The sequence below is a fragment of the Thalassotalea mangrovi genome, assembly GCF_005116735.1.
Classification (GTDB): Bacteria; Pseudomonadota; Gammaproteobacteria; order Enterobacterales; family Alteromonadaceae; genus Thalassotalea_A; species Thalassotalea_A mangrovi.
On sequence record NZ_SWDB01000035.1, the window covers coordinates 1 to 57,671 of the forward strand.

A 57,671-nucleotide genomic window follows, 5' to 3' on the forward strand; every position below is an offset into this window, starting at 1 on the left:
CTTTTTTCGCTTTAATACGCGCTAAGGCAGCAGCTTTGGCGTCGACCTTGTTATTGGTTTCCGCCTTTGAGTCAATGTTACTTTTAGCACCTTGACTACTGGCATCAGCGTCAGAGTTTTCATTGTCAGCCGTTTGTTGCTGATCATTAGGTCGTTGGAAGCGACTATTATCGGCTTGTTGTTCCGATTTTTTCTGAGCGGCCAGTCGTTTAGCCTTGGCTCTTGCGATCGCCGCTGCCGCCGTGCTTTTCACCGAAGATGAAGTCGAATCGTCCTGACCTGGATCGCTCGCATCTTGTTGCGCTTTTTTCGCTTTCACCCGGGCCAGTGCCGCAGCAACTGCATCCGATGCTCCCGGACTTGCGGCTTTGCTGCGTCGCGCTTCGGCAGCCAGGCGTTGTTTTTCTTCGCGGGCAATTTTTTCTTTTTCGAGACGTTTTTTGCGGGCCTCAAAACGAAGTTTGGCTTTTTCTGCTTTGGCTTCCTGTACCTTTTTGGCGCGAATTTCAGCTTTCGCGACTCGGTAATACTGGACCAGTGGAATATGACTCGGGCAGACATAGGCACAGGCACCACAATCGATACAATCAGACAGATTGAGTGCTTCAAGTTGGTCATAATCCCGTGCTTTGGCGCTCCATTGCAGCTCCTGCGGTAACAGGTTACTGGGACACACCTCGGCGCATTGACCGCAGCGAATGCATTCGATTTCTTTGTTTCCCGGGGCAATTTCGCTATCGGTCGGAGCCAGGATACAGTTGGTGATCTTCACCACTGGTACCTGCAACGATGGCAGGCTAAAGCCCATCATCGGCCCGCCCATGATAATGCGCGGTTGCCCGGGATTCTGATAGCCGCATTGTTCGACCAGATGGCGAATCTCGGTACCCAATAAGGCCCAGACGTTCTGTGGTTTCTTTAACGCCGTACCAGTGACCGTAACCACCCGCCGTATTAATGGAATATCATGGATTATCGCTTCGGCGATGGCGAATACAGTGGCGACGTTTTGCATGACGACGCCAAGGTCAAAGGGCAGGGAACCGCTTGGCACTTCCTGACCAATCAGCGCCTTGATTAATTGTTTTTCACCACCGGTTGGGTATTTCGTTGGCAGCACACATACTCGGACTTTTTCCAGGTGTGCGGTGACCGTTTTCAGGGCTTTAATGGCTTCTGGCTTGTTATCTTCAATACCAATGAGGATATATTCGGGCTCAAGCATGTAATCGAGAATCCCGATACCGTCGGCAATTGTTGCGGCATGCTCACGCATTAGCAGGTCATCGGCAGTGATATAAGGTTCACATTCCGCCGCATTGATGATCAGATACTTGATGCCAGCCTGGTTATTGACTTTCACATTGGTCGGGAAACCTGCGCCACCCATCCCGGCAATACCCGCTTCAGCAATCTTAGAGACCAGTTCGGTTTTCGATAACTGATGATAATCCGGATTAATTTTACGAGGCTGCCACTTATCTTCGCCATCGGGTTCAATAATCAGGCACAACTCGGCCATAGCAGATGGATGGGCAATGGTCGCTTTGCGAATATCGACGATGGTACCAGACGTTGGCGCATGAACCGGTACTGTCATCGGTGTTGCAATCGCCGTTAAAGGTTGTCCTTTAAGGACCTTATCGCCCGGTTTGACAAGGATATCTGCGACATGGCCAATATGCTGTTGTACCGGCAAAATCAATCGTTTTGGCAACGGCAATGGACGAATCGGCTTATCGTTACTCAGGAATTTTTGCTGAGGCGGATGGATGCCTCCGGTAAACGACCAGAATTTATTGTTATCAATACGTTCGATGACAGATTCCATGACTACCTCTTAATCTATCTGAACGACTTCAATGGTATTCAAATCCCATTGCCAGTTCTGTAGTGTCTGCTTCACCGGGACCATTTCGATACAGTCTACCGGACACGGGTCAACGCATAGGTCACAACCTGTGCACTCATCGGTCAATACTGTATGCATTTGTTTCGCTGCACCGGTAATCGCATCTACCGGACAGGCCTGAATACACTTGGTACAGCCGATACAATCTTCTTCGATAATAAATGCCACTTTTGGCGTGTTGTCCTGTTCGTGACTATCGTCCATCGGGATGGCATCAACTCCCATCAAATCGGCAATGCGTTTGATCGTATCATCACCACCCGGCGCGCATTTATTGATGGCATCACCATTGGCAACCGCTTCGGCGTAGGGTTTACACCCAGGATAACCACACTGGCCACACTGGGTCTGAGGTAGCAGGGCGTCGATTTGTTCAACCAGGGGATCCCCTTCAACTTTAAACCTGACCGAGGCATAGCCAAGCAGGGCACCAAAAATCAGGGCGATAAGACCAAATATTAACAGGGCGATGACAATACTCATGGTTATTTCACCAACCCGGTAAAGCCCATAAAGGCCAGTGACATAAGGCCTGCGGTGATCATCGCAATCGCTGCGCCCTGAAACGGTTTAGGGACATCGGCATTCGCCAGTCGTTCCCGCATCGCCGAAAACAGAATCAGCACCAATGAAAAACCAACCGCAGCGCCGAATCCATAAACGATGGATTGAAAGAAGTTATGCTGCTCGTAAAGATTGAGGAGGGCAACACCCAGCACCGCACAATTGGTAGTAATCAGGGGTAGGAAAATACCTAGTAGTCGATACAAACTGGCACTGGTTTTATGGACCACCATTTCGGTAAATTGCACAACCACGGCAATTACCAGGATAAAACCCATGGTGGTCAGGTATTCGAGACCAAAGGGTTTGAGCAGGTACGTAGAGAATAAATAACTGAGAAGTGATGCCAGCGTTAATACAAATGTAGTCGCTAATGACATGCCGATGGCGGTCTCGGTTTTAGAAGATACCCCCATAAAAGGGCACAAGCCGAGGAACTTTACCAGCACGAAGTTGTTAACTAATACAGTGCCAACCAAAAGTAATAGATAATCAGTCATTTATCATAAATACATCGAAAAATTACCTTTATTATCCTTGTTTATCTGTGATTTAACAACTCGTAGTTTGTGGGGTTATTTTAGTTGCTGAAATAATGAGCAGGGAATGGTGAAGATTTGTATTATTGGTGAGATGAACAGCAAGCCAATTTAAAAATCAAGGGGTCAGAGTCACAGACTCTGCCCCCTTGATTTATCGGCTGAGATATCCTGTCGTGGCAGGATATGACGAAACTTATTGAAGCGGATATCTTACAGCTTATATCTTTCAGCTTAGATCCCTTCCGGCTTCCCGATATAGTAACCCTGACAGCCATCAACCAGTATTTCATCGAAAGCATGCTTCTCTTCCTGGGTCTCAACCCCTTCAGCCAGCACTTTAATACTCATTCGGTGCGCCAGGTCGATCATCAGGCGTAGGAAGTATTGGTTGTTCTTGTCGTTTTCAATATCACGGGTATAGCTACCGTCCATTTTGACATAATCTGGTGACAATTCACGGAAAAATTTAAACGATGTGATACCCACCCCGAAGTGTTCAACACAGACTTTAGCTCCGGCGCGATGTACCATATTGATAAAGTAAATACTGTCTTTGACATTTTGCTGCAGTCCGAATTCACTAACCTCGAACACCAGCCGTGAACAAATATCTTTATCCCTTAACAGGCGTCTTTCCAGCCAGATCATAAAGTGTTCATCATGGATAGAGCGCGAACTCAGGTTAATACCAAACGATTGCTCGGTGAGGTTTTTATTACGAATCTCCGACAACACTTTTTCAATCACCAGGCGATCGATTAAGATAATTTTGTCGAGCTTCTCTGCCATCGCAATAAATGACGCTGTCGGCATTTGTTCGCCCGATGTATTGGTAAAGCGAGCCAGAACCTCATGGTAAATCTTGTTGTTACGCGCATTAGGCTGAATCAATTGGGTTAGCAGGGAAACGTTCTGATGTTCGATAACATAGTCAATCTCTTTGCCCCAGCTCTGGCTGCCGTAGCCAACCGCGGCGGATTGTTCCATTTCCTCGTAGGACTGAATATACCAGGAGTTTTTATGTTTGGTTTCAGCAATACTGATAGCCGTATCCGCCAAAGCCAATAGCTCGCCAAGCGGCCTTTGCACTTCAAAGTTTACAATACCCGTGTAGGCAACCGAGTCGATATCTGCGAGAACCTGATACTCATTGAATAAACCGGTTAACTCATCCGCATAACTTTGTGACGCTTTCAGGGTAACGTTAGGGATAAAGGTGGCGAAGTCTGAACCGTTGAGGCGGAATAATGACGCACCTTCAACGTTTTGAATCTGTTTGCGCAGAATGTTCGCTACCTGGCACAGATAGCGGTCACCTTCCTGATAACCGTGAACTTTGTTGATGACTCTTAGCTCAGTACAACGGGTAATAAACAGAACACCAAAGCCACTGCCGCGGGTGTGCTTGGCATAAGCGTTAAAAAATTCAGCAAAACTGTTGCGGTTTGATAAACCGGTAAGCGGGTCGACATAAGCGGTTTGCTTTAACGCTTCGGTGCTGGTTAGTTTGGTGGCGATAAACTCTTTTAACTGTTGGATAACCCGGTTAACTTCGCTGAATGCACTGGGTAACTGGAATTGTTCGATATCCTGCTGATTATCAATTGCCAGTTTAATTTCATCGGCAATCGCCTGGGCGATTTTTTCCGATGCCTTGTTATTGGCAATGGTGGTCATTTTGCTGGTAAGTAAGGTTCCGGCAATGACCATGAAAATGGTGACCGCAAGAATAAACAGGCTCAGGGCATTAAACCAGGAAAACAGATGATCCTGATTGAGGGTATAAAGAACCCTTGCTTGTAGAGGCTTGGCATTGACCTGTATTGGTTTTTCAGCATGTATCAGGGTGGCCAGGTAGGCATAGTTAACCGGTTTTCTATCGTATGAATCGACCACCTTTCCTGAGGCGTCTTTAACCTCAAGTGAGTCGTATTCATATGATTTCATTAACAGCTGGCTAAATTCATTGGCCTGTTCGCCGGTAAAGTTTTCGGCGTGTGACAGAATTTGTTGGCGGTGTGTGTCATGTTGGTGGTCAACATAAGTCTTCAGGCCAGTCACCCCCAGGATAAAAAAACCGGACAGGAAGACGATGGCAAAAACGATGTTTTTGACCAGGATTTTAGAAACCGTTGTCATTCGAAAGCGTTCCCCAATATTATTTTTTGCATTCCCTTGATGAACAATCAATATGCGCAGACTGGTATATTATTTATACGATAAGTTTATTGTTGCCACAATGCAATATACAAAGCGCAATTAAGCGGATATCGCCTTGATTTCAGGTGGGTAAAAACTAATAGCGAATAACCTGATGGGTTTGCTGAGGGGAAAAATCAGGGAATCATCCTATTTACTGTCAGGTATTTAACTAAGCTTTTATTTTATCTACAATAAACGTTTCCACTTATCTTCAGGTATTCGAATAATGACAATACCCAGCGAGCCCGTCGCTAAACCCAATGGTCAGGGATTAATGCGAATTTATCGGGCGTTTGTTTGCTCGATGCAAGGTTTTAGAGATGTCTTTAAATACGAAGCGGCATTTCGTCAGGAACTGCTACTGGTGGTGATCTTATTACCCATTAGTTTTTTTATTGCCTCATCGATCGAATCCTGGCTGGCGTTGGTGTTTAGCCTGGTCTTCGTGCTTTTTGCCGAACTGATAAACTCGGCGCTGGAGGCGTTGGCAGATAAGGTCTGTATCGAACACGATCCGTTAATCGGTCGTTGTAAAGACATCGGCTCGGCTTTGGTGTTTGTCGCCTTTGCCTGGTTGATCTTACTTTGGGGCGTGAACCTGTATCAGTTTATACTGTCTTAACACACTAAATTTAAGGAGATATCCATTGACCATTGACGAATTAACGGCAGGGTGTAAATGACGCTATTAATTGTCTATTTGTGTATCGCGATTGGTGTGTCGTTCCTGTGCTCAATTCTTGAAGCGGTTTTATTATCCATAACCCCGAGTTATGTTGCTGAAGTGCAGCAAAATAAATCCCGCGGGCATCAGCAGCTTACCCAGGTAAAGCAGCAGCTTGACCAGTCAATTTCCAGCATCCTGATATTAAATACGTTTGCGCACACGATGGGAGCGGCGGGTGTAGGTTCACAGGCAATCCAGGTGTTCGGGGAGAAATGGGAAACCCTGATTGCCTTCCTGTTAACCCTGGCCATTTTATATTTCTCGGAAATCATTCCTAAAACCATTGGTGCACATTACTGGCGTGCATTGGCCATTCCTGCTTCGGTGATTATCAACTTTTTAGTAAAGCTGGTTTATCCCCTGGTATGGCTATCCGGATTTTTGACTCGCATGTTTAGTGGCACGAAACAACCAGAAATCTCCCGCGAAGAAGTCCTGGCGATAACCTCTCTTGGCCAAAAGGGCGGTACCATAGCTAGCCAGGAAAGCCAGCTGGTTCAAAATATTCTGATGTTAAGGGAAGCGAAAGCTGCAGATATCTTAACCCCGCGCAGCGTGGTTCATGCGCTAAGCGAAGACTGTACGGTCGCCGAGGCACTGGCCGCTCCGCAAACTGAATTTTTTACCCGGATCCCAGTGTTCGAAGAGAGCATCGATAATATTACCGGCATTATCATTAAGAACCAGCTCTATGAATCTGAACGCCAGGGCAAGGCGGATACTAAGTTAAAAGAGCTGGCATCGCCCGTGCATCGAATCTCCCAGAGTTTCCCGGTGTTGAATTTACTTGATGTGTTCATTAAACGTCAGGAGCACTTGTTCCTGGTGGAAGACCATTTTGGTCAGACTGCAGGCATTGTAACGCTGGAAGACGCGATTGAGACAATACTGGGCCGTGAAATTGTTGATGAAACCGACTCGGTGGAAGATTTACAAAAACTGGCTAAATCCCGTTATCGCAGTCGTTTAAAGTCGAAATTTAATAAGGTGAATGATCCTGAATCGGATGAGTAGTAGCAATTCCATTAAGTTTTTGCACAACTCAGGCTCAGGCTAATTTGCAACATAGAATTCATTAATATAGTCATGCTATATGAATGAAATTGGTATAAAGCTTGGCTTGCTGGTGGTGATTGATTTAAAGTGATTCAGTCTACTTTTTCTCAAAACTCAGGCAGTAAGGTTTCAGGTTGAAGCAAAACACAGCGAAAAAAAAACTCCAGCATTTTTATATTGCCGAAGAGCAATCGATTTATTTGCTCAGCCACAAGGATGCGGAAAAGCTCAAACAGTGGATTGAACTGTGTAAGAGCCAGTTGCGGGAAATGGGTTTTAACAACATAGAGCTTCTTGGTAAAGGTGCGTATGGGTTTGTGTTTTGCGGTGAAAATGCCGGCGGCGAGCACCAGGTTTTTAAATTTTCACGTATCACCTTACCTCAACATGTTCAGGACCGACTCGCCGATGAAGCCCTGATGCAGGGCACGATTGACCACCCAAACATTCCGCAGCTCATCGAATATCGAAAAATCAAACGCCAGTCGATTTTACAAATGCGTCGGGCGCCGGGTGTCGATATGGAAGTTTACTCGCATCAGCATGGGCCATTGCCTCCGGAATTGGTGGTAACGCTTGCCATTCAACTGATGAAAATTCTCCAATATCTGAAAGACCCCCAAAACCATCAACAACAAAAACTTATTGTCCATGGCGATATCAAACCGTCAAACCTGGTGTTTGATCCTATTACCGAAAAAATCCAGCTAATCGACTGGGGATCGTCAGTTTGGGCTCAGGTTGATAATTATGGCCAGTCTACCGCGTCGAATGTGATGGACCTGATGAGTGACGACTTACAACACACCAATGCGCGGATGGGCGATGTGTATTTTATCGGAGAAGAACAACTTAATGGCGGGTTGTCCTCGCCCCGGTTTGACGAGCAGGGGATGGCTGCCACTTTGTATGCGCTGGCGTCAGGACAGTCATGCCGCTACGGTTATAAGGTGATTACCGCCAGCTCCCTGGGATTGCCGAAGGTATTGGGAAAATCTTTAGATGCGATGCTTGGTGATGATGCAGATTTAAGGCGCAAGGCTGGTGACTACCTGTTCTCCCAATTGCCTTTATTGGAAAGGTTAGTCCTGAATCCAAACCCTAAGGTTAACCTAATCAAATCGGTGATCCCGGTTTGGGTTAAACCGAAAGTGGCGGAAATGGACACCGTGGTTTATGGCTCGCGAAAATCGTTTTTACGGGAGTCTTCCGAGCGCGATAAACTGGTCGATATCGACGACATTCAACTGGAAAAATATTATAAGAACTTTCTGGTTGGGATGGGCGCTACCGAAAAAGCATTCATTGCTGCAGTAAGTCGCCTGGCACGTTATCCGGTGGTTGGCGGCCTGGCGATTCGTTGGGAGAAAGAGGGCGTTTATGTTGACTCCAACCTGACCTTATTTGATCAATCACTGGAAACCGCATTTAAATCCGCGGTCAATAATATGGTTACCCTGGCACAGGGGATCTTTCGCATCGGGATATTTAAGTCCTGTCTGTTTGATGCTCGTAATACCTTGCACATCGAACGAAAAAGCGTGTCTCAGCCTTTCAAAGCCGCGCCTGAGCAGTTTATTCCGTTTGAAGTCAGTAACCTCGACGAGGTTGATAAACCGTCGCGACTGCATTCCTATTTTGAAGATGGTAAAGATCCGGATGAATACCTGCGGTTACCAGATAAAATCATGGCGGTGCTGACGCGATTAAACAAAATTCATCATACTGGTTGTATTATTTTCGAGGTCCTGGATACCCACTTAAAAATCCATAGTTATCTGATGTTGCTTAATCATGCTAAACGCGATGAATTTGCCCAGTGTCTGCAGGAAATAATCGAACTATTGCCGACCATAAAAGGTTTAGGTATCTCCGGGTTTATGAAGCTACCCTATAAAGACACGCGTTTTTTTGAACATATTAATCAACTTCCGGATAAGTTTTATCCGAAAAATCCAAAGCAGCATGACATCGAAATCTACTAATTGACACGATTAAGAGGGCAATGATGAATAACAATATTACCGAAATGGCCTGGTTAGATTTAACCGTTCAGAATGCAGAGGAAGTTCGCGATTTTTATCAGCAGGTTATCGGTTGGGAAGTGGAAGCCTGTTCCATGGGCGAGTACGATGATTATGCGATGAATAATCCCGTTAACGATTCGCCTCAGGCCGGTATTTGCCATGCTCGTGGCGTCAATGCCGATTTGCCACCCGTATGGATGCCTTATTTTCTGGTCGCCGATATGGATGCATCCATTGCATCAGTTACCGCCAAAGGCGGCAAGCTGCTGACCGAGGTTAAATCCATGGGCGGTGACGACAAGTATGTGGTTATTAAAGACCCGGCTGGTGCCGTGTGTGCGCTCTACTACAAGAAATAGCCGCTCGGGCTATTTCTTGAGCTGCAAGCGGTAAGCTTTAAGCGTTAAGAAAGGTTGTCGCTGTCTATCTTAAAATCAAGGGGTCAGAGTCTGTGACTCTGACCCCTTGATTTTTATTACCAGGCGAGGGGTTTGACTCGCTCAATATCTTGTTTGTGCAGAAAGTCGTCCAGGCTTTGTGCTAACTGCTCGGTTGCGCTGAGCACCGTTTGCCAGTTTTTAATCCGTTCGGGTGCCGGAAAGTCAGTGAAATCTTTGCGATCCGGAATTTTCTGATGTGGCAAACTGGCAATGAATTCTGCCGATGGCACCAGCATTATCACGTTGTCGTAATGCTTTTTGTCGACAAACCGGTTTAAGGATTTATCGAACCAGCCGGCTTTCGGTACCGGACTAAAATGCGGATAAAGAATCAAACCCTGCTGATTTTCCAGTTCGAGATCAAAATGATAATCAACAATGCCACCATCCCGGTACATGCCTTTCGGCGAGTCAGCGATATTTCTAATGCCCTGCATAACGACCGGAATTGAACCACTGGCTAACAGTGCATCGAGAGTATTGTTTTCGGTTAATGGCAGATAGCTGGTCTCAAACTGATACGGATCCTTTATCGTCAGGTTACTTTCTGGGTGATGGTAAATGACTCGCTGGAACTGATGTTTGAGTAGCCTTCGATCGATGCGGTTAAGTCCATAACTGGTTACCAGGCCAAGCATTTGCAGCGCTTTATTCTCGAACTGGGTTAAGCCATGGCAACGACAGGTAACAAAGTGAGCTTTATAAACCGGGTTAGTGATAATTTGCTCAATACCATTCTCACCAAAGACGGCTGACATCAAGTCGTACGCTTTTGAAGTGATCTCCTTAGCATCGGCTTTTTCTGAGTACACGGTTTGTGAATAGTTTTCTGCAAGCCTTGTGATGCCGGCGACCGGATCGGATTGCGAAAGGGCAGCAAAGCGAAATGCGCCCGCTGACGAGCCGATTAAATTTAATTCAGATGTCCGGTCCTTAAAAAGTTCACCGAAGATGTATTTGTCCAGACCAAACAGGGAAAACCACTTAGGACCACCACTGGCACCAATCATGGTCGAAATTAATTGTTGCGAGAATCCTTGTTGTTGGAGAGTGGCAAGCGCGTTTTTGCCGGCGTAGATATCTAACACGGAATTTCAGCTTCCTGGCGAAAATAAGGCTTTATTGTAAAGCCTGTTTTGCGGTGTGCAAGGGCTAGCAAATCCCTTTCGATGTTAAATTAAGCAGTTAGCTTAACAAGGACTCGGTTCTCGGCTTAATTGCTGGAGTACCTGCAATGCTTGTTCAGCGTTTTCTTTGGGTACAAACACATGATCATGAAAGTAGGCGGCAACCACATTGGCACTGATGTTATGTTGCGCCAGGGCGTTGGAGATTGCTGCCGTCAGGCCTACCGCTTCTAAACTGGAATGCACCGTCATGGTTATTTGGCTGAATACTCCTTCATAGCCAATCCCGGCATGATCGGCTTTGGTTTGTTCGAGGATTAGGGTTAGCCCTTCGGCTTCCTGAAAGCACGCCAGGGGATTTAATGTCAGATAATCCGCAATATCACCTGTTACCGTGACGAATACGTAATCGGCTGGTTGACGTTCAGGCTTCATGCTGGCAATCAATTGGGCTAAATCGGTTATCGCATTCAAGGTGAATTCCTTTTTTGAAATTGTGAATGGTAAAGTCAATGCTCGAACATAGAGGATCTAACGCAAGTTTACTTCCACCCCCCACCTTCGACTTCCACCTTACGCTTGCAGCCTACACACAATGCTTCTCATTGACACCACTGGCATTAGCGATGAACAAATTATTATAAACCCGGGTGGCAAATTCATCGGTCATGCCACTTAGGTAGTCGGCAATTACCCGGTTCGGGTTCTGACCATCGTCGGCGACTTTTTGCCAGCGGCGACGAGTTGATTCTGGTAATAATCGCTCAGGATCGCTGGCAAAGGCTTCAAACAGTTCCATCACAATCTGTTGGCCTTTATATTCCAGGCGCTGGATATCGGTTTGTTTAATCACAAATCGATAGACAAAATCTTTTAACAAACCGAGAACGGTCGCAGGTGCGGCGGATAATTTTGCGTTGTAGCGCAATAAATCTTCGCTAAAATCGGTGCCTTGGGTGGTGTTCAAATCTACCAGGGCGATGGAAGTGATCAGATAGTTGACCAGAGAACCTATGGCATCTTTTTGCAGATGATGCTGCTGGCTGAATAGTTTTTCGGTCAACGCCTGATAATGATCCTGAACCCAGGCATCATCGATTTCAGCCAGGGGTTTGGTGACATACTCTTCAAATAAATGCCTGGATACCACACCGGTGACAATCGCATCTTCTAAATCATGAACACCATAGGCGATATCATCCGCCAGTTCCATCATGGAACAATCTAACGACTTAAACTGTGTCTTGCGATGATCATTGTCCCGGGCAATGCTGCTTTGGAACCGTTCTCTGTCAGAATAGGACAGGGGCTCCAGTACCCAGTACAGCATATCCAGGTCGTCCTCATATATGCCTTTTGGCGGATGCCAGTCACTAGCTTTTAATTGTCGGTAGTTATTGGGGAGCGTTAAAGGATACGAGGATTGTAAATGTTGCAGAGTCTGTGGGTATTTTAAAAAGCCCAGTAATGTCCGGCGGGTTAAATCCATGCCGTAGGATTCCGTATAGGGTTCCAGCTTGCTGACAATTCGAAATGTCTGGCCATTACCCTCAAAGCCACCGTCTTTGTGCATCATAAAGTTCAGCGCAACCTCACCGCCATGACCAAAAGGTGGGTGGCCGATATCGTGAGCCAGGCAAATGGCTTCAATCAGGGCATCATCGTTGGGAAATAATTTTTCTGCCAGTTCACTGTATTTGTTTCTTAACTGGGCGCTGATGCCTGAGCCAATTTGCGCCGCTTCTAGGGAATGAGTTAACCGGGTACGATAAAAATCACTGACACCGACACCCATTACCTGGGTTTTGGCCTGCAGGCGACGAAATGCGGCAGAGTGAAGAATGCGAGCTCTGTCCCGTTGAAACGGTGAGCGATGATCCTGAATACGAGTAGAGTTTGGTGAAAATTTACGTTGTAACCAGTTTTCGTTCATAAAAGCGCGCAATTCCTGTTCATTTGTGTCTATGATTACTCTATTTTCAATGATGAACAAGTAAAAATATTTAACAGTCGTTATACCAATCACATTAAGTTTGTGCACAACTCAGAGTTAGGGCAGAGTTTCATTTACAACATAGATTTCATTGATATAGTCATTTTATATTAATGAAAGGTATTAGGTCTCAGGCACGCCATGTTTATTAACCTCACCATCATTTTTGCCTGGTTGCCGGCTCTGGCCCTGCTGGCCGCGGCGGTAATATCCCTGGTTAACTTCCTGATCGGGGGGCTATCCGGTGAACCAGTAAAAATGGCTTCGCAATCGCCATTGCAGGCAGGGATATTTATCTTCTGGCTATTCTCTGTGGTATGTAGTTTCTGGGCAATGTGTTCGGTTTGCTTTGGCCTGAAGATGAGTTTTTTATGGCGGCTGATAGCCTTGATAATCGGAACTTTGGCTTACCTTATACCATTCGCATTTTTCCTGCCATTAATTGCCAGCTTTTCTTTGCAAGGATTGATGACAGTGCTACTCAGCCTGTTAGCACTGTCCGCATTGATTCATCTTATTCATGTGGTTTTGCATATTCGCTTAATTATCGGAGCTGATAATTAAGCGACATTAAGGCTTCAGGTTTCAGGTCTCAGGCTTCGGAGGGCCAACGGCCTTGCTTAATCTCCCGTCATTTCCAGCCGCGACTGGAAATCTCAGGCAATAGCATTTGTTAAGAGATCTCCTTTTACAAGGAGATGACGGAATTTGAAGTTAGAGAATAGCGGCAACTTATTACTTCCACCTTCCTCTTCCGTCTCCTTTTACGCTTCAGCGATAAAAATCGCTCGCAGTGGTGCCGGATAACCCTCAATGGTTTTATTACTGTCCTTTGGATCAAGGAAATCCTGCAAGGATTCGGTATCCATCCAATCGGTTTTACGTTGTTCTTCAAAGGCGGTCTGGTCGGTATTGACCATGCGGACATTTTTAAAGCCCAGGCGTCGCATCCAGAACATCAGCGCGTCAGCGCTTGGAATAAACCAGACATTGCGCATTTTTGCATAGCGTTCACCTGGCACCAGTACCGTTTGTTCATCGCCTTCAACCACTAAGGTTTCCAGAACCAACTCGCCACCGGGTCGAAGTTGCGCTTTTAACTGCTGTAAAAAATCGATTGGTGATTTACGATGATACAGTACTCCCATTGAGAACACGGTATCAAAGGTTTTCAGGGCCGGAAGATCGTCGACACCGAGCGGCAATAAATTTACCTTGGGATCTTTAATGAAGTGTTGAATAGCCTGAAACTGCATTAAAAATAACTGGGTAGGGTCAATGCCGACAACAAACTCCGCACCTTCGCCACGCATCCGCCATAAATGATAACCACTACCACAGCCAATATCTAAAACCGTGCGCCCCTGTAGCGGGCTGATATGAGGCAGCAAGCGATCCCATTTAAAATCCGAGCGCCATTCCGTATCTATGTGCAGGCCATGAATATGAAACGGACCTTTTCGCCAGGGTTTAAAGTTTTTAAGCAAGGCTTCTATACGTTTGCGTTGGCCTTCAGGAATATCGTCGGCAGCACCGACCGTGACACTGTCTTTTAAATCCAGGGTTGAATACTCGGTAGCAGGCAAGGCTTCTAAGGTTTTTAACCATTTTCCGTATTCGCCATGCAAATGGTTTTTCTGCCATTGTTCAAGCTGAGCGGGCAGGGTGGTTAGCCAGTGACTTAACTGGTTTGTAGCAATTTGTTGATAAAAGGTATTAAACATATTGATTTTATGAGGTTATTTAATGGCGACTAAAGAGAAAAAATTAAAGCACTGAAACCAGGGGGTAGCGTGGGAAAAACCCGCTTGTTGCAATCGTTGAAGATGATTACTCAGGTGATCCGGCTTCATCACATTTTCGATAGCAGAGCGCTTTTGTGCAATTTCCAGTTCGCTGTAACCGTTGGCCCGTTTAAAGTCGTGGTGTAATTCATTCAGTAACTCTTTACACACAGGGTCTTGATCATAAATCTTTTCAGAAAGTATGAATAAACCACCAGGGACCAGGGCCTTAGAAATATTCTCGATTAACTGCGCACGCTTTTCCGGGGCGATAAATTGTAAGGTAAAATTCAATACAATGACTGAGGCATTTTCCATCGGTTCGGTGAGAATATCACCAAGTTTCACCTCGCAAGGAGTATCCCCTTTAAACGCATTGATATGAATTTTGCAGCGATCCACCATATCTTCGGAGTTATCGATGGCAATGATTTTACAATCTTTGGCTTGGATACTGCGACGCATGGCTAGGCTAGCTGCGCCCAAAGAGCAGCCTAAATCATAAATATTGGTATTGTCTTTGGCATAACGACCGGCGAGGTTACCGATGGTATCGATAATGGTGTTATAGCCTGGTACCGAACGTTTGATCATGTCGGGAAATACTTCAACGACCTGAGCATCGAATTGAAAATCTGCGACTTTTACCTGTGGCTTTGAATATATGAGGTCTGTATCTTGTTGAGGATCTTTTATGGACATCGGCTACGCCCTGTTGCAGGTGATGGCCTTATTTTATCTTAAATACCTGAGATATTAAAAGTTAACGACGAAAAAGCGGCAAAATTAACGGCAATAACCCGAATCGGTATTTTTTATCTACCCTGATTGCCAATTCGGGTGACATCCAGCGGGTTTTCCTTATAATGTCGGCTTTACTATTTTTCAGGCATTGATGATCGCGTCGGTGCCACTATGATCCCGCTATAATAAACGCGGGTTCAAGCTTTTTACTATCGGGAACAGTCAATAATGCGTAGCGTATATTGTGGTGAGGTAAATGAATCTCACATTGGTCAGGAAGTCACACTTTGTGGTTGGGTAAACCGTCGCCGTGATCTCGGCGCAGTAATCTTTTTAGATTTGCGGGATCGTGAAGGTATCGTGCAGGTCGTTTACGATCCGGATTTCCCTGAAGTACTGGAAAAAGCCAACACGCTACGTAATGAATTCTGTGTTCAGGTGAAAGGTAAGGTTCGCGCTCGCCCGGAAGGCCAGGTAAATAAAGACATGGCAACCGGTGCGATTGAAGTATTAGGTCTTGAGCTGAATATTTTAAATAAAGCGGCGCCATTACCACTGACCTTAGATGATCATCAGAAGAACTCTGAAGAACAGCGCTTAAAGTATCGTTACCTGGACTTACGTCGTCCGGAAATGACTGAGCGCCTGCGTTTTCGTGCAAAAGTTACCTCGGCGGTTCGTGAATCGTTAGAAGCTCAGGGCTTCATGGATATCGAAACACCAATTCTTACCGCAGCAACCCCAGAGGGCGCGCGCGATTATTTGGTACCGAGTCGTACTCACAAAGGTAACTTTTTCGCATTACCACAGTCGCCACAGTTGTTTAAGCAATTGCTGATGATGTCTGGTATGGAGCGCTACTACCAAATCGTTAAATGTTTCCGTGATGAAGATTTGCGTGCTGATCGTCAGCCAGAGTTTACCCAAATCGATATCGAAACCTCATTCATGACCGCTGATCAGGTGATGGAAGTTACCGAAACCATGATCCGTGATTTGTTCACCAAGTTACTGAATGTTGATTTGGGCGACTTCCCACGCATGTCTTATGCTGAAGCGATGACTCGTTACGGTTCGGACAAGCCAGATTTACGTAACCCACTAGAACTGGTTGATGTTGCCGATATACTAAAAGATGTTGAGTTTAAAGTATTCTCTGGTCCTGCCAATGATGAAAAGGGCCGGGTAGCAGTTATTTGTGTACCAGGTGGAGCTGAGAAGTTCTCTCGCAAGAACATTGATGAATACGGTAAGTTCGTTGGTATCTACGGTGCTAAAGGTTTAGCCTGGATGAAGGTTAATGACCGCGCTGCTGGCATGGAAGGTATTCAATCGCCAATCCTGAAGTTCTTACCGGAAGATGTGGTAAATGGTTTGCTTGAGCGCACCAACGCACAAAGCGGTGATATCATTTTCTTCGGTGCCGATAACTACACGGTAGTTACGGAAGCGATGGGCGCACTGCGTCTGAAGCTTGGCGAAGACTTGGATATTGTTAGCGATGAATGGAAACCACTGTGGGTGGTTGACTTCCCAATGTTTGAAGAAGTAGATGGTCACATGCACGCGTTGCACCATCCGTTCACTGCACCTTCGGAATTAACAGCAGAAGAGCTGGAAGCTAATCCGATCGGCGCGCTTTCAAACGCTTATGATATGGTTTTGAATGGTTGTGAATTAGGTGGTGGTTCGGTTCGTATCCACGACCAGGCAATGCAGGCGGCAGTTTTCCGTATCCTGGGTATCAGTGATGAAGAAGCCGAAGAGAAGTTTGGCTTCTTACTTGAAGCTTTGCGCTACGGTACTCCGCCACATGCGGGTCTGGCTTTTGGCCTCGACCGTCTGGTGATGCTAATGACTGGTGCTACGTCAATTCGCGATGTAATGGCATTCCCGAAAACCACCACTGCGGCATGTCCACTAACCAATGCACCGGGTAAAGCAAACCCAGCGCAATTGGCCGAACTTGGTGTTGAGATTGTTGCCCAAGAGCAAAAATCGGAAGAATAATTCAGCTTCAGGCCTTGAGCCTGGTAACTGAAACCATGAGCAAACCAGAAGAGGATTCAAGTTTTATTTGACTCTGCTTCTGGTTTCTTTATGTTAGAAACATACTAATTATTAAAACCAATCCATGAGCATTATCTTAGGCATCGATCCCGGTTCCAGAATTACCGGCTATGGCATCATTGAAAAAAAAGGCCGTGCCTTTAATTACCTGGGCAGCGGTTGTATTAAAACCCTGGCAGCCGGCGATGACCAATCCGGACGGTTACAAATTATTTTTTCTGGCGTTTCCGAACTCATCATTCAGTACAAACCGGATTTATTTGCCATTGAGCAGGTGTTCATGGGACTCAACCCCTCAGGTGCGTTAAAGCTAGGCCAGGCTCGCGGAGCAGCGATGGTTGCTGCTACCAATAATAATTTGCCGGTCGCAGAATACTCTGCCCGCCAGATTAAACAGTCGGTGGTCGGAACCGGTGCGGCAGATAAGACCCAGGTCCAGCACATGGTTGCCTCTATTTTAAAACTTCCTGGCACTCCCCAGGCCGATGCAGCAGATGCCCTGGCAGTAGCGATTTGTCATGCGCACAGTTATGACTCTCTGGCGAAAATGGCAGGGCAGGCATCAAAAACCGTGCGCGGCCGTTTGCGTTAAGAGCATTTCCACCATTCCCACACAAATAAAACTTTTTCCAAACAAAAATTGACATTACTGTATAAATATATAGTATTTGAATTATTAACTAAGCAACCGGTATCGATGACTGTTCATAGTCACATCTCCCATTTCCAGGGATATACCGCTGCGCAATAAACAGGGTGAGGAAGGCAAAGTGATAGGAAGATTAAGAGGCACCGTGGTTGATAAGCAGCCACCGGAAATTTTGATTGAATGTGGCGGTGTAGGATATGAAGTCACACTCCCTATGACCAGCTTTTATCATTTACCTAAGCTCGATGAAGAAGCCATTATTTATACTCACTTTGCCGTGCGTGAGGATGCCCAGCAATTATATGGCTTTGCCAATGTCACGGAACGAAAGCTATTTAGGTTACTGATCAAAGTTAACGGTGTCGGGCCCAAGCTGGCACTGGCAATCCTTTCCAATATGTCGGCCTCGCAATTCGTACATTGTGTGCAGATTGATGATGTCGCCACCATCGTAAAAATTCCGGGGGTCGGTAAGAAAACCGCTGAGCGTTTACTGATTGAAATGCGCGATCGCCTGAAAGATTGGGGGCAGGATATTTCGACACCAACGGCAGACGAATTTTCCTTGCAGGGTGAAGACCTTGGTTCGACATTTGTTACGGTTACTAACGAAAAAGATGATGCTATCACGGCATTGGTGTCTCTGGGTTATAAACAGAATCAGGCTGAAAAAGCGGTTTCCGGCGTCCATCAGGATGGCATGAGTTCGGAAGAGTTGATTCGTGATGCCCTGAAATCTATGTTATAACTCGCGTATAGACTGTTAAAAAACTAATTAATGATTGAACCACAAAGATGATAGAAGCGGATCGTTTAATACAACCAACTTCCACAACCCGAGAAGAAGAAACCATCGACCGGGCAATTCGCCCGAAAATGCTGGCTGACTACACTGGTCAGGACCATGTCAAAGAGCAGATGGAAATCTTTATCGAGGCGGCGAAAAAGCGTAGTGAACCGCTCGACCATTTGCTGATTTTTGGCCCTCCGGGGCTGGGTAAAACCACGTTAGCAAATATCGTTGCCAATGAAATGGGGGTAAATATTCGGACTACCTCCGGACCGGTATTGGAAAAAGCTGGTGACTTGGCGGCGCTGTTAACCAACCTCGAAGAGAATGATGTACTGTTTATCGACGAAATTCATCGATTAAGTCCCATGGTTGAAGAGGTGTTATATCCGGCGATGGAAGATTACCAGCTGGATATCATGATAGGTGAGGGGCCGGCTGCTCGTTCGATTAAATTGGATTTGCCACCGTTTACATTAATTGGTGCCACGACCCGTGCCGGCGCGCTGACTTCTCCGCTTCGGGACCGCTTTGGTATTGTTCAGCGCCTGGAGTTTTACAAGGTTGAAGACTTAACCGACATTATTGCTCGCAGCGCCCATTTTTTGAATGTTGAGCTGGATAACGAAGGTGCAATTGAAGTCGCCCGTCGCTCCCGGGGTACACCACGTATCGCCAACCGCTTATTGCGTCGGGTTCGCGATTTTGCCGAAGTCAAAAATGACGGCACTGCCGATCAGACAATAGCGTCAAAAGCATTAAACATGTTGGAAGTGGACAGCGAAGGTTTTGATTTAATGGACCGCAAATTGCTGCTTGCCATTATCGACAAATTTATGGGCGGTCCGGTTGGCCTGGATAATATTGCCGCGGCTATCGGTGAGGAGCGCGATACCATTGAAGATGTGATTGAGCCTTTCCTGATTCAACAAGGATTTTTGCAGCGTACACCACGCGGACGTATGGTAACGGAGCGTGCTTATCTGCACTTTGGGCTGGATAAGCCGGAACGTTAATGTAATCGATAGAATCAAGGCACGACATTTGTTTTCGTGCCTTTTTTTATGCCTACGCGGCGAGCAGTATATTGGCGATATTCATTACTGCCAGGGCCAGGATAACCAGGAACGTACCTAAAACACCGGTAAACCGTTGCCAGCTGATTCCTGCTGTTTTGCCAACACCAATAGCGTGCAGGAATCGACAGGTTACCAAAGCTCCTCCCAGAACATGTAATAGCATTAACGAACCTTGATTAAATTCCAACACAGCAAACATAATCATCGCTAAAGGGACGTACTCGGAAAAATTACCATGTACCCGAATCGCTTTTTGCAACTCTTTATTATTTCCGTCTCCCAATCCGATTTGTAAGCGTCGCCTCAGGCCAATGACTTTAAAGCTCAATGCGATGTGCAATAACGCTAAAATTCCCGCGTAGAAGCCGGTAATTACTAATGAATGTTCCATTGTTTTGTCCTGTTTATTTTTATCTGTAGCTTATCAGATGAGGCGATGATCTTTTCATCGTAAAATTGGGTATAACCTAGTGTACTGCAAACAAAAGTTGACGAAAAGACATCTAGATAAACAATCGTTCGACTTGCGCAAAACACCACCAACAAACAACTATAATTAATCCGAGTCAGGTAGTTAGAGGTAGTAGGCTTGCATGCTAATTTTCCCGTAAAAGGAGGAGGGGTGAAATTCTTCGTCGCAATTATTGCCGGGGCTTTTGTCTCACTGGGTCTTATTGCCATGATGGCTGCGTTAGTTGCATCAGATGATATCTACGTTGAAGAAGTTGACGACTACACCATAATCGAATTGACAGAACCTCGTAAGGACAGTCGGCCCGTTCATATAAAGAGAGTCCTGGAGCCTCCCCCCGAACCGGTGCAAAAACCCTCAGGGATCTCAACCGTCCGAGCAGAGCCGGCAAAAGCCTCTACCAGTATTGAACAAGTCGAAATGCCAGGTATTGCAGTTAGCAGCAACTTCGAATCACAGGAATTTGTGATGGACTTGCCGCAAGATACCGGTGCAACACCGATTTATCGTACATTACCTCGATACCCGATAAGCGCTGCCCGGCAGAAAATTCGTGGTTGGGTGAAATTAAGATTTTCTATTAATACCGAAGGGTTTCCAGAAGACATAGAGGTCATTGAATCGCAACCTGAAGAAATTTTTGATCAGGCAGCCGTCGATGCTCTCGCGCGCTGGAAGTACCGACCTAAAATGGAAAGCGGCCAACCGGTGAAGCAGGAAAACCTTAGTGTTCGCATCGACTTTGGCAAAAAGAATTAGGCAAGTATGCCACTTCATTCCGGCACCTGAATTGCTTACTTTTCCCGTTATCACACCAGTCTGAAATAATTTCCAGTTAATTAACCCCTTTTCAAAACATCAAACGTTTCATTAGCAGGACAATAAGGAATATTGTCAGTGATCACACCTCAATCATTTATCAATAACGAAAATAGTGAGGCAGGCTAATGACTCGGTTAATCAACATAATCTTTTTTGCAGCGCTTATAAGTTTTGGGTTATTTGCGTTTATGGCAACCTTAGTCAAAGACAAAGGTAACTTTACATTTAAACCGACAAATTTTGTGCCCATAGAATTTACGGAAAAATCGCAAGACAGCAAGGTTCAGGAAAAAGCAAAGCTGAATCCGCCACCAGAGCCTAAACCGGTGCCGCTACCGCCTCAACGAGTAACGGCGTTAACGTCAAGTGAGACCGATGTGACTATTAATGTTCCAGGCCCCCAAATAACCTTGGTAAACGAGGGGCCTGAAATATTGGGGCCGGGAATGGGCGGCGAAGCCAGACCTATTGTCAGGGTAAGTCCCCAATATCCTATTGTCGCTGCCAGAGATGGTATCACTGGCTGGGTGCAATTAGCGTTTTCCATTAATGAAAGTGGTGGCGTGACCGACATCGAGGTGATTGACTCGTCGCCGAAACGAACATTTGATAAGGCTGCGATTAAAGCATTAAAACGCTGGAAATATAAGCCAAAAATGGTAGATGGCAAGGCGTTCAAACAAACAGGGTTATCGGTACAATTGGATTTTAATATCGACCAGGAAACTGGTTCGTAAACGCAATTGATGTATGATGATAGCATGCTAGATGCTATCGTCCATAATACCAATCACATTAAATTATTGCTCACTCAGTGAGAATTTAAAGGCTTATAGACAAGGCTTTGATTGCAGAGAATGGTCGTTCCATTGTCAAAATCAGTAACGCAGGATAAACGCCTTTAAAACTCACCCGTAGGGAGTTTATCAGAGGCTCATTTACGGCCCTATATTTCATTAATATAGAATGACTATATCAATGAAATCTATGTTGTAAATGAATCTCTGCCCTAACTCTGAGTTGTGCACAAACTTAATTTGATTGGTATATCCAAATAAAACGTTCCGGTTTCAGGAATCAATGAGCCATAAACCCAAAAGGATGTAACTTTGACGAAGATATCTTCACTCATCAAAGGTTGGTTAAATCCGGCATTAGATGCAGAGCAGCAAATGCTGGCTTACTCACACAATCCTGAACCGGCGTTGTTAAACCCCCTGGTCGAGCAATTTAGTGATGATCTATATCACTTCCTTCTGGCTCAATCGGACGTGGCAATGGCTGAGGAAATCCTGCAGCTAACCTGGTTGAAAGTAATGGAAAAACGTCAAGGGTTCACTGAGGGAAACAGCGTAAAAAGCTGGCTGTTCACTATCGCACGGAATACGTTAATCGATGAATTGCGTCGCAGTCAGCGTTGGGATTTCAGTGATATCGATGATGCACAGAATGCCAGCTTTGCAGAGCAATGTTCGTTGTCACATAAGTCGGTAGAACAGTTGCATAATGATCGTGAACAACAAAAGCTGTCAGATGAATCATTCAGGGCGTTAATACATTCGTTACCACTGGCACAACGTGAAGCGATTGTCTTGCAACTCGAAGGGTTTTCCATTGTGGATATCGCAATCATTACCTCTGAAAAAACAGAAACCATTAAATCCAGATTGCGCTACGCCCGGCAAAGTTTGAAAAAGCAATTCGAACGTATCAACGACAATCAATGTAGGGATAATCATTATGTGCCCGTATCGGGTCAGGAGTATTTGTCATGAGTGCTAATCATTCAGAGTTCGAGCATTCTCTGCAATCTGCTTATCAGAGATACAAAGCAAAACATCGCCTTGATGCGGCAAGCAAAGAAAGAATAATGGCGCGCATCGAATCGACAACCGATGCGCATCAATTGCAGCATGGTTATCTGAGTCGGTATCGTCGTTTTAGTTATATCAAGCCAGCCATCATTTCTTGCATTGCGCTAGTGCTAATCCTGCCTTTGTTTAATGTTTTAAAAGAACAGACAGAGCGGATTAAACCCGGACAAAGTAGCGTCGTTGACGTTACTTATGAAGAGAATCTAATCGCGACAAATTCAGAACAACCGGTCAGGCTGGCCCTTACACTGCCGCCGTTACCGATGAATGGTGTACCCGATATATCGTTTTCAGAAGTAGCCACCAGTACACCTGAACAGAAGTTGCTGAGTTTTAACCAACTTGTCGAAAACCTAAAACAAGAGGCGCAATCGGCAACTCAGCTTGTGGGGCTGGATTTTGCCGATGAAATACGTCAGGGGCGCTTGGTACAGCTTGATGGTGACTGGTTTATTGAATTTTGTAATGAGCAACGGCAGTTGTTGCGCAGCGGTGTGATTGAACAATCTTTATTAGCGTCCAAAGCTGCTGACCAGAGCAATATGACGTTTGATGTGTATTCCAATCAAAATGGCGTTATTGCATTACTTCAGAATACACAACCTTTAATGTGTGATTAACAGGGAAATTAATATGAACAAGCAAAAAATCAATGCCAGGCAAGGGTGGATTGCCGTTATTTTCTGCCTGTTTACGTTCGATGTCATTGCCTGTTCTTGCATGCGGCCAATGCTGATCGAGAATTGGAATGATAATCAACATGTATTTATCGCTGAAATTACCGATATTGAGGTAATTGAACAGGCTGACCCTCAACACCACCGATCAGGAAAGGAACATGGGTATTTTGAAATCAGGCAGGTATTCAAGGGAAGCCCTGAGTTGGTAACTCACTTGGCAGCCGCAAATAAGCCTATCTGCTGCAATTGCTCAACAAAATTGCAGGCAGGCACCTATTTGGTATTTGCCAATGAAACCGGAGAGAAACGATTAACGAGCTGCAGCACATCCCGGCCAGTGAAGTGGCTTTCTTATCATCTGGAAGTGTTGCAGATGTTGAAAGCTGAGATTGCGCCGATACGATATTCTGGCATCTATGATCGTCAACTGGGTACATTTTTAATTGAGGATGAATTACGTACCACGGTGATTCATGAGTATGCCAGTACCAAACAAGGTAACAAATTATACCTGGATATCGAAGCATATCCGCTGAATAACGGCGATCTGTTTCTAGTAAATATCCATTCAGAAACAGCCGTGAAATAACCGTATTGAGAATGATATTACACGCGAAAAAATGCTGAAAAATGGCAGGATAGGGCTCTTCTAAGGCAAACATTTATGGACAAATATGCAGTTACAGTAGATACATTCAATCGCCTTGCTGATAAATACCAAAGCAAGTATATGGACTTTGCCTTCTACCAGGATACTTACGATATCTTTTGTTCATTGTTAACCAGTAGGCAGGCACGTATTTTTGAAATCGGCTGTGGTCCCGGCAATATTTCCAAATATATTTTAGATAAGCATGCGGATTTAAGGTTACATGGGATTGATTTGGCGCCTAATATGGTGACCCTGGCGCGACAGAATAATCCACATGCGACATTTGAGGTTATGGATAGCCGCGAAATTGGTTCAATAAATGAAAGCTATGATGCGGTGATATGCGGCTTTTGTACGCCATACCTTGCAAAGAACGACGTTGCAAAATTGATAAGGGATATAAGACAGTTGCTAAATACTGGTGGTATCCTGTATCTAAGCACCATGGAAGGTGACGATGCAGGTTCCGGTTTGCAAACATCTTCGGCCGGGGATCAGGTGTTTATTCATTACCATCAGTTTGAATTCCTGAAATCGGAACTGACCGCCAACGATTTTGAATTGCTGAATGTTGTCCGGAAACAATTTCCGGTAGAGTCAGGTGATCCCGCTACCGACTTATTTATTTATGCAAAAGCGGTTTGATCATGACTATTTTCAACCGTCACGCTAAGTCTTAAATGCAATTAATCAATATTGCCCAAGCCCTACTGTGAAATTAATTACTTTAATAGACTACTGGTGTTAACAATCTCTACATCGTGCATTCGTCGAAGGTAACTTTCAATGTATGGCTTATGGGATGAGCCGACGATAGACAGTACTTTGGCGCCGGGATTATTGGCAAATGCGCTACGGATATTTGCTGTCATGCGCAAATTACGAGTTTCCCACCATGCAACGTACTGGCGGCCGAACAATTCGGGAGTATCATGCTTAAGTCCGGCACCAAAGTCTCCTTCGATTGCGGGCATCAAACTTTGCAACTTATTACTCTCTCGGTAAATACTTAGCAGGTCGTCAGCATCGGCTGTACCATCCGCTATTTTTTGTTCTTCTTTTATTGGTGTAACCTTTAAATTGCTCCAGACATCCAGAATAGCCGGCTCAAATCCTTTACCAGCATGAGTTTGAATAACATCAGCAGTATGGTCATCTATCGAGTAAACTCTCTGCAGGCCTAATCGAACCGCCAGATTTACTCCGATTTCATAATTTTCATTGTATGCACCGTTTTCCCTATTAAGAATCGATAATAAATCTTGATTAATGATACGGTCTTTATGCCGGTCTTCAGGGGCTAAATATAGCCATTGTACCTGAGCAGAATAGCGATCGTTTGCAGCCAAAAATACTGCCGCCAGATATCGTCGCTGAGCGGCTGTTGGCTGAACTTCAGGTGTTTGTTGCCACTCTTGCAATATGCGATTTGCTTCCGAGACAGCTTGGGCTATCGTTAAGCCAGTTGCTTTAAGTGCATCATGATTGTCCCAACAGTAATTTTTAAAAACGTCAGGGTATTCGCTAGAATACTGTCGTATATATTCACATTGGGGTCCAGAAATCGCCTCTATGGTAATGATATTCGGTTTAAATCGTTCGAGATTATTGAGTACCGAATTTAAGGACTCTACTTTGAATTTTTCGCCATATTTACTTAAATGCGGTGAACCCAATACAGCGACCTGAGCCAGAGGGCCATGAACCCGATCTTTCCAGTTCTCAGGAGTAAACTCTTCAGCTTGCGCCGTTTTTAATAGTGCGGAAAGGGCAATAAATCCCAAAAACATTATGTAAATCTGTTTCATGCGTTCCCCAAACGAGTGTTTTCTGTTCAGCTTAGCCTACTAAGTAAAGGGTGTAAATTTATGAAATTGTTAGAGTTATGGAAGTGTTCCGGGTTAAAGAGAAATCATGGACAGCGTAAACATTGGCTCAATAAATGAAAGATATGGTGCGGTGGTATTCGGGTATTGCGCACCATACCTCGCTAAAAGCGACGTTGAAAAATTACTATGCCTGTACAGTTATCTGCGTTGAGACTTGATTAACCGAGTACTAAACTAGGTCTATAAGATCGTGAAAAAGACAATACTATCAAGAACCTGTTAAGGATAACATCATGGCCATTTTACTTATCGCCATTTCAATTTTCGTCCCCCCAGTCTGGTATGTAACCGTAGCCTACATACTTTACCGTCTGTTTACCCGAAAATCCCGCGCGGATAAATATTATGAGGATGCACAAACCTGGTTTACTGGTGGGGAGCTAAGCACTGGTGATGTGAATGTAAATAAAGCCTTTCATCTATTCGCGAAAGCTTCAGAACTTGGACACGCAAAAGCGTCTTATTTCCTTGGCTCAATGTATCGAGATGGTGCATATGTACCACAAAATATGTCAATGGCTGAAATGTATTTCGAACTTTCTAAAGAGCAATGCTTTGCCAGTTATAACGAAATGTTTATGAACGAAAGAGAAATAAAAGTACGTGCCAATCAATACACGTAAAACGTATTGGGTGAGTTTGTTCACAATTTGAGGGGTTTGAAAGAAATCTAAATGATAAAAAATCTTTAATATCTTTGCGGTTAATGATTTATATGAGATTTTATTAATTACTTAAACGCAAGCATGGCTATTTGAATAACCAGTCTCCATTTGATTATGACAAAACCTATTTTATGAACCCAAAAAATAGGTGAATCTGGTCGATTCAGAGAGACAAATTCTGCACACCAACATCCATGCCTGCAACTAGGAACAATCTTTGATTGTGGGTTCGGAGTATCGCTTACGATCCGTACTCAGTGATATTCAACTCCCTTTTTGGCACAAAACCGCTTACCTCTTGTAGCCTTAAGCTTGCAGCTAAAAAAACAGAGTCTCGTTCACGATAGGTTTTCTTTCTTCATAAGCCAGTTTTTCACAGCACTAGCACTCACCTCTGGCTTTCGCGCCCAGCGAAAGTGATCGGCACTGAACCCCAAATCATCTGAGGTTAGGGTGATTTTTTCGATGCTGGCGTTCGTGTATTTGTCCAATACTAACTGGCTCGGTATTGGTGGCGCATAGATATCTTCACTAAACTGCAGGCTGAGAACATCCCCGGAAAAGTTTTTCAGCTGGTGTTCGAAGTCCTTGTCGACGCCTTTGGCTTTATAGGTATTGGTCTTAACCAGGTTGCGCCAGTCAAGCATCAGTTGCTGGCTCTCTTTGCCGGCAAATCCAGTGAATTCCCCATGATAAAAACCAAGTAGCTTATTCATCAAAGGAATACTGTGATACAGGCCTTGTAACAACAAGCCTGTTTTCCGGTCGAAGGCACGGTGATACGGAGATGCACAACCAGACAGAATGATTTTATCGACTTTTTCAGGGTGTAACGCGGTAAAACAACTGGCCAGGTGACCACCAAGGCTATGCCCCATCAGATTTAGTTGATTATCACCATGCTGCTGCATTAACCAGGAAGTGGCGACTTCAATATCAGCCAGATACTCTTTAAATCCGTAGTCGCATTTTCTGTCAGGACGCATACTGCTGTGGCCATGACCACGCTGCTCGAGTAAATAAACGGCGATATTATGTTTGGTCAGCTGTTCGGCAAATGGCCGATAATAACGGGCGGCCATGCCCATTGCCGGTAACAATAATAACGAGGCTTTGACGTCATTTTGTAATGGTAGGAATGCCTCTACTGGTATCTGATACCCTGAATCACCATCTAATCGATGCAGCTGCCATTTTTGGCCATCGATAGAGCTGGTTGAAGTCTCAACACTTGAGGTGGTCATTGACGCGTTCATTAATCTTTCAGCATTTCGATATGGGGAATACCATCTTCGAGATACATGTCAGAAACACGAACAAAGCCGTGTTTGTTATAAAAGGCTTCAAGGTGCTCTTGCGCTGATATCTTCACGCTAAAATCCGGCCAGTATTGTTGACATAGCTGTAAGGCTTCACTCATCAATGGATGGCCCAGGCCTTTGCCACGATAATCCATATCGGTTGCTACCCGGCCAATGGCAACCATACCCGGATAGCATAGCCCTGGTGGTAAAATTCGAAGATAGGCAGCAAGGGGCAATAAATCCAGTTCATTGCGCTTTCCATTAGAATCATAAGCCAGCAAGTGGATGACTTCTTTGTCGATATCTTTATTGTCGAGTTCCGGGTAATAACAGGTTTGCTCAACCACAAATACATCGACTCGGAGTTTTAATGCCTGATAGAGCTCGGCAGCGCTAAGTTCGTTAAAGTGTGTTGCCTTATAATGAATTGCAAGAGATGCCATTAGAATGATGAAACCAAATTCTTGTTAACGATGACGATTCTCTAATACTGCCATAACTTCGCTTAAATCAACATCCTGATCACGAAGTAATACCAAGGTGTGATAGAACAAATCAGCGCATTCCTGCAAAAGCTCGTCACGATCACCTGTAGCCGCCGCTAGCGCTACTTCCACACCTTCTTCGCCGACTTTTTGCGCCGAACGCTTGGTTCCCTGGCTCAATAATTTGGCTGTATAACTGTCCTCTGGCTTACCAAACTGACGCTGTTTTACCACTTGCTCCAACAGTGATAAAAAGTGTTTTTGATTAAATTCCTGCTCTGGAAAACAAGAGTCATAGCCTAAGTGGCAAGTCGGCCCGTTGGGGCGACAAACAAGCAATAAGGAGTCTTTGTCACAATCGGTATAAATGGTTTGCACATCCAATGTGTTATTCGAGGTTTCACCTTTGGTCCAAAGGCGTTGCTTGGAACGAGAGAAAAACGTTGCTTTTGATATTTCTAACGTCTTGTCCAGTGCGTCTTTATTCATGAACCCTTGCATCAATACCGCTCCGGTATCGGCGTGTTGGATAATAGCAGGGATCATGCCTTGCATTTTTTCCCAGGCAAGTTCTGAAGCGTTGTCGAGAGTTACTAACATATTGGTTTCCTGATTTCGCATTTATTTTCGCATTGGCACATTTTGCTCACGCAAATATGCTTTTAAATCTTCAATGGCGATTATGCCTTTGTGAAACACGCTAGCAGCTAACGCGCCGTCAACATCGGCTTGTTGAAATACGTCGGCAAAGTGTTCCATAGTGCCAGCGCCGCCCGAGGCAATCAGCGGGATATTAGCGACTTCTCGAACCATACTAAGTTGTTCGATATCGTACCCCTGGCGCACACCATCCTGGTTCATCACATTAAGAACGATTTCGCCAGCGCCACGGCTTTGAACTTCCTGAACCCAGTCTGCGGTCTGCCACCGGGTTTTCGAGGATTTGGTTTCATCGCCGGTATATTGATACACCTGGTATTGACCCGTTTGTTCATCAAAGTAAGAGTCGATGCCGATAACTACACACTGCTGACCAAACTGGCGATTCAAGCGATTGATCAAATCCGGATCGGCAAGCGCAGGGGAGTTAATGGAAATCTTATCGGCGCCCATGGATAACATTTTCTGGGCATCTGCTTCACTCTTAATGCCGCCGGCGACACAAAAAGGAATATCAATAACTTTGGCGATGCGCTCAACCCAGCTTCTGTCCAAAGTGCGGCCATCGGCACTGGCGGTAATATCATAAAACACCAACTCATCGGCGCCTTGCTCGGCGTACTTTTGAGCCAGGGGAACGATATCACCAATGATTTCGTGATTGCGAAACTTAACGCCTTTTACCACCAGGCCATCACGTACATCGAGGCAGGGAATTATCCTTTTTGCCAGCATTGGATAGCCTCCGTTAAGGTGAATTTTCCTTCCAGTAACGCCCGGCCCAATATAACGCCATCGACCTTAGTGGGGATCAAAGCTTCAATATCGCTTAACGCTCCGATTCCGCCAGACGATTGCCAGCAGATATCTGGAAACTCAGCTTTTACTTCTTGATAAAGGCTGACATTAGAACCTTGCAAGGTGCCATCTTTGCTGATGTCGGTACAAAGAACATGCTTTAAATCAACTTTGCGATAGGTAGCAATCAGCTCTTCTAACGTTACCCCTGAGCTTTGCTGCCAGCCATGGGTGGCAACAACCTTCTTGCCGCCTTCGTCGATATTGATATCAAGGGCGAGCACGATTTTATCGCTACCAAATTCTTCAAACCATTGGCTGACTTCATCTTGCTTGCTTACTGCAACCGAGCCAATAACAACACGCTCAACGCCTGAGTCGAGCAGGTCTTTCACTTCTTCCCGGCTACGGATGCCACCGCCGGTTTGGATTTTTAATAACCCGGTATCGGTTAACGCTTTAATTAACGGCAGTTGACGTTTTGCCGGATCTTTTGCGCCGGTTAAATCGACAATGTGCAGCCAGCTGGCGCCTTGCTCGGCATAGCTTTTTAGCACTTGCAAAGGCTCTAACGCGTACTCGGTTTTTTGTTGGTAATCGCCCTGAAACAAGCGCACAACGGTGCCGTCAATCAAGTCAATCGCAGGGATGATCATGAAACTAACTCCATAAAATTTCGTAATAATCGCGCACCGCTTTGTCCGGAACGTTCCGGGTGAAACTGCACACCATAAAAATTATTCTGATTAAGGCTGGCGGAAAAATCCTGGCCGTACCGACACTCAGCTAAGGTGTGTATTGACACCGGTGCGCAATAGCTGTGTACGAAGTAGAAGTAATCGTCTTCGCTAATGCCGTCAAACAGTGGGTTATCACCGATGTTGCTCAGGGTATTCCAGCCCATGTGCGGTAAACGCAACCCCGAACCATCGGGTTGCGTACCACTGGCACCAGAGATATCGATACCTTTAACCTCTGTATCGATTAGGTTCAGGCAATCGGTCTGCACACCATTTTCAAAGGATTCCCGGGTAAGCAACTGCATGCCAAGACAAATACCAAGCACAGGTTGGGTTAATGACGTGATAAGCGATTTCAACTGCAATTCATTAATGCCTTGCATGGCGTATTCCGCGGAACCAACGCCTGGCAGAAACACCCGCGGCGCCTGGCGAATCACACTTTCATCGCGAGATACGGCAACCTTGTATCCAAGGCGCTCAATGGCGAACTTCAATGAATTGATATTGGCGCAGCCTGTATCCACGATAACCGCATCAGATACCGTTTGATTACCTCGAAGTTGGCTCATAGCACACCTTTAGAACTAGGCAGTTCATCAGAGCTTACGGTGATAGCCTGGCCAAGCGCACGACCGAATACTTTGAACAGGCTCTCAACCTGGTGGTGACAGTTACCCTTCGACGTTGATAAGTGCAGGGTAATGGCCATGGCATCACTTAACGACTTAAAGAAGTGACTGACCATTTGTGTCGACATACCACCAACATGGTTGTCGGTAAACTCGGCGTTAAATTCAATGTGGGCACGGCCGGATAAATCCAGGCTGCATTCGGCGCGACACTCATCCATCGGCAAGACGAAACCAAAACGGTTAATGCCACGCTTATCGCCAAGTGCCTGCCTTAGCGCTTCCCCCAGCGCCAGGGCGGTATCTTCAACACTGTGGTGATCATCAATGTGCAAGTCGCCATCAACCTTACATTGCAGAGAAAAGCCACCGTGGGTAGCTATTTGATCGAGCATGTGGTCGAAAAAGCCAATGCCGGTTGAAATGTTGTTGCCGCCGCGCTTATCAAGGTTAACGCTAACCCGGATATCGGTTTCTTTGGTGGTACGAACAATCGTTGCCTCGCGCGGGCTGGTAAGTAACAACTCGGCAATCGCTGGCCAGTTAAGGCCGTCGCGCTGGTATTGCAGGCCAGGAATTCCCATATTGGCAGCAAGCTGTAAATCGGTTTCCCTATCGCCAATAACATAAGAGTTGGCAAAATTAATGCGGCGCTGTTGTAAGTAGTAGCTGACTAAACCCAGCTTTGGCTTGCGACAGCTACAATTGTCCTCTTCAAAGTGCGGACAAATTAGCTGGTCGGCAAATTTAACGCCTTGGGAGTTAAAGATCTCCAGCATTTTATTGTGGGCCAGGTCAAAATCTTGCTGCGGAAAGCTATCCGTACCTAAACCGTCCTGATTGGAAACTAGTACCAGCTGATAGCCTTTTTCCATCAGCGATAACAGTACTGGAATCACCTGAGGTTCAAGCACCAGCTTTTCCAGGCTATCGACTTGTTTATCGCTAACTGGCTCTTCAATTAAGGTGCCATCGCGGTCGATAAATAAAATATTATTGGTTTTCATGTTTATCTCCTTACTTCGGTTTTCTTAATTCATTAAAAACGTTAAATTCCAGTTGGTTAGGAGAGTTTTTCGTTAAACGCTGCTAACAGGCGTGTAAATTCGCTTAGTTCCTGCTCAGAGCCAATCGATACTCGCAGACAATTCTCTAACGTTAACTGTTTCGATTGATTGCGGATCAAAACGCCGTTATCACTCATAAATGCAAATAGCCGCTCGCATGTTTCTGTAGCTGCTATGCGAAACAATACGAAGTTGGCTTTGCTGGTAAATACCTGCTCAATCCAGGGCAGCACTTTTAGTTCGGTGACAATTTCATTCCTGAGCTCCAAAGTGCGTTTGATATCGCGTTGCAAGGTTAACGTTGCTTCACAGGATAGAGCACCACTGGCGATATCTGCCACAGGTTTGGCAATAGGATAAGGGGCAATGATTTTACTCATCATCTCGATAACCTGGGGATTGGCGATAGCAAAACCACAACGAAGTCCGGCAAGTCCAAATGCCTTTGACAGCGTTCTTAGAATGACCAGGTTTTCAAATTGCTCCAACAGCTCAACACATGAAGCTTCCACGCAATAATCAATATAGGCCTCATCAACTACGACAAGTGCTTTGCCTGAGAACATTTCCAGAGTGTGAATGATGTCCTGTCGATTGATTAAATCGCCCGTCGGGTTGTTTGGCGAGCAGATAAATACCAGCTTACACTGGCCAACCTGTTGCTGCAGACCCTCTAAGTCCAGTTGCAATGCAGATGTTAAAGGCACATTCGTGGTGTTGGTCAGATGGCCTTTGGCACTAATGGCATACATGCCATAGGTGGGTGGGCAAATGACGATATTATCTTTGCCAGGCTCGCAAAAGGTACGAATTAATACTTCGATGGCTTCGTCTGCCCCGCGAGTTGCAAGCAATTGCTCGGTTTTTACCCGAGCGTAATTGGCATAAGCGTTAATCAAAGCGGAAGGCTGAAAATCCGGATAACGGTTTAATTGTTCAATGGGCTGGGAGAATACCTTATTGCCACCTTGCTCATTAGCATTAAGCCAAACGGTACCGCCCGATTGTTCACGGCGTGCCGATTGATAGGCGACCATATCAATAACGTCTTTTCGGACCAGGTTCAGAATACTTTTGTTAGTATCAGCTAATGTCGTTTTGTTTTTTAGATTTGTATTCAGCTCGATACTCATGGTTGCCTCCCCTCAGCGTTTTTAACCCTTGCATCATTAGCATCATTAAAACTGGCATCGGCATCGACTCGCAATGTGACGGCTCTTTGATGCGCATCCAGGCCTTCAGCATCGGTCAGCTCTATAATGGTTTGCGCCAGGCTTTCTAAACCAGGCTTGGTTAGGGTTTGCACTGTATAACGACGACTAAAATCTGCCAGCGATAATGAAGACGTTACTTTCGAATAACCGTAGGTTGGCAGCACGTGGTTGGTGCCACTGGCGTAATCTCCGGCAGATTCTGGTGAGTAATCGCCAACAAAGATGGAACCAGCGTTTCTAACCTTATTAAGCAGTGAATCGGTGTCACGAACCTGCAAGCTTAAGTGTTCAGGACCGTATAAATTAGACACGGCTGCCGCTTCGTCCAGATTGGCACACAAAATTAACCGGCTTTGCTCGAGTGCCTGCTCGGCAATGTCTTTACGGGGTAGGGTAGATATTTGTGTGTGTAGCTCATTACTGACAGCTTCTATCATTTGCGCGCTGTCGCTTAAAAGAATGACCTGCGAATCCGGACCGTGCTCTGCCTGTGATAACAAATCAGCGGCTACAAATACCGGGTTAGCACCGGCATCTGCAATCACCAGCAATTCCGAAGGGCCCGCTGGCATGTCTATGGCAAAGCCAGGGACTGCTTGCGATAATTGTTTTTTCGCTTCGGTGACGTATTTGTTGCCCGGTCCAAAGACTTTATTGACTGGCGCTAAGGTTTTCGTACCAAGCGCTAAAGCTGCAATAGCCTGGGCACCACCGATGCGATAAATCTCATTGATGCCACAGACTGAGGCGGCATAGATAATTTCATCGGCAAGGTTACCGTCTTTATCTGGCGGGCAAACCAATACCACGCGTTCACATCCGGCAAGCTTGGCAGGGACACCCAGCATCAATACCGTCGAAGGCAAAGGTGCGGAGCCTGCGGGAATGTATAAGCCAACGGATTCAATAGGCTCGGACTTTAACTGGCAGGTAACGCCAGGGCGGGTTTCAACGATGATATCCTGAAATTGCTGAGCGTTGTGAAACGCTTTGATCTGTTCATAAGCCGTTTGAATCGCTTGCTTGCGCTCTGCACTTAATGCGTTTACTGAACGCTGAACCTGAGATTCGGGCAGACGCAAATCATCAAGCGTCACCCGATCAAAGGTTTGGGTGAAATCAAGCAAGGCAGTATCGCCATTATCGCGAACCGCATCGATGATATGTTTAACATTCTGGGCAAGGACCTGGTTATCTCTGATCGCAGGGCGAGCCAGTGTCGAGACTTGCTGTTGCTTACTAAGTTGCTGCCAGATAATCATGGTTACCTCATCATTTTTTCGATTGGTAACACAAGAATGGAGTTACAGCCTAAGTCTTTAAGTTGCTCCATGGTTTCCCAGAAAAAGGTCTCGGTACTGACCATGTGCACCGCAACTCTGTCGTCACGCTCCGCTAGTGGTAAAACCGTTGGTGTTTCTGAACCAGGCATTAAAGTGATTACTTCGGACAGTTTGTTTTTAGGGGCATGTAACATGATGTATTTGCTTTCGCGGGCTTTCAGCACTCCCTGAATACGTGGCAGCAGCTTATCGAAGATTTGCGCTTTCGTACCAGAGAGTGGTTTGTCACCGCTAATAAGCGCGGCCTTCGATGTGTAGATAACTTCTACTTCTTTAAGACCATTTGCTTCTAACGTGGTGCCGGTAGAGACCAGGTCACAAATACCGTCTGCCAGGCCAACCCGTGGCGCAACTTCCACTGAACCATTTAAGCGGCAGGTCTCAAAACGAATGCCATGTTGCTGCGCAAATCGGTTAAGAAGGCGCGGGTAGGTGGTTGCCAGGCGCATGCCATCGAGAGACTGAATTCCTTGATAATCGATTTCTTCAGGTAAGGCGATGGACAGGCGACAGCCACCAAACTTTAGTGAGCATATTTTATCGTATGCACTGGGCTCACCATTTAGCTGGCGCTGCAGGGCGTGTTCTTCTAGCGTGTTATCGCCAACGATGCCAAGGTCGCAGACCCCGTCCATAACCAGGCCAGGAATATCGCTGCTACGAACCAACATTAAATCGATAGGCATATTGCCAACATGAGCGAGGAGTTTGCGGTCGGCAAGTGAGATTTTCAGGCCGCAACGCTTAAATAAGTCTTGAGAAGAGTCGGACAAGCGCCCGGATTTTTGAATGGCGATTCGTAATCGACCATTTTCATTGATTGTCATGATTGTTTGCTCCAAATACTAAAAAACCCCGAAAAAGTGGACTCTTTCGGGGCATCTGCTTGTTGAGCACTTACACTGAAAGGTCCAAAGCCTCTCAGCGAGTAACCTGAGGGCTAACCGTTGAAATGGTGGTGATGATGTAAGCTCAGGTTATTTAACATGTCTTTTCTAATCTCGTGTTAACGTATATGTATCGTTTAATGGTTCATCACTTTATCCAATTGAATTATAGAATTAGAGTGATTACTTGATGTTTTTATAACCATAATGCCTATTGCTAAGGTTCGTCAAGCATCGAAGGTTAACTTTTTGTGAATAATCTTATACCAAAACGGAATAACAGCTTACGATTCTGAAAATATTATCGGACTTGAGGCGACTATTGCCCATCGTCTCCTGGGGGGGCTATCTGTTCAAGATGATCAATATCGAACAGGACACCGGGGTCCTCAACGTCGACAAAATGTACCCGGTTGCCGGAGGTTTTTATCAACTGGGCGGCGCCCTGATCCTGATTCAGTTGGCTTAGCGGTTCTAAAAAGTTTGCAGGAAAGCAAACCGGATGACCGCTTTTACCGTCAAAACGCGGACGAATAATAGCCATTGGGTGTGCGTCAGCTTCGACGATGATTTGCCTGATGGTATGAGCCCGAATAGACGGCATGTCCCCTAAAAACACCATTAGTTGCCTAATTTTATTCTCAGCACCAATAAGATATTTTGCCGCAGTGGCTAAACTCACACCAAGCCCTACAGGGGTTTCTGGAGCGGCGACTTTATGTAATGGATAATGTTCCAGGAGTGCTAAGATATCCTCATCCTTGAAGCGATGTACCACCAGTACCTGCCTGAACAACGGCAAAAGGCGCTCAAGGGTGACCTGAAGCATAGGCATCCTGGTCGCATCATTGTTGACTTGAGTGCTGATAGGGTGCAGACGTTTATCGCTACCGAAACGTTTAGAAAATCCAGCGGCAAGCACCACGGCTACGGTGTCGTATTCTGCCGGTTTTAGATATGTATCACGGTTATCTGGGTTTGCCATTTCTGACTCGAATGATATCTGCCATGATGGCAATAGCAATTTCAACCGGTGTTTTACTGCCAATAGGTAGACCGATTGGCGCATGCAGGCGTTCGAACTCTTTATCTGAAAAGCCGCAAATTCGCTGCAACCGTTCCTGTCGTTTATCGCTGGTTCTCGACGAGCCCATGGCACCGATGTAAAACGCCTTAGTCTCAAAAACGGTCATTAACCCAACGTCATCGATTCTTGGATCGTGAGCCAGGGCCAGCACAGCGCTGCGCTCGTTGGCATATTGTTCGATAAATTCATCCGGTGAGCGCCACTCAATATCGACACCGCCTTTATCTTTGGTAAAAGTCCAGCTATCGGCAAGTTCCTTGCGCATGTCGCAAAGCCTTACATCATAACCGGCCATAATGCCGAGTTCGGCGACGTGTTGAGTCACCTGACCAACTCCCAGCAATAACAACGACCACACCTGTCCGTAGGTGAGAGAGATGGTTGTCTCGGTTTCACTGATAACCTGGGCCGTTTCATTAGCTAACTCAATTAACTGTTTGTGACTGGTTTTTGAGGACAAATCGATGATTCGCTGGCAGGGTTTTTTAGCTTCCGCTTTGGCCAGCCATTGCTGTAAATGCTGGCGGTTGTCGGTATTTTGCAAAATGGGTTCTACCAACAAACGAATGGTACCGCCACATGGTAACTCTTTCACCACGTTGGTATCATCCAAGTGTTTACCATACACAAAAATCTGATCGTGAGGTTCAAATTCACCCCGTTCCAGCATCTCGACGAAAGCGTCTTCCAGGCAGCCACCTGAGATAGAGCCAACCCGCTGGTTACCATCGGTAATGAATATCGAGCCAATCGGCCGTGGTGCACTGCCGTAGGTGCCGATTATCGTACACATCCAGAAAGATTTATGTTGTTCAAACCAGACATTGGCCTGTCTGAGGACGTCTAAATCCGTTAATTGCATAGAATAGTCTTTATAAAAAAATTTTAAGGCCGCTGCAGATCGTCGCCAGTCCTTATGTTCTCTGCTAAGCATATGAGATCCCAACAAAACATACAATCCCACCACCGTTAAACTGAGTTGAAAATCGTTATAAACCAAGGCAGTATGAAATTTAAGCCGGGTTTTAATGAGCCGGTTTGCGAAAACCTAAATTCACGGAATGAGGGCATGCTCTCAGGAATTTAACCGGTGAGGAATAGCGATATGGAAGTAAATCTCTATCTCAAACGGAACAAGCAAATACCCCCACTATGGCTGTTCTTAACATTTATTAGTTTAAGCGGTTGTGCCTACAAAGAAGTCACCCTGTCGCACCAACAAACACAACGCCAGATAAGCTGTGTTGGTTTTTACGTGGACTGGCATGTGTCGGATCAAACCGTCGATTACATCAATATGCATTGTGCTAAGGCCCTGATCAAAAAAGGTTATCAGCTTGAGGATGCTCAGTTGCAGTCTGTGGATTTTACCGTACCTGAGCCACCACAAGGAAAAGAGTGGGATCAGGCGCTGGCGGCGCAGCTTTTTGAGCAAGGTCAATTGACCGAGCGAGAGTATGGCAATATTCTCGGTGCCCTCGAAGTTACTTACTATGATGAGATCGAACAGGCGAAAGCGTTGAAACGCAAAGGTGAGATTGATCAGGCACGTTATGAACAGCTCGTTGAACAGGCAGAAACTGAATTAAAAGGTAGCTAAACTCGTCGTTCGGCACGGGTGTGAAAAATTACCCGGGAAGCAGGAAACCTGGTATCAGGAACAGTAACGCAAATGTGCCTGTTCCAAACAGAACGACTGCCAGCGTGTAAAACGTGGCCTGGGTGACATAAATTCCCGGGTGAATGACCGCGGATTGACGAAAACAATGCAGGATAACATCTAGTGTTTGCTTGCTTTGGTCAATCAGGCCACGCAGTTTGAACAGCAGTGGGCGATAGTAAATTAGCAGGCAGGAAAGCAGTACTTCGATGCCGGCAATATCGGCTATCAACATAAGCTCCGGTGCGAACGGCAGAACTGCCAGCAACGCAATAATCACCAGAAATTTTTGAGCTTTTGTTAACGACTGCCAGTCCATATGTTATCGCTTCCTTTTCGATATTCTTTTTTAAGCGTTTGTATTTCTTAAAATTGTTGTACCTATTACCGATATGGGGTCGCCACGGTATATATCAACTAACTGAATTAAATAAAGTTTTTATCGTTGGCCAGATCTTTACAAAAAGTGCATTAATTTGTAACTGGCGATTGTCTTTACGGCCCTGATCGGGTACAAAACTGCCATTGTGTAATTCGATAATAATTATGTGACGCCTTATGTTACTTAGCCCCTTTACTCCCCTGAAGTTACCAAACGGACAGGTAATCAAAAACCGCCTGGTGAAAGCCGCCATGGAGGAAAATTTAGGTGACGCAGAACTTAAACCATCCAGTGAATTGGTGCATCTGTACCGACAGTGGATGCGAGGGGGCGTCGGCGCGATGATCACTGGCAATGTAATGGTGGATCATCTGGCAATGACCGGGCCTGGCGGAATCGCCCTTGAAGCAGACAGCGAGCTGGAAATGTTTCGGGAATGGAGCTCTGTCGTCGACAAGGGTGAGTGCAAGATCATAATGCAAATCAATCATCCGGGGCGCCAGGTCTATAAGCGCCAGGGTGGAAAAGCGTTGGCGCCTTCAGCGATTCCATTGGACATGGGTAAACATTCCAATTTATTTGCCGAACCAGTGGCGATGACTGAAGCAGATATCGAAGACATTATTAAACGCTTTGTACAGACCAGTAAGCAGGCACAAAAAGCCGGCTTCAATGGTGTTCAGGTGCATGCCGCTCACGGATACTTACTTAACCAGTTCTTATCGCCGAAGACAAATCAGCGTCAGGATAACTGGGGTGGAGGTATCGAAAACCGGGCGCGATTATTACTGACAATCATTAAGCAAATCCGACAGGCTGTCGGGGCGGACTTTATTGTTGCGGTCAAGCTGAATTCCGCTGATTTTCAGCGCGGTGGTTTTTCTTGCGATGACGCCGCTGAGGTGATTAACATGCTTAATCAAGAGCAGGTTGATTTTGTCGAAATCTCTGGTGGTAATTATGAAGCGCCGGCGATGCAGGGCAGGGGAGCTGATGAGCATACCTTAGCCAGAGAAGCATACTTCTTAACCTTTGCCCAACAATTACAAAAAGTCGCACAAATGCCCCTGATGGTTACCGGTGGTATTAGCAATTACAGCACAGCATCGAAAGTGCTGGCCAGTAAAGTCGATTTGGTGGGTATGGCAAGTGCACTGGCAATTCAACCCGACTTACCGTTATGGTGGCAATCGAGAACTGAATTCAAACCTAAGCTTCCTAAGGTTAAGCTGAAAGATAAAACCATGACCGCCCTGGCGACCATGGCAACCATCCGTCGTCATTTAAGTCGTCACGGTCATGGTAAGTTTTCCCGGCCCATCCATCCGGTGGTAAGTCTGGTGCTTGATCAAATGAAGCTGGCGCGCCTGAATAAACGATACCGTAAAAACTATATTGATAAGGCGAATTAGCGGCAGGCTTCAAGCGGAAAGTGGCAGGAAAACGTTGTTATCCGGGCTATTACCCATTGGATTGAAACTCTGGCATCTGCAGCAGTGCTACTGTTTAAATTCTCCGAATTCAAGTTCCGGATGTAACATGATGGTTTGAAACAGGGTGACCTCCTGCTCATCTTCTACATCCAGAACCAACACATGTTTACCAGACTCCAGCTCGTGCATTAATCGCTTTCTGTCGAGTAGCATGGAGTCTTTGCTATCCGGAACACTTAGCACCGTGGTTAAGGCAACAAAGACAATAATAATTGCGATAAGGGGGATCCAGCCAGCATCGGTTTGAGTTAAGCCAAGAACATAACCAAAATACAGCAACAGGCCTGCAATGCTGTACCAAAAGATAGTATGGATTTCTGAGCGGTATAAGTTAATAAACCAATAGATACCCTTCGGAAAGTACTGATTTAGTTGATTAATACCCGGCTGGTCGCTCAAAATTCTGAATTGCGGCGGCAAAAATCCCTTCTGTTCCAATTCTAACGAGAACAAGTGAAGATTGGATAAATTGTCACTGATGCAAAAATGTCGTTTCATGATGGCTATAGGCTTCATGCTACAAGCTCGGAATTATTCTTATGTAGAATTTGTCTTTCAGATGAACCGGTTAATCTATATTTTAGACAAAATCTGAATAAAAAAATGGGGCATAACTGCCCCATGTTTTCAAACTTTAGCATCCTGCACTAGGTGAGTTCCGTTTAAGCCATTAATGACGACCCGATGAAACAAGTATCCCTTCATCCATTACTACTGTTATTTTTGGTTTAAACTCGCTATTAGTTTGTTTTTATTAAGAGAAATCATATATTCTATGAGACCTCAACTTACTGCGAGCAATTTTTTAGATTTCGCTAAAAAGAATGTTTGCTTCCCTGCCGGCTCTTCCTGAACCTTATGTCTTCCTGACGCTTTAATTATTGACTTAGCTCCAATCAAAAAACAGTGAATGAGATCAACAAAAAAACGGTCATAAATTTTTCAATTTTCACGAGTGATCACACAAGCCCTGATTTTATTGGTGTTTTCGATTTTTACTGCGTTTTATTGAGGAAAAATAAGGTTTTTTTCGCACCTTTATGTGAGACATGTCTTACATGGCGGACAGATATCGGCTTGTTGTTGATGCTTGTGGGAATTTCCTTTCGTGAAGAGAATCTCTTTCATAGGGTGAAATTTAAAAAATAATGACCCAATCGTGTTAATTGATTGAGATTCCAAATTTAGGCAAAAAAGCTCAAGATTTAAGTCTTGAGCTTTTTTTACCCAGACTATCGTGTTGCGCGATAGTCTGCAGTATTTTGGGAAAGCGGATATATAGCTGTCCCCAATATCCATATATTGGAGTTATTTCCAAATTACCGGCAAGAACACTGACATTTCTGCCGTGCCGCGGTTGCTCCAGGCAAAGTACGGGACAAACTGGGTTTTGTGGCTCTGCCATTGTGGCTTTTCCAGGGCTCGATACATACCATTTTGCGGCACAGGTCGTAACTGAACTTCGGCTTCGATGGTGCTGATACCACCCAGGAACTCCGGCTTATGAACGGTATTGAGTTCAACGTCGCCTTCCACATAGACATCAAGGATTTCCGTACCTTCAGGCAAATCTGGCGACTCAATACAGTAAACCACCGGACCACGTTTTACCGCTACCTGATTACGCACTTCTTCAATGCGCGGGTGACCCTCGATAAAGGTCGCCTCCATAGGGATGTCGATAACGATGACATCACCAGGTTGCCACTGACGATTGATAACGGCAAAGGTACCCGGGACAGTTTCAATATCTACTGCTTCACCATTGATGATAATTTCTGCACCACTCGCCCAGCCTGGAATTCTCAGAGCGATATCAAAAGCATCAGATTTACACTCATCAACGGTCAGTTTTACCAGGCCTTTCCACGGATATTCGGTATCTTGGGTTAATTTAATTGCAGACCCATCCGTTAACTGGGTATGCAACTGGTTGGCACCATATAGGTTTACAAAGACACCATTGTCCGCCAGGCTGTAGGCCCAACCGGATAGGTTCGAGATGGTACGAACCAGGTTTGGCGGACAACAGAAACAGGATAAATAGCCTTCGCGATTTGGTGTTTCAGTAACGTCTGCATGAGCATCGTAATCCCTGGTGTTGTGGATCATTCTCAGTGGGTTGGCGTAGAAGTAATCCTTACCTTCAACACTAATGCCGGAAAGGCCACTGTTATGCATTACCAGTTCGATGATGTCGGCATATTTGGCATCGCCATGAATGTTTAACATACGAAAGCTGAACATGGCATTACATAAATTGGCACAAGTCTCGTTATACGCGGTGAGGTTTGGCATCATGTAATCGTCAATAAAACCTTCTTCGATCATATCGCGATTTACCGAGGCGCCATAGTGAGTCTGGCCAACGGCACCGGTGGCATACATTTTTTTCTCGGTCACACTTTCCCACAGTCGATCCAGTGCCGTGATCAATGCCCTCTCACCGGTTTCGGCGTAAACATCGGCAGCGCCGGCGTAATAATATAAAGCCAGTACCGCGTGACCAACTGGCTCGGTTTCTTCACGAAGTGGCGTGCGTTCCTGCACCATATCACCAATCGGGTATCCGACCGTGGTCGAGTCATGTTTGATCTCATAGGTACCACGACGGTCGATAAACTTTTGTGCAAGCGCCAGGTACTTGTTATCGCCCACGGTACGATATAATTCCACCAATCCCATGATTTGCGTCTGGTTAAAACCAAAACGCTGGAAATGCTTAGTGTCGGGGAAGAAAATGGTGTGCAGCAAATCCGCGTGTTTTATGGCGATATCGAGAAAATTGCGTTGACCGGTTAAGCGGAAATGGGCGCAGGCACTAATAAATAAGTGACCGGTGTTGTACATTTCATGGTATTTGCGATTTTCATAGCGATCCGCGTCATCGCGCAACTGAATTTGTGTTTGCAGGTAGCCATCTGGCTCCTGGGCTTTGCCAATGATATCGATATATTCATCCAGCTCTGTTAGCAGCGCATCATTCTTGCTCAATGCATAGGCGTAGGTTTTGGCTTCCATAAATTTGTAGAAGTCACCGTCGTGCCAGAACATACCTTTATGTTCGCCTTCCTTAAGACCCGCAGCCACTTTAAAATTATTTAAGGCATGGCCGATATCACCGCATAGTACATCGCCCATGTAGGGGATCATAACGTCGATGGCTTTTTGAGTTTTTTCAGCCCAAAATCCATTTGTCCAGCGGCAGTCACCAAAATTGGTGGCGCGCAACTTAACGTGCGGGCTTTTCGAATTGGCGATGATTCCTTTGTCATCTGTAGCAATGCTAGTCATGGTTTACCTCATTTATTGCCCTTTGTCCGTGAATGCTTTCGCTGACAAAGGTGACTTGTACTTTTAATTATTTTGCGTTGTAGGGTTCCAGCTTGTGTCCGTTTTAAAGCTGAATATATGAAAGGGTATAAGGCTTGCTGTGTTTGCTGTTGCGCAAGCCAGGTCCTTTCATTAGGTCAAAATTGGAAATGATCAGCTTGTCATCATAGACCATCAAATCGGCCGGTTGATCGATCTGGCCATTGCTGCCGTCATTGTCCGGGTAATCGGCAATTTTTGTTAGCTTTCTCTTGTTATCAAGCTTAAAAATCTGATTTTGAGCGAAGCCGGCCAGATATAAATTGTCATATTGATCAAACACCATACCATCAATCCGTGCCGCAGGCGGAACCGTGGCGGTGACTTTCTGTTCAGTCACCCTGCCGTCGTTGGACAAAGTCAGCTGGTATATATCGCCATCGCCCATATTGGTTGTGTACAAACGACCAAGGCTATCAAAATCGAGGCCATCGACGCCAACCTGGATCTTTGGGTTTTGCGTTTCAACGGTAAAAATCAATTCCTTATCTTGCAAGGTATTGGTCATTTTTAAGTTTCTGGCGGTGGCGGGAAATCGATAAATGCCACTGGTCATGTTTTTGGATTTTACCCTGGGCATTTTTAGCTGGGTAACATAGATAGCACCCTGGTGATAGCGCAGGCCATTAGGGTTGAACCCCGAAGCAATCACTTCAGTCTTAACCAGCGCCTGATTTACAAAGGTTAACTTTAACACCCGGCCATGTTTTATCCCGCGAGCATCGGCAACGTACAAAGCGCCATCTTCGTCATAGGCAATGCCCATCGGATTGGCTTTATTATCGGCCTGCAGGGAAGGAACGGTGGCCAAATGGGTGACGTCACCGGTTTGGGAAATAGAGAACAACTCGCCCTGTAAGGTTTTATCCGCAAAATTTGGACAGGATAGGGTGAGTGAGCCGTCCGGCGCAATCGCAAAGGCGTCCGGTGTCGGGCAATTATCTGGTAACGAGGCGAATAATTTTGCCGGTTGCGGTTGTGCCCATGCCACCTTAGTGCAAAGTAATAGTAGCAAGCTTACAAACCTGAGCAGGTAGCGCATCGATTTAACTCTTTTCCAATTAGTGATAAAAATTTTAAACATAATATGTTTAAAATGATACTATGTATATAGCGAGGTTTTAAATTTAGCAAAAAGTTACCGGTTTGCTAGCGTATCATTCGGCTAACGCCCAGCAGGGGCGACAATGCATAATGACCCGGGCAAATTAACCGTTGTGTTTGTTTAAGCCTAAACATATCATGTTTTAATTAGTAATATGTAGATTGGTTGTAATAACTATGAATAAAAATCCTAATGCCAATGTTACCCGTTTTTCGTTAATTGCTGCGTTTGGCGGCTTTATTTTCGGATTGGATGCGGCAAACATATCCGGTGCCGTCAGATTCGTCAGTTCTTTATTTGAACTGGATGCCATTCAGCAGGGTACCGTTGTCGGGTGCGCGTTACTGGGTGTTATTGTTGCCTTGTTTTTTACCGGTAACTTAGTGGAAAAGTTTGGGCGTGCCAAGGTGTTGCTGGCGATAGGCCTGACTTACTCACTATCTTCTTTACTCTCCGCAACCGCGGTTAACTATGAAATGCTCGTTGTTGGTCGCTTCATCGGCGGGGTGGCGTTTGCTTCGATAACGGTTTCGGCCATGTACATCGGAGAAATTGCCCCCGCCGAAAAGCGAGGCAAATTTGTCTCGGTGAATCAGTTTATGATTGGCCTGGGCCTGCTACTTGCCTTTGTTATTAATTACTTTTTAATCAAATCAATGGCCTCCATCGACTGGCTGAACAACGATAACGTCTGGCGGGTCATGTTAGGCGCAGAATTAATCGCCAATGCCATTTGGGTCGCCTTGCTGGTAAAAATTCCGGAGTCGCCACGCTGGTTGATCATGCAAAATCGTGAAGCAGAAGCACGGGCCGTGTTTAGCCAGATTGCGCCACAACAGCAAGTTGATGATTTAGTATTACAGGTTAAACAAAGCCTGCGTGAAGAAGCAAAACTAACTACCAGAAAACAATTAACGGAACTGTTTAGTAAACGTATGCGACTGGTGTTAATGGTGGCGGTGATTTATGCCATCGTTCAGGGAGCAACGGGTATGAATGCGGTACTGTTCTTTGCGCCTATGGTCTTTGAACAGGTTGGTATGAGTGTTGAAGATACCTTTATGCAAACCATAGTTACTGGCGTAGTTGGCCTTCTGGCAACTTTAATTGCGATCGCCTTTGTAGAAAAGCTTGGCCGTCGGATTCTAACATTGGCAGGGCTGGTGCTGGTTGTGGTAGCGCATGGCTCAACCTACGTTGGTTTTTCCCAGGCCAGTTATGTGTTTGACCAACAGGCGATGATAGCGGTTGAAAGTAAACTGGCAGAGCAGAATATCGCCGTAGACAAGATCGCCGAACTGGGCGGAAAAAGCTTCGATAATGACGTTGCCCTTAAGCAGGAGCTGGCTTCCGTGTTTAATAAAAAGGAATTGCCATTGGTTAGCGGCGCCATTATCAAGGCGACGATACAGGGGGTAAATGCACCTTTGGTTTTATTCGGTATTTTCGCTTTCCTGGCGGCGTTTAATCTGTCAATCGGGCCGATTATGTGGGTAATTTTCTCGGAGGTGTTCCCTAATTCGGTTCGCTCCGTCGCATTACCATTTGCGGCGTTAGTACAAACAATCTCTTCCTGGTCGATTCAACAGTTTTTCCCTTGGCAACTGGATAATCTTGGTGCGGCCAGTATCTTTGCGTTATATGCCGTTATCGGTGGTGTTGGCCTGGTCCTGATGTATTTTATTCTTCCTGAAACCAAAGGCAAATCTATCGAACAAATTGAAATGGAACTTGCCCGGGCGTAATCATGGATAAGACAAAGATTGATCATCTCATTGTTGACTGGGGAACTACCAATTTTCGTGCCTTTGCGATGGATGTTGAGCATAAGTTACTGGCTACGCAAGAGGCACCGTTAGGGTTACTGCAGGTAGAAAATGGCCGGTTTGCTGAGGCATTAGAGCAACAATTGCAGGCATGGATCACCCCTGGGGGCCAGTTGCCGGTATACATGGCGGGCATGGTCGGTTCTGCCAAGGGGTGGGTGAATGTGCCCTATGCCCAGACCCCGGCCAGCGCTAGCCAATTGCTGGAAAAAGCGCATCAGTTTTCATTGCCGTGGGGAGGCATGGCGACCATCATTCCCGGTGTCTGTCATAACTATCTCTACGACCAGCACGATGTGATGCGCGGCGAAGAAGTTCAACTGCTGGGGTTGGCAGAATTGACGGGGTTAGAGGATTTTCATGCGGTATTGCCCGGCACCCATAGTAAGCATGCCGTCGTTAACGGTGGCAAGATTACACACTTTAGCAGTTACCTGACGGGGGAAGTTTTCTCGGTCTTTTCCCAACACACGCTGATTGCCAAAGGACTACCTGAGTCCAGTGAATTCGATAACGCTGCCTTTCGCAAAGGGGTTGATGAAGCGCAGACCGGCGAGCTCACCAACAAAATGTTTTTAGCCTGGACCCACAGGTTGTTTAATAACTTAACCGAAGCGCAAATTAGCGATTATTTATCCGGATTATTGATTGGTTTTGAATTAAGGAATCTATCGGCACCAATGATTTATCTGGTGGGGGGGCATGGCCTGTGTCAACGCTATCAAATCGCCGCTCAACAGTTACACAAATCCTGTGAGATCTTTTCAGGAAATGACTGCTTTTTAGCGGGCATGCGCAAACTCATTCTGGAACAAAAAAATGACTATTGATTTAACTAAACATTTACCGTTAATCTCCATTATTCGCGGGGTTACGCCCGATAACGTCATCGCCGTCGGCCAAGCCTTGGTTGAAGAAGGCTTTACCATGATTGAAGTACCGTTAAATAGTCCGGATGCATTAACCAGCATTAAAAAGTTGGTTGCAGAGTTTGGTACTGCGAAGTACCTGATCGGTGCTGGTACGGTAACCAATGCCGAGCTTGCCCGGCAGGTGATTGCCACCGGGGCTAATTTGATCGTGACTCCAAATTGCGATCCGCAAGTGATTGCTTTAGCGGTTGCATCAGGATGTGCAACATTTCCCGGTGTGGTTACCCCAACCGAAGCATTTAATGCCTTGCATGCCGGCGCAACCGGGTTGAAACTGTTTCCCGTATCTATGGTCGGTATCGAAGGGATGAAGGCTATGCTATCGGTGTTTCCTAAGGGAACTGGTGTCTATCCGGTGGGTGGTATCAGTGCCAGTGTTGAAAGTATGAAACCCTATCTTGATGCGGGCGCGGCCGGATTTGGATTGGGATCGGCTTTGTATAAACCGGGCATGAGTATTGAACAGGTCCGGGAAAATGCTCGTCAGTTTGTCACTCATTATCGCGCTAGTATTACCGATTAGGCGCAGCAGTTTTTGGTGAGTGTAAGCCCACCGGTACAGCGACTAACCCCATCTGTGCTGGTGATTAACTAACCATAATATTGAAATATAAAAATTTCTCAGGGCTTAAGTAAGAAAATTACATTTGTTCTGTTATTATCTCGACTATCTAAACATAATATGTTTATTATTCTGTAAAAGGGAAGAAATCTTAATAGGTATGAGTGAATTAGTTTATTACGATTTAAAGCGCGCAACCAAAATGACTCCAAGTCTTTCTGTTCAGGTTGCTCGTGAGTTAGGACGACGTATCGTTGCCGGTTCGTTTGAACCAGGCTCATTGATTGAAGACGAAAATGCCCTGGCTGAGCGCTATCAGGTCAGCCGGGTGGTGATCCGCGATGCGGTAAAAATTCTCGTTGGCAAAGGCTTGCTGGATGTCCGTCGTGGCATCGGTACCAAAGTCCGTCCTCGCAATGAATGGATTTTACTCGATGACGATGTACTGGCTTGGCACATTACCGCGCCGCCGAATCAGGAGTTCATCAGCCAGTTAATGGATGTTCGCCTGGCATTTGAGCCGAAAGCGGCTCGCTGGGCGGCAGAAAGAGCCGACGCAGAAGCGTTAAAAGACATTGAAGATGCGGTTATTCGCATGGAACAGGAGTCGGGTTCCCTGGAAAAATTCGTCGTCGCTGATGCACTGTTTCACAAAGCGGTATTACGAGCAGCGCACAATGAATTCCTGACAGCAATGGAAGGGGTGATTTACTCGGCGTTACTGGTCAGTGTGCGTATTACCAACCAGGATCCGCGTAACAATAGTGATTCGGTCAAATTTCATCGTGATGTTTATGAAATGATCGCCGCGGGTGATGGTTCAGGTGCTGAGCAACTGACCGAAAAGTTACTAAAAGATGCGATTCGTCGCTTAAAAGACGCCTTTGGCGACAGCTTCCGCGAGTAAATGATTTGCCATGGGTTAAAAGAAAAGGGCTAATTTAGCCCTTTTTTTATGGTCACAGATAGTTCGCCAGACTTTGCCTGAAACCGCAGTAACTTGAGGTGAAATAGCAAAGCAGTTGATGCATCGCTGCCGCCCGACTGCAACACAATCATCTCACCAGCTGCGATAATCGATGCTGGTGAGTATTATATGCTAGTGTTTCTGCCACACCCGAACGTATTCAATTTCGAAATCGACGATACCGTCGTCTTTTTCACCCGCAGGACTGTTTTTTTCTAAATCCTCCTTACTGTCAGGAATACCATGCCAGGGGAAGGTTTCCTGATCTAGCCACAGGGTGATCGGCTTATCGGCAACATAGGCGTTATAATCGTCGCTGACATTACGATTTTCTTCTGCCCATTGCTGAATTTGTTCGCTGCTAACATCGGATATGAGCTTGCCATCTACATAATACTTGATGCCGTTTTCATCCCATTCGAAGCCATAAACATGAAAATCATCGGCCACTCGAAAGCCTAAATCTTTATGTTCGGTATAGATCGGCTTGCCAGGTTTGTCTGTATTTTTACTCCAGTCTCGAATCGACCACCATAATTCCCGGTCCAAATCGGCTTTTTTCGGATCACGGTGATCACCAAACTGTTCAAAAAAGTCAATTTCCAGTTCCTTGCCCATTGACCAGAAGGCACTGGTAATTTCTGCATCTGCCGCCTTGCTCTTTATTTCGATATAGCCATATTTGAATTCTTTACGGCCAATGAAGCAGGCGGTGGTAATGTTTTCATAGGGCAGGGCATCACCAAAAACCGGTTTGTGAATTTCCTGGCTGAACGGAAAATCCGGTTCCCAGCGAGTTTCCAGGATCAGTTTACCGTCCTCGAGTCGATAGTTACGTCCGGAAAATTGTGAGGGTGCACGACCTTTCCAGACGCGTTTATTGGGCTTGTCAGGATGCTTGTAGATGGGCTTACCGTCTTCGAATTTACCGACAATATACCAGCGCTCTTCATCGATGGTGGGTGCATCGAATTCATCACTCACCTCAGTGTTCAACACCCAGCCACCGTTATTGTTCGGATCGGATACCGGTAGCAGTTTGGGGGCAATGGTCTGGCTGCAGCCGGTAAGGACCGTAAATATGCCTAATGTGCCTGAAAACAGACGAAAATTTCTTGCTAACATGTGTTGTTAGTTCCTGTTCTAAGAGCGTTAGCAACCCTTAGAACCAGCCTTATCGGCTGATTCCAGGGTTACGATTCGCGTTACTAGGGATTGCTAAAGGATTACGGCGGCGACTATTGAACCTTAACTTCAAGCAGTAGTACGCCTTCAGAGGCCAACTCAAACGTGTTGTCCATAGCATTATTGGTCATCAGGTCGGTAATCTCGATAACCTGGCCATTTTTTGCGCTTAGGGAAAGTTTCGCACTGTTATGGCCGACATTGAGAATATTTACCAGGTAACTACCATCTGGCTGTGCCATCACCCGCCACATCGTGGTTTTATGAGCGAGTCCATTATCTTCGCTAATGATAATTTCAGGTTGGCTCGATGCTTTCACTTCCGCCAGGGCTGCCTGCTTAATGGTATTAATGTCCTGGCTGTCTAATACCAGTAGCTTGCCTTTACCGGCCTTGAGCTTGTCGGCGCGCGGCTGACCATACTCATTTAATGACAGGGCGTTTTTGCTATCGAGAATCACCGTACCGCCATTACTCAGGTAATTTTGCAAGGTTGCAAATTCTTCGTCGGTGACATACTGATTACGATAAACCACAACTACGTCCCAGAGGTCATTGTCCTGCTTTTCAATAATGTTTTTGGTGACAAAACCTAAAGGAAAACCTTCAAAGAAAATCGACTCGTAAAGTTTGTAACCTTCTGTCATATAGTCATCAATATTGATGGCTGTTGTTTCCGTATAGAACAAACGGATTGGACGACGTTGTTCGCGCAGGGCGACTATCTCTTCGGAGAAACTGTTGAGGTCGTACATCACCTGGGTGACTTCGTTGGTCACATGCGGCTGCATATTGTTAGAGCCGGCATAGGCACCACCCAGGCCTGGGTCAAAGAAATCCAGTTCCCCTTCGAGGCGGTCTTCAGGAGAACCATCGGGATCCCGGGCCCAGAACCAGCCCATATTCGCATCCATGCCTAACAGGGTGGCTAACCAGTAAACGCTGCGCACATAACTGGTGCGGGTGTTTAGGTCGCGCCATTGGCCGGATGATAAGAAGTGTGATTCTGAGTTTACATTAATCTTATCGGGCGCCACCGATTCCATAAAGTCATGGAACATCGCGACAATGCCCCAATGATAAGAATACTTTTCGATCCATTCTGACGACTTGCCCGGGCGGATATTTCGGCTACCAAAGGACTTTGCATCGTGGCCAACCATAGTGGTTAACTCGGATAACGCTTCGGTATCGATGCCACCGGAGCGAGCATCTTCCATAAACATCCGTGGCATGATTTTAATATGGGTATCGGCGTCCGGATTTACCGAATGCAATTCGTTTTGCACGAAGGTAAACCAGTCGGTCGCACGGTCCATATTGTATCGGCTCCAGTCATACCAGATGGGTTTACCCTGCAGGGCCGGATCGATAGGGATCTCTATTTGGACATTGTCGAAACCAGAGAAGCTGGTTTGCCAGTTGGCATTTAATCCCGCGATATCACCATCATATTTGCGCTCAAGCCAGCTACGGAATTTATTCAGGGTATAAGAGGAAATGGAATTCATTTCTTTAAAGTTCTGGGTCCAGTGACCTTTTTCCGCGTACCAGTGTGGCTCATTGGCCAGCACAAAACCAAGTTCGGTAACTTTTTTACCTTTGGTTAACTCACCGGTTTTACGAATGATTTTTCCCCAGACTTCACGTACCAGTGGGTTATCGATATCAAATCCGGTAAAAAGGGAGCGGCCTTTTCGTACTTCTGGTTCGCGCTCCTCTACCCATTCTGGAATCCCCATAATCCAATACACCAGAAAGCCAATGTTGGTATCGGGAATACTGGTCAATTCTTTCAGTAGCTCTTCATCAAAGCTACCGTCCTCTTTTACTAAGAACGAATTGATGGCACGGTCGTGATCAACCGGGTATAGGTTTTCACCACCATGATACAAAGCACCTAAATGGTCGTTGTAGATATCGGTATTGGTCAGTGGTTGTCCTACAGTTTTTGAGAAGTAATCATAAGGGAAGATGGGTTTACCATTACTGATAAACATATTGTCGGCTGCTTTGGTGCCTTGCCAGTCGACTTTGTTTACCGGGCGGCGCTTGATTTCACCGCGAAGCTCCTGAGCCAATACATCAATACCCCGGTCGAGTATTTCGATGACTTTCTGGCGTTCAAAATCCGGCAGCTCAGCTGCTAGCTTTTGCTTATCCTTGGCGTAATAACGTTCATAACCAAAGGCCGCTTCAATCGCTCCAGGATTCGCTTCATCCCAATTGGCAAATTTGAGGAACTGCTCGGCAAACCAGATAATGGTTTCCTCACGGGCCACATCAATGTCTTTGCTTTTTGCTTCTTCCATCATGCTGGCAAGGGTGTCCATTTTTGCCCTGGCGGTTTGCTCCAGCTCGCTTATCTGTCTTAGGTTTTCCGTCGTGGTCTGGTTAATGTTGTTGGCCTGTGATGCTTCTTGTTGTGGGCTACATCCTGAACTTAGCAATAAGGCAGCGGCGATCGAGGCCGCAATAGCATGGCGTTTCATGATTCTCTCACTTTGTAATTATATTGTTGTGTCATAAATTGCATCTAATCATACATCAACATGCTATTTTATCAAACATCATATGTTTATCTCGAGGTGGGCTACTGGGGGTTGATTTCTGTTTTACTCTTAAACATATTATGTTTAAATAGATCATATTATAAGTTGGCAATGTGTTCAGGCAACGCCGTGTCCACCTGTCAGCGTTAACGATAACAATAAACCAAATGATAGAGTTATTCAGGCCCTTGGATATGCAAAGAAACGTTACTAAAACCCTGTCGTTGTTAGTGCTCGCTACCGCGTTAGCGACTAACAGTGCATGGGCGACGACATCGTCGGAACAAAAACCGGCTAAAAAGCCGAACGTATTAATCTTAATGTTTGATGATATGCGTTTTGATACCTTTTCTTACCGCAATGGACCGGTAAATACCCCGAACATCGATCAACTTGCCAATGAGTCGACGCGCTTTGATAACGCGATGACCACCACGGGACTTTGTTCACCTTCGCGCGCCGCATTCTATACGGGGCGCTGGGGTCATAAAACCGGCCTCGATGATAATGTTGAATTGTATTCAACTCGTCTGGCTGAATTAGACCCGAGTGAAGGTGGTTTGCTACGCCGGGCGTCAGACGCTGGTTATCTGGTTGGCCATGTCGGCAAATGGCACCTGGGCGCCCGCGGCACGGAAATGCGTGGTGCCGAAATTGATTTGGCCCACGGCCATGAACCGCGGGAACGATTCTCCCGGGTTTACACGCCTTATGGCAAAGTGCCGCAAATTCAGGGGTATTATGAAGGTAAGCTCGATAAAAACGGTGAAAAACACGAGTATTACATGACCCTGGATGGCACTTATGAGGATACTACCGCCTATAAAAAAGTGCTGGCAGGCAAACAGATGCTGAAGCAGATGGCGGACGACGAGCGACCGTTTTTTGGGGTGATTAGTTTTAATCAACCGCACCCGGCGTATCGTGTGCCTGAACCCTATGCCAGTATGTTCGACCCGAATGATATTGAATTACCGGATAACCACCTGGCTAAGCGGGTATATAAGCCGTTGGCCCAGGACGGCATCTGGTGGCCCTGGCATGATGTCGGGCATATGAGCGATACGGATTGGCGTAAAGCCCGGGCCTACTACTACGGGGCTATTGCGATGGTCGACCGTATCGTCGGTGAGCTTTTACAAACTGCCAAAGATGAAGGCGTTTATGAAGATTTGCATATCGTCCTCTGGGGTGATCAGGGCAGCATGATAGGTGAGCATACCTTATACGATAAAGGTCCTTATGCTTATGATGAATTAATGCGCATGCCATTATTGATCAAGAACCCATCATTACAGCCACGAATCGTTAACCGTCAGGTATCGGTGGTAGATGTTACCGCAACCCTGGCTGATGTGATGCAACTTGCCAGTGATGGTGATGAAGATGGACACACGTTAATTCCGTTAATGAAGCAGGGCGATAAAGCCGAGGAAGGGCAGCCGGACATCGCCCTCTACGCCTATGAATGGTACAACGGCAGTTGGTTTGGAATTCGCGCGATACGCACGCCTGAGTATAAATTTGTCTGGAATCCAGGGGATAATCGTGATGAATTTTATGACCTTAGCAAGGACCCGGGTGAAATCACCAATCAAATCAAAAATAACAAGTATCGAAAACAAATCGCCATGCTGGTGCGCCAGCTAATGACTGAGTTAAAACGCGTCGATGATCCATCTTTGGAAAAATTGACCCATCATGCTAAGGCCTATTTATAACAAGTAGACAGGATCAATCCTGCCTTGAGGACACTATGAAAACAACACTAATTTCCTTACTCAGCGCAACGTTTCTGCTGGCCAATGCCGCCTTTGCAGGATCGGATGTCGCGCGTCCCAATATTTTATTAATTTTAACCGACGATCAGGGCTATGCCGATGTCGGCTTTAACAATCAGCAAACGGATGTGGTAACTCCTAATCTGGACGCGTTGGCGAACAATGGCCTGGTGTTCAATTCAGCCTACGTTGCACACCCTTTTTGCGGACCCAGCCGGGCAGCACTGATGACTGGCCGTTACCCACATAAAATCGGCTCGCAGTTTAATCTGCCAGTCGGTGGTTCCAGCACGGGTATTGATGTCAATGAAACCTTTATCAGCAAAACGTTGCAACAGGCCGGTTACTTTACTGGTGCCATTGGTAAGTGGCACCTGGGGGAACTTGAGCCTTACCATCCGAACAATCGGGGTTTTGATGAGTTTTACGGTTTCCTGGGCGGCGGCCACGACTATTTTCCATCGCAATATCGTCCTAAATATGAGCATCTGAAAAAGCAGGGCATCACGCGGATGTATGATTACATTACGCCTCTTCAACACAATGGCAAGGAAGTAAGGGAAAGCGAATACATCACCGATGCCCTAAGCCGGGAAGCGATTCGGTTTATCAACACCGCAGCCGATAATAAGCAACAACCATTCTTTCTCTACCTTGCATACAATGCACCGCATGTGCCGCTAGAAGCGACAGAGGAAGACCTGGCCAGGTTTGCTCATATCAAAGATAAAAAGCGCCGTACCTATGCGGCCATGGTATATGCCGTAGACCGGGGTATCGAAAATATTACCAAGGCGCTAAAAGATAGCGGCCAATTTGATAACACCCTAATTGTCTTTCTTAGCGACAATGGCGGTAATACTTCTAAAGGTGGCGTTAATACGCCATTGCGTGAAGGCAAAGGCAGCGCCCATGAAGGTGGGCACCGGGTACCTATGATGGTGCACTGGCCCGATGGCCTCGCTCGTTCAGGCAACTATGCATATCCGGTGTCTGCGCTGGATCTGTATCCAACGTTCGCCAACCTGGCTGGCGCTGAGCTGAATCCGGGTAAGATCCTTGATGGCGTGGATATCTGGCCACACCTAATGGCAAATACCAGCGCCCGTGCCGGGCAAAGCCTGTTTATGATGCGTCATCGTACCGCTGCCCATGATGTTTCGGTACGCCGCGATCAATGGAAAGCGGTACGGACTAAGAAAACCGGCAAATGGCAGTTGTTTGATATCGAAAATGACATGTCTGAAAAGCATGATTTAAGTGCCAAGCATCCCCGGATCCTAGAAGACATGATCCGCGATATCGCCCATTGGAGCTGGTCAAATGTACCACCTCGTTGGTTCCATATCCATGAAGAGGGCGATCTTTGGCGACAGCATGACATGCCACGATTCAGCGAGACATTTACCAACAAGCAATAGTTCTCCCAATGAAAAGCCGGGTAGTGGTAACAAGCTGCCTGGCTTTTTTATTGCCTACTCACTGATAACCTTGTATCGGGGATGTGTCAGACCCTGGCGGCAATGCCTTAACCAGCTCTCAGCACAACATGAAACCGATCCAGAACAGCTCAAAACCCGCCGTTATTGGTGCGTATTTGCAGCTTTGCTCACCGTCATTTACCTGCCGCTATCGCCTCTAACATCTTCTTCAACTTGCAAAAATAAACCTTTCTTTTAGTAAAAGTATTGATAATATAAACATCATATGTTTATATTGATTCTATAATCTTAGAGTTTTTTGTATCCGCATATTGGTAAAGAGTCATCAATTGTTCGGACAATTAGGCAAACAATGAAAATAAAATGTATCAAAACCCATCATGTGCGCTGTGAGTTACAACAGCCGTTTGGGTTCTCACAATGGTCCTACAACCAGCGAAATGTCTTGTTGGTGGAAGTCATTGCAGATAACGGCGTATCGGGCTGGGGCGAGTGTTATGGCCCTGCCGATGTGATTCAGGCAGCCGTTGAAAAATTTTATGCGCCGCGCATTATCAATATGGATGCGCTGGCGATTGATGCTGTCTGGCATCATATGTGGCGCTCCTCTTTAGACTTTGCCCGCTCAGGCATCATGATGGCCGGCATGTCTGGCATTGATATGGCGCTTTGGGATTTAAAAGGCAAAGCGACAAACCAGAGTGTCAGCCAGATGATGGGAGGTCAACAGCGCGACAAAGTCAGTTGTTATGCCACCGGCATGTATTTTAGAGATTTACCGGAAGATGAATTACTGGTTGCCCTGGTCGATGAAGCCGTTGGCTATGCCAAGCAGGGATATCAGGCGATGAAAATCAAAGTCGGCAAGAATCCTGATTTTGACGAACGCCTGATTGTTGCCATGCGTGAAGCTTTGCCTAACACGATTCTGGCCGCCGATTCTAACCATGCCTATTGCCTGCCGGAGGCTAGCCGGATTGCTAAGGTGCTGGAGCAGCACAATTACATTTGGTTTGAAGAACCATTATCTCCGGAGCATCCGGACTTATTCCGCCAGTTGCAGGATAAAACCACGGTTGCCATCGCGACCGGTGAATGTGAACAAACCCGCTATGGCTTCGAACGTCTACTAAACACCGGTGGCGTGCAGTTAGTGCAGGCGGATCTTGCCTACTGTGGTGGTCCCAGCGAAGCCTTAAAAATACGCGCACTTGCATCTGCCAAGGGCTTGAATATGATCCCCCATGTCTGGGGCACGCAACTTAACCTTGCCGCCGCGGTACATTTCCTGGCAACCGCCTATCCGGAGCCCGGCCGTGCAGAAGCTAAAACTCTCCTGCTTGAATATGATCGCACTGAAAATCCATTGCGAGATCAACTGTATAGCCAAAACGTGCAAGTGACCAATGGTGAAGCCATGGTTCCCGACGCGCCA

54 protein-coding genes (1 of these 54 running past the window's edge) are annotated in these 57,671 nt (G+C 46.0%); 25 read left to right on the plus strand and 29 right to left on the minus strand.

Translation table 11 applies throughout. The features are described 5' to 3' along the window. The 4 genes from rsxC to E8M12_RS14230 form a co-directional block, all read right to left on the minus strand. On the minus strand, window positions 1–1,831 hold a 1,831-nt coding region (gene rsxC / locus E8M12_RS14215; RefSeq protein ID WP_136736933.1), incomplete at its 3' end, for an electron transport complex subunit RsxC. Between the two features lie 9 nt (window positions 1,832–1,840). Beyond that, window positions 1,841–2,395 (minus strand): electron transport complex subunit RsxB, encoded by a 555-nt coding sequence (rsxB, locus tag E8M12_RS14220; protein WP_136736934.1) that lies wholly within the window; start codon window positions 2,393–2,395, stop codon window positions 1,841–1,843. A 2-nt stretch (window positions 2,396–2,397) separates the two neighbouring features. After that, window positions 2,398–2,976 (minus strand): electron transport complex subunit RsxA, encoded by a 579-nt coding sequence (gene rsxA, locus E8M12_RS14225; RefSeq protein ID WP_136736935.1) that lies wholly within the window; start codon window positions 2,974–2,976, stop codon window positions 2,398–2,400. Between the two features lie 273 nt (window positions 2,977–3,249). After that, complete coding sequence (locus tag E8M12_RS14230; RefSeq protein WP_136736936.1) at window positions 3,250–5,157, minus strand: EAL domain-containing protein; 1,908 nt, start codon at window positions 5,155–5,157, stop codon at window positions 3,250–3,252. Between the two features lie 289 nt (window positions 5,158–5,446). Between E8M12_RS14230 and E8M12_RS14235 the strand changes: the two genes are divergently transcribed. From E8M12_RS14235 to E8M12_RS14250, 4 genes are all read left to right on the plus strand, one after another. Then, window positions 5,447–5,842, plus strand: coding sequence for a diacylglycerol kinase (locus E8M12_RS14235; RefSeq protein WP_136736937.1), 396 nt, complete (start codon window positions 5,447–5,449; stop codon window positions 5,840–5,842). 57 nt (window positions 5,843–5,899) lie between these two features. Continuing rightward, window positions 5,900–6,961 (plus strand): CNNM domain-containing protein, encoded by a 1,062-nt coding sequence (locus tag E8M12_RS14240; RefSeq protein ID WP_136736938.1) that lies wholly within the window; start codon window positions 5,900–5,902, stop codon window positions 6,959–6,961. Between the two features lie 176 nt (window positions 6,962–7,137). Further along, window positions 7,138–8,988, plus strand: coding sequence for a serine/threonine protein kinase (locus tag E8M12_RS14245; protein WP_136736939.1), 1,851 nt, complete (start codon window positions 7,138–7,140; stop codon window positions 8,986–8,988). Between the two features lie 20 nt (window positions 8,989–9,008). Next, on the plus strand, window positions 9,009–9,389 hold the full coding sequence (locus E8M12_RS14250; RefSeq protein WP_136736940.1) for a VOC family protein: 381 nt from the start codon (window positions 9,009–9,011) through the stop codon (window positions 9,387–9,389). Window positions 9,390–9,505: 116 nt separating this feature from the next. Here E8M12_RS14250 and E8M12_RS14255 read toward each other — a convergent pair whose 3' ends face one another. From E8M12_RS14255 to E8M12_RS14265, 3 genes are all read right to left on the minus strand, one after another. After that, the gene (locus tag E8M12_RS14255) at window positions 9,506–10,558 is read right to left on the minus strand and encodes a patatin-like phospholipase family protein (RefSeq protein ID WP_136736941.1); all 1,053 of its coding nucleotides are present in this window, start codon (window positions 10,556–10,558) and stop codon (window positions 9,506–9,508) included. A gap of 102 nt (window positions 10,559–10,660) precedes the next feature. Continuing rightward, on the minus strand, window positions 10,661–11,071 hold the full coding sequence (locus tag E8M12_RS14260) for an ACT domain-containing protein (RefSeq protein WP_136736942.1): 411 nt from the start codon (window positions 11,069–11,071) through the stop codon (window positions 10,661–10,663). A gap of 112 nt (window positions 11,072–11,183) precedes the next feature. After that, window positions 11,184–12,530, minus strand: a complete 1,347-nt coding sequence (locus E8M12_RS14265; RefSeq protein WP_136736943.1) for an anti-phage deoxyguanosine triphosphatase — start codon at window positions 12,528–12,530, stop codon at window positions 11,184–11,186. A gap of 201 nt (window positions 12,531–12,731) precedes the next feature. Between E8M12_RS14265 and E8M12_RS14270 the strand changes: the two genes are divergently transcribed. Then, window positions 12,732–13,154, plus strand: coding sequence for a hypothetical protein (locus tag E8M12_RS14270; RefSeq protein ID WP_136736944.1), 423 nt, complete (start codon window positions 12,732–12,734; stop codon window positions 13,152–13,154). 200 nt (window positions 13,155–13,354) lie between these two features. Here E8M12_RS14270 and cmoB read toward each other — a convergent pair whose 3' ends face one another. Both cmoB and cmoA read right to left on the minus strand, forming a co-directional pair. Then, a complete protein-coding gene (cmoB, locus tag E8M12_RS14275; RefSeq protein WP_136736945.1) occupies window positions 13,355–14,314 on the minus strand; it encodes a tRNA 5-methoxyuridine(34)/uridine 5-oxyacetic acid(34) synthase CmoB in 960 nt (319 codons plus the stop codon). 15 nt (window positions 14,315–14,329) lie between these two features. Next, window positions 14,330–15,076: a carboxy-S-adenosyl-L-methionine synthase CmoA gene (cmoA, locus tag E8M12_RS14280; protein ID WP_136736946.1), complete on the minus strand. Its 747-nt coding sequence runs from the start codon at window positions 15,074–15,076 to the stop codon at window positions 14,330–14,332. Window positions 15,077–15,346: 270 nt separating this feature from the next. On the opposite strand from cmoA, the gene aspS reads away from it, so the two are divergent. From aspS to ruvB, 4 genes are all read left to right on the plus strand, one after another. Beyond that, window positions 15,347–17,128 carry an aspartate--tRNA ligase gene (gene aspS, locus E8M12_RS14285; RefSeq protein ID WP_136736947.1) on the plus strand — a complete coding sequence of 594 codons (1,782 nt, stop codon included), beginning with the start codon at window positions 15,347–15,349 and terminating at the stop codon, window positions 17,126–17,128. 124 nt (window positions 17,129–17,252) lie between these two features. Continuing rightward, entirely contained in the window at window positions 17,253–17,780 is a 528-nt protein-coding gene (gene ruvC / locus E8M12_RS14290) for a crossover junction endodeoxyribonuclease RuvC (RefSeq protein ID WP_136736948.1), read from the plus strand. A gap of 178 nt (window positions 17,781–17,958) precedes the next feature. After that, a complete protein-coding gene (gene ruvA / locus E8M12_RS14295; protein ID WP_136736949.1) occupies window positions 17,959–18,585 on the plus strand; it encodes a Holliday junction branch migration protein RuvA in 627 nt (208 codons plus the stop codon). A 47-nt stretch (window positions 18,586–18,632) separates the two neighbouring features. Further along, entirely contained in the window at window positions 18,633–19,643 is a 1,011-nt protein-coding gene (ruvB, locus tag E8M12_RS14300) for a Holliday junction branch migration DNA helicase RuvB (protein WP_136736950.1), read from the plus strand. Window positions 19,644–19,695: 52 nt separating this feature from the next. On the opposite strand, the gene E8M12_RS14305 is transcribed toward ruvB, so the two are convergent. Next, on the minus strand, window positions 19,696–20,097 hold the full coding sequence (locus E8M12_RS14305; RefSeq protein WP_136736951.1) for an MAPEG family protein: 402 nt from the start codon (window positions 20,095–20,097) through the stop codon (window positions 19,696–19,698). A gap of 231 nt (window positions 20,098–20,328) precedes the next feature. On the opposite strand from E8M12_RS14305, the gene E8M12_RS14310 reads away from it, so the two are divergent. From E8M12_RS14310 to E8M12_RS14335, 6 genes are all read left to right on the plus strand, one after another. Then, window positions 20,329–20,937: an energy transducer TonB gene (locus E8M12_RS14310; protein WP_136736952.1), complete on the plus strand. Its 609-nt coding sequence runs from the start codon at window positions 20,329–20,331 to the stop codon at window positions 20,935–20,937. A 251-nt stretch (window positions 20,938–21,188) separates the two neighbouring features. Further along, the gene (locus E8M12_RS14315; protein ID WP_246034162.1) at window positions 21,189–21,737 is read left to right on the plus strand and encodes an energy transducer TonB; all 549 of its coding nucleotides are present in this window, start codon (window positions 21,189–21,191) and stop codon (window positions 21,735–21,737) included. 372 nt (window positions 21,738–22,109) lie between these two features. Further along, window positions 22,110–22,775 (plus strand): sigma-70 family RNA polymerase sigma factor, encoded by a 666-nt coding sequence (locus E8M12_RS14320; protein ID WP_136736954.1) that lies wholly within the window; start codon window positions 22,110–22,112, stop codon window positions 22,773–22,775. After that, on the plus strand, window positions 22,772–23,494 hold the full coding sequence (locus E8M12_RS14325) for a hypothetical protein (RefSeq protein ID WP_136736955.1): 723 nt from the start codon (window positions 22,772–22,774) through the stop codon (window positions 23,492–23,494). Before E8M12_RS14320 ends, E8M12_RS14325 begins: the two co-directional genes overlap by 4 nt. A 13-nt stretch (window positions 23,495–23,507) precedes the next feature. Continuing rightward, window positions 23,508–24,143 (plus strand): hypothetical protein, encoded by a 636-nt coding sequence (locus tag E8M12_RS14330; RefSeq protein ID WP_136736956.1) that lies wholly within the window; start codon window positions 23,508–23,510, stop codon window positions 24,141–24,143. A 75-nt stretch (window positions 24,144–24,218) separates the two neighbouring features. Further along, window positions 24,219–24,851, plus strand: coding sequence for a class I SAM-dependent methyltransferase (locus E8M12_RS14335; RefSeq protein WP_136736957.1), 633 nt, complete (start codon window positions 24,219–24,221; stop codon window positions 24,849–24,851). 77 nt (window positions 24,852–24,928) lie between these two features. On the opposite strand, the gene E8M12_RS14340 is transcribed toward E8M12_RS14335, so the two are convergent. Continuing rightward, complete coding sequence (locus tag E8M12_RS14340) at window positions 24,929–26,014, minus strand: DUF5694 domain-containing protein (protein WP_136736958.1); 1,086 nt, start codon at window positions 26,012–26,014, stop codon at window positions 24,929–24,931. Between the two features lie 314 nt (window positions 26,015–26,328). Between E8M12_RS14340 and E8M12_RS14345 the strand changes: the two genes are divergently transcribed. Beyond that, window positions 26,329–26,718: an SEL1-like repeat protein gene (locus tag E8M12_RS14345; RefSeq protein ID WP_136736959.1), complete on the plus strand. Its 390-nt coding sequence runs from the start codon at window positions 26,329–26,331 to the stop codon at window positions 26,716–26,718. Window positions 26,719–27,098: 380 nt separating this feature from the next. On the opposite strand, the gene E8M12_RS14350 is transcribed toward E8M12_RS14345, so the two are convergent. From E8M12_RS14350 to E8M12_RS14405, 12 genes are all read right to left on the minus strand, one after another. Then, complete coding sequence (locus E8M12_RS14350) at window positions 27,099–28,004, minus strand: alpha/beta hydrolase family protein (protein WP_169303150.1); 906 nt, start codon at window positions 28,002–28,004, stop codon at window positions 27,099–27,101. 11 nt (window positions 28,005–28,015) lie between these two features. Further along, on the minus strand, window positions 28,016–28,507 hold the full coding sequence (locus E8M12_RS14355) for a GNAT family N-acetyltransferase (protein WP_136736961.1): 492 nt from the start codon (window positions 28,505–28,507) through the stop codon (window positions 28,016–28,018). Window positions 28,508–28,531: 24 nt separating this feature from the next. Then, window positions 28,532–29,149: a bifunctional phosphoribosyl-AMP cyclohydrolase/phosphoribosyl-ATP diphosphatase HisIE gene (hisIE, locus tag E8M12_RS14360; RefSeq protein WP_136736962.1), complete on the minus strand. Its 618-nt coding sequence runs from the start codon at window positions 29,147–29,149 to the stop codon at window positions 28,532–28,534. A gap of 21 nt (window positions 29,150–29,170) precedes the next feature. Continuing rightward, window positions 29,171–29,944, minus strand: coding sequence for an imidazole glycerol phosphate synthase subunit HisF (gene hisF, locus E8M12_RS14365; RefSeq protein WP_136736963.1), 774 nt, complete (start codon window positions 29,942–29,944; stop codon window positions 29,171–29,173). Beyond that, window positions 29,926–30,663: a 1-(5-phosphoribosyl)-5-[(5-phosphoribosylamino)methylideneamino]imidazole-4-carboxamide isomerase gene (gene hisA / locus E8M12_RS14370; protein WP_136736964.1), complete on the minus strand. Its 738-nt coding sequence runs from the start codon at window positions 30,661–30,663 to the stop codon at window positions 29,926–29,928. The genes hisF and hisA overlap by 19 nt, the downstream gene beginning before the upstream one ends. Beyond that, the gene (gene hisH / locus E8M12_RS14375; protein WP_136736965.1) at window positions 30,660–31,319 is read right to left on the minus strand and encodes an imidazole glycerol phosphate synthase subunit HisH; all 660 of its coding nucleotides are present in this window, start codon (window positions 31,317–31,319) and stop codon (window positions 30,660–30,662) included. The genes hisA and hisH overlap by 4 nt, the downstream gene beginning before the upstream one ends. Further along, the gene (gene hisB, locus E8M12_RS14380; RefSeq protein ID WP_136736966.1) at window positions 31,316–32,386 is read right to left on the minus strand and encodes a bifunctional histidinol-phosphatase/imidazoleglycerol-phosphate dehydratase HisB; all 1,071 of its coding nucleotides are present in this window, start codon (window positions 32,384–32,386) and stop codon (window positions 31,316–31,318) included. Before hisB ends, hisH begins: the two co-directional genes overlap by 4 nt. Window positions 32,387–32,442: 56 nt before the next feature. Next, window positions 32,443–33,579, minus strand: coding sequence for a histidinol-phosphate transaminase (hisC, locus tag E8M12_RS14385; RefSeq protein WP_136736967.1), 1,137 nt, complete (start codon window positions 33,577–33,579; stop codon window positions 32,443–32,445). Further along, window positions 33,576–34,922 carry a histidinol dehydrogenase gene (gene hisD, locus E8M12_RS14390; protein WP_136736968.1) on the minus strand — a complete coding sequence of 449 codons (1,347 nt, stop codon included), beginning with the start codon at window positions 34,920–34,922 and terminating at the stop codon, window positions 33,576–33,578. The genes hisC and hisD overlap by 4 nt, the downstream gene beginning before the upstream one ends. 2 nt (window positions 34,923–34,924) lie before the next feature. Then, on the minus strand, window positions 34,925–35,824 hold the full coding sequence (gene hisG / locus E8M12_RS14395; RefSeq protein ID WP_169303152.1) for an ATP phosphoribosyltransferase: 900 nt from the start codon (window positions 35,822–35,824) through the stop codon (window positions 34,925–34,927). A gap of 385 nt (window positions 35,825–36,209) precedes the next feature. Continuing rightward, on the minus strand, window positions 36,210–36,875 hold the full coding sequence (locus E8M12_RS14400) for a nucleotidyltransferase family protein (protein WP_169303151.1): 666 nt from the start codon (window positions 36,873–36,875) through the stop codon (window positions 36,210–36,212). Then, window positions 36,859–37,839: an XdhC family protein gene (locus E8M12_RS14405; RefSeq protein WP_136736971.1), complete on the minus strand. Its 981-nt coding sequence runs from the start codon at window positions 37,837–37,839 to the stop codon at window positions 36,859–36,861. Before E8M12_RS14405 ends, E8M12_RS14400 begins: the two co-directional genes overlap by 17 nt. A 243-nt stretch (window positions 37,840–38,082) precedes the next feature. Here E8M12_RS14405 and E8M12_RS14410 point away from each other — a divergent pair, with 243 nt between their 5' ends. Beyond that, window positions 38,083–38,577, plus strand: coding sequence for a hypothetical protein (locus E8M12_RS14410; protein WP_136736972.1), 495 nt, complete (start codon window positions 38,083–38,085; stop codon window positions 38,575–38,577). Window positions 38,578–38,605: 28 nt separating this feature from the next. On the opposite strand, the gene E8M12_RS14415 is transcribed toward E8M12_RS14410, so the two are convergent. Continuing rightward, a complete protein-coding gene (locus E8M12_RS14415) occupies window positions 38,606–38,956 on the minus strand; it encodes a hypothetical protein (RefSeq protein ID WP_136736973.1) in 351 nt (116 codons plus the stop codon). A gap of 239 nt (window positions 38,957–39,195) precedes the next feature. On the opposite strand from E8M12_RS14415, the gene E8M12_RS14420 reads away from it, so the two are divergent. Continuing rightward, window positions 39,196–40,431, plus strand: coding sequence for an NADH:flavin oxidoreductase/NADH oxidase family protein (locus tag E8M12_RS14420; RefSeq protein WP_136736974.1), 1,236 nt, complete (start codon window positions 39,196–39,198; stop codon window positions 40,429–40,431). A gap of 87 nt (window positions 40,432–40,518) precedes the next feature. Here E8M12_RS14420 and E8M12_RS14425 read toward each other — a convergent pair whose 3' ends face one another. The 3 genes from E8M12_RS14425 to E8M12_RS14435 form a co-directional block, all read right to left on the minus strand. Beyond that, window positions 40,519–41,010 (minus strand): hypothetical protein, encoded by a 492-nt coding sequence (locus E8M12_RS14425; protein WP_136736975.1) that lies wholly within the window; start codon window positions 41,008–41,010, stop codon window positions 40,519–40,521. An 810-nt stretch (window positions 41,011–41,820) separates the two neighbouring features. Next, on the minus strand, window positions 41,821–43,806 hold the full coding sequence (locus E8M12_RS14430) for a glycoside hydrolase family 127 protein (RefSeq protein WP_136736976.1): 1,986 nt from the start codon (window positions 43,804–43,806) through the stop codon (window positions 41,821–41,823). 103 nt (window positions 43,807–43,909) lie between these two features. Further along, window positions 43,910–44,926, minus strand: coding sequence for an SMP-30/gluconolactonase/LRE family protein (locus E8M12_RS14435; RefSeq protein ID WP_136736977.1), 1,017 nt, complete (start codon window positions 44,924–44,926; stop codon window positions 43,910–43,912). A gap of 239 nt (window positions 44,927–45,165) precedes the next feature. Between E8M12_RS14435 and E8M12_RS14440 the strand changes: the two genes are divergently transcribed. The 4 genes from E8M12_RS14440 to E8M12_RS14455 all read left to right on the plus strand — a co-directional run bounded on the left by E8M12_RS14440 (window position 45,166) and on the right by E8M12_RS14455 (window position 49,216). Beyond that, window positions 45,166–46,734, plus strand: a complete 1,569-nt coding sequence (locus tag E8M12_RS14440; protein WP_136736978.1) for an MFS transporter — start codon at window positions 45,166–45,168, stop codon at window positions 46,732–46,734. Between the two features lie 2 nt (window positions 46,735–46,736). Beyond that, complete coding sequence (locus tag E8M12_RS14445; protein WP_211245052.1) at window positions 46,737–47,645, plus strand: 2-dehydro-3-deoxygalactonokinase; 909 nt, start codon at window positions 46,737–46,739, stop codon at window positions 47,643–47,645. After that, entirely contained in the window at window positions 47,635–48,270 is a 636-nt protein-coding gene (locus tag E8M12_RS14450) for a 2-dehydro-3-deoxy-6-phosphogalactonate aldolase (protein ID WP_136736980.1), read from the plus strand. Before E8M12_RS14445 ends, E8M12_RS14450 begins: the two co-directional genes overlap by 11 nt. Before the next feature lie 199 nt (window positions 48,271–48,469). Beyond that, window positions 48,470–49,216 carry a FadR/GntR family transcriptional regulator gene (locus E8M12_RS14455; RefSeq protein ID WP_136736981.1) on the plus strand — a complete coding sequence of 249 codons (747 nt, stop codon included), beginning with the start codon at window positions 48,470–48,472 and terminating at the stop codon, window positions 49,214–49,216. Between the two features lie 192 nt (window positions 49,217–49,408). Here E8M12_RS14455 and E8M12_RS14460 read toward each other — a convergent pair whose 3' ends face one another. Then, window positions 49,409–50,401: a family 16 glycosylhydrolase gene (locus E8M12_RS14460; RefSeq protein WP_136736982.1), complete on the minus strand. Its 993-nt coding sequence runs from the start codon at window positions 50,399–50,401 to the stop codon at window positions 49,409–49,411. Window positions 50,402–50,514: 113 nt separating this feature from the next. Then, entirely contained in the window at window positions 50,515–52,953 is a 2,439-nt protein-coding gene (locus E8M12_RS14465; protein ID WP_136736983.1) for an alpha-amylase family protein, read from the minus strand. A gap of 254 nt (window positions 52,954–53,207) precedes the next feature. Between E8M12_RS14465 and E8M12_RS14470 the strand changes: the two genes are divergently transcribed. The 3 genes from E8M12_RS14470 to E8M12_RS14480 all read left to right on the plus strand — a co-directional run. Then, a complete protein-coding gene (locus E8M12_RS14470; protein ID WP_136736984.1) occupies window positions 53,208–54,734 on the plus strand; it encodes a sulfatase family protein in 1,527 nt (508 codons plus the stop codon). 35 nt (window positions 54,735–54,769) lie between these two features. Beyond that, on the plus strand, window positions 54,770–56,215 hold the full coding sequence (locus E8M12_RS14475) for a sulfatase-like hydrolase/transferase (protein WP_136736985.1): 1,446 nt from the start codon (window positions 54,770–54,772) through the stop codon (window positions 56,213–56,215). Between the two features lie 373 nt (window positions 56,216–56,588). After that, window positions 56,589–57,671, plus strand: partial view of a mandelate racemase/muconate lactonizing enzyme family protein gene (locus E8M12_RS14480; RefSeq protein ID WP_136736986.1) — the 5' portion only. Its footprint extends 69 nt past the window's final position; the window shows 1,083 of its 1,152 coding nt (coding positions 1–1,083); the start codon lies at window positions 56,589–56,591; its stop codon lies beyond the right edge, outside the window.

Bases quoted from the DNA above. Each gene is read 5' to 3' on its own strand.
- E8M12_RS14235 (WP_136736937.1), top strand. From the start codon at position 5,447: ATGACAATACCCAGCGAGCCCGTCGCTAAACCCAATGGTCAGGGATTA.
- E8M12_RS14455 (WP_136736981.1), top strand. From the start codon at position 48,470: ATGAGTGAATTAGTTTATTACGATTTAAAGCGCGCAACCAAAATGACT.
- hisB (WP_136736966.1), bottom strand. From the start codon at position 32,386: ATGAAAACCAATAATATTTTATTTATCGACCGCGATGGCACCTTAATT.
- hisA (WP_136736964.1), bottom strand. From the start codon at position 30,663: ATGATCATCCCTGCGATTGACTTGATTGACGGCACCGTTGTGCGCTTG.
- hisIE (WP_136736962.1), bottom strand. From the start codon at position 29,149: ATGTTAGTAACTCTCGACAACGCTTCAGAACTTGCCTGGGAAAAAATG.
- hisH (WP_136736965.1), bottom strand. From the start codon at position 31,319: ATGAGCCAACTTCGAGGTAATCAAACGGTATCTGATGCGGTTATCGTG.
- hisC (WP_136736967.1), bottom strand. From the start codon at position 33,579: ATGAGTATCGAGCTGAATACAAATCTAAAAAACAAAACGACATTAGCT.
- E8M12_RS14335 (WP_136736957.1), top strand. From the start codon at position 24,219: ATGGACAAATATGCAGTTACAGTAGATACATTCAATCGCCTTGCTGAT.
- E8M12_RS14435 (WP_136736977.1), bottom strand. From the start codon at position 44,926: ATGCGCTACCTGCTCAGGTTTGTAAGCTTGCTACTATTACTTTGCACT.
- E8M12_RS14450 (WP_136736980.1), top strand. From the start codon at position 47,635: ATGACTATTGATTTAACTAAACATTTACCGTTAATCTCCATTATTCGC.
- E8M12_RS14345 (WP_136736959.1), top strand. From the start codon at position 26,329: ATGGCCATTTTACTTATCGCCATTTCAATTTTCGTCCCCCCAGTCTGG.
- E8M12_RS14420 (WP_136736974.1), top strand. From the start codon at position 39,196: ATGTTACTTAGCCCCTTTACTCCCCTGAAGTTACCAAACGGACAGGTA.
- E8M12_RS14470 (WP_136736984.1), top strand. From the start codon at position 53,208: ATGCAAAGAAACGTTACTAAAACCCTGTCGTTGTTAGTGCTCGCTACC.
- hisD (WP_136736968.1), bottom strand. From the start codon at position 34,922: ATGATTATCTGGCAGCAACTTAGTAAGCAACAGCAAGTCTCGACACTG.
- cmoA (WP_136736946.1), bottom strand. From the start codon at position 15,076: ATGTCCATAAAAGATCCTCAACAAGATACAGACCTCATATATTCAAAG.
- E8M12_RS14315 (WP_246034162.1), top strand. From the start codon at position 21,189: ATGGCAACCTTAGTCAAAGACAAAGGTAACTTTACATTTAAACCGACA.
- E8M12_RS14445 (WP_211245052.1), top strand. From the start codon at position 46,737: ATGGATAAGACAAAGATTGATCATCTCATTGTTGACTGGGGAACTACC.
- ruvC (WP_136736948.1), top strand. From the start codon at position 17,253: ATGAGCATTATCTTAGGCATCGATCCCGGTTCCAGAATTACCGGCTAT.
- E8M12_RS14325 (WP_136736955.1), top strand. From the start codon at position 22,772: ATGAGTGCTAATCATTCAGAGTTCGAGCATTCTCTGCAATCTGCTTAT.
- rsxB (WP_136736934.1), bottom strand. From the start codon at position 2,395: ATGAGTATTGTCATCGCCCTGTTAATATTTGGTCTTATCGCCCTGATT.
- rsxA (WP_136736935.1), bottom strand. From the start codon at position 2,976: ATGACTGATTATCTATTACTTTTGGTTGGCACTGTATTAGTTAACAAC.
- E8M12_RS14465 (WP_136736983.1), bottom strand. From the start codon at position 52,953: ATGAAACGCCATGCTATTGCGGCCTCGATCGCCGCTGCCTTATTGCTA.
- E8M12_RS14350 (WP_169303150.1), bottom strand. From the start codon at position 28,004: ATGACCACCTCAAGTGTTGAGACTTCAACCAGCTCTATCGATGGCCAA.
- E8M12_RS14355 (WP_136736961.1), bottom strand. From the start codon at position 28,507: ATGGCATCTCTTGCAATTCATTATAAGGCAACACACTTTAACGAACTT.
- E8M12_RS14250 (WP_136736940.1), top strand. From the start codon at position 9,009: ATGATGAATAACAATATTACCGAAATGGCCTGGTTAGATTTAACCGTT.
- E8M12_RS14410 (WP_136736972.1), top strand. From the start codon at position 38,083: ATGGAAGTAAATCTCTATCTCAAACGGAACAAGCAAATACCCCCACTA.
- E8M12_RS14405 (WP_136736971.1), bottom strand. From the start codon at position 37,839: ATGCAATTAACGGATTTAGACGTCCTCAGACAGGCCAATGTCTGGTTT.
- E8M12_RS14400 (WP_169303151.1), bottom strand. From the start codon at position 36,875: ATGGCAAACCCAGATAACCGTGATACATATCTAAAACCGGCAGAATAC.
- E8M12_RS14425 (WP_136736975.1), bottom strand. From the start codon at position 41,010: ATGAAACGACATTTTTGCATCAGTGACAATTTATCCAATCTTCACTTG.
- E8M12_RS14270 (WP_136736944.1), top strand. From the start codon at position 12,732: ATGTTTATTAACCTCACCATCATTTTTGCCTGGTTGCCGGCTCTGGCC.
- ruvB (WP_136736950.1), top strand. From the start codon at position 18,633: ATGATAGAAGCGGATCGTTTAATACAACCAACTTCCACAACCCGAGAA.
- E8M12_RS14305 (WP_136736951.1), bottom strand. From the start codon at position 20,097: ATGGAACATTCATTAGTAATTACCGGCTTCTACGCGGGAATTTTAGCG.
- aspS (WP_136736947.1), top strand. From the start codon at position 15,347: ATGCGTAGCGTATATTGTGGTGAGGTAAATGAATCTCACATTGGTCAG.
- E8M12_RS14230 (WP_136736936.1), bottom strand. From the start codon at position 5,157: ATGACAACGGTTTCTAAAATCCTGGTCAAAAACATCGTTTTTGCCATC.
- E8M12_RS14475 (WP_136736985.1), top strand. From the start codon at position 54,770: ATGAAAACAACACTAATTTCCTTACTCAGCGCAACGTTTCTGCTGGCC.
- E8M12_RS14330 (WP_136736956.1), top strand. From the start codon at position 23,508: ATGAACAAGCAAAAAATCAATGCCAGGCAAGGGTGGATTGCCGTTATT.
- E8M12_RS14440 (WP_136736978.1), top strand. From the start codon at position 45,166: ATGAATAAAAATCCTAATGCCAATGTTACCCGTTTTTCGTTAATTGCT.
- E8M12_RS14340 (WP_136736958.1), bottom strand. From the start codon at position 26,014: ATGAAACAGATTTACATAATGTTTTTGGGATTTATTGCCCTTTCCGCA.
- E8M12_RS14415 (WP_136736973.1), bottom strand. From the start codon at position 38,956: ATGGACTGGCAGTCGTTAACAAAAGCTCAAAAATTTCTGGTGATTATT.
- E8M12_RS14265 (WP_136736943.1), bottom strand. From the start codon at position 12,530: ATGAACGAAAACTGGTTACAACGTAAATTTTCACCAAACTCTACTCGT.
- hisF (WP_136736963.1), bottom strand. From the start codon at position 29,944: ATGCTGGCAAAAAGGATAATTCCCTGCCTCGATGTACGTGATGGCCTG.
- E8M12_RS14240 (WP_136736938.1), top strand. From the start codon at position 5,900: ATGACGCTATTAATTGTCTATTTGTGTATCGCGATTGGTGTGTCGTTC.
- cmoB (WP_136736945.1), bottom strand. From the start codon at position 14,314: ATGTTTAATACCTTTTATCAACAAATTGCTACAAACCAGTTAAGTCAC.
- E8M12_RS14460 (WP_136736982.1), bottom strand. From the start codon at position 50,401: ATGTTAGCAAGAAATTTTCGTCTGTTTTCAGGCACATTAGGCATATTT.
- E8M12_RS14430 (WP_136736976.1), bottom strand. From the start codon at position 43,806: ATGACTAGCATTGCTACAGATGACAAAGGAATCATCGCCAATTCGAAA.